This is a genomic window from Microbulbifer sp. ABF4_143 (assembly GCF_056160225.1).
In genome coordinates this window covers 113,848-171,518 of the sequence record NZ_JBSWWT010000010.1, presented here as the reverse complement: position 1 = coordinate 171,518, position 57,671 = coordinate 113,848, and the positions used below count along the sequence as shown (strand labels likewise).

The window sequence follows — 57,671 nt, the reverse complement described above, 5'->3', positions numbered from 1 at the left end:
ACGAGAAAGAAGCTTCAGAATACCTAACCAAGCATTACTTAGAAGACAAATATCAATTTAAAGATCTCGTCAAAGCATATGCATGGTCCTTGATTTGGCTAAATAGTTTGCCAGTGAATACCTATGCCTATGACAAGTCTCTAGAGGTGAATAAAAGAATAGACTCCTTATTGGACGGTGCTGAAAAAGAGGCCGCGCTGAAGTTAGCTGGTGAATATAAACAGTTTAAATCGGAGGCGGAGATAAGCTCTGCCTGTACGAGAGTAACTACAAATCGAACTATGTGAAGGTCACGTGTGCCAGAAGCCTGAAACGTTAGTTTCGATCAGATCGAAGTCGGCCAGCCCAGCAGCTGGCTTCTAATTCAACAATGAGGATAGCTTTCAAGGGGGTCGCCAGAAAAAAGCCTTCAGAAACAATGAGTTAATCCAATTTTGGCGAAAATTTCCAGAATCCCTGCCGACCCTCTGTTTGTCGGACACGGCAGTCCGATGAACGCGATAGAGCGCAACCGCTTCTCGGATACCTGGCGACAGCTGGGCGCAAGGCTGCCGAGGCCGAGCGCCATTCTCGCGGTATCCGCTCACTGGTATACCCGCAGCACCCTTGTGGCCGCGACGGAAAAGCCGCGAACCCTGCACGATTTTCACGGCTTTCCACCGGCACTTTACCAATGCGAATACCCGGCTCCGGGAGCGCCGCAACTGGCCCGGCGGATCGCCGCGTTGCTGGAACCGCTGCCGGTCGGGCTGGATGGGGAGTGGGGGCTGGACCACGGCGTCTGGTCCATATTGATGCACATGTACCCGCAAGCCGGGATACCGACACTGCAACTCAGTATCGACGCCACCCGGCCGGCAGAATACCACTACCGCCTCGGGCAGCGCCTGCGCCCGCTGCGCAATCAGGGCGTGCTGATTCTGGCCAGCGGCAACGTGGTACACAACCTGGCGCTGATGCACCGCGGCGATGATGCGGGGCCTTTTGCCTGGGCCAGTTCCTTCAACGACCGGGTGCGCGATGCACTGATCCGGCGCGATCACGCATTCCTGCTCGATTACCTGCAGTCCGGCGAGGCGGCGCGCCTCTCGGTACCGAGCGAAGAGCATTTCCTGCCGCTGCTGTACGCGCTCGGCGCCAGCGGGCCGAATGACAGGATCGAGTTTCCGGTCGACGGCATAGAGCGTGGCGCCATCAGCATGCTGTCGGTGCTCTACTCCTGACCGCCCGCTTTCTTCCGCTCGGAATTCCCTACCATTCGGCCGACAGGCCGAAATACAGCGCACGCCCCTCGCCGGGAAAATACCGCTCACCGGCGAAGCTGCTGTAGTCGGCGCGCTCCGCGTAGGCCTCGTCGCTCAGATTCAACAGCCGCGCCGACAGTGTCCAGTCGTCGAGCCGCCAGCGCGCGCGCAGGTTCAGCAGGTCGTGCCCCGGGTAGGAGTGCCTGTTTTGCGGATCCGTGTAATAGCGCCCCTGGTGCAGCCACTCCAGCTCCGCGACCAGATTCGCCTGCGGCTGCCACAGCAGGCGGCCGCTGCCGAATGCGCGCGGGGCCGAGTCGACCAGCTTGCCGTACAGGGCAACGCCGTCGAGCAGGCGCCTGTCGCTGTAGCGGTGTTCCGCGTAACTGGCCGAGAGCTGCAGGCGCCACTCGGCCGCCAGCGCCCTGTCGAGCGCCAGCTCCAGGCCCCGGTGTGCGGTTTTGCCGCCGGACTGGTTAAAGAAATCCGCATCGCGGAAGATCACATTGTCCTTGCGCATTCCGTAGGCGACCAGTTCATAGCCGAAGATATCGTCGCCCCCGCGGACACCCAGCTCGACGCTGTCTATCTCCTCCGCGTCCAGCTCCGCCACCGTCTGCGCCCGCTGCAACCGGTAGAGCTCCGTCGCCTGGGGCACGCGGAAACCCCGCGCGACATTCGCGTACAGCTGGGGGCCGCTATCCAGTTGGTAGCTGGCGCCGAGGCGCGGCGACCAGTTGCGGAAACTGTCGCGGCGGTCCGCCGGGCGGCTGAAGCGGCAGCCGCCGAAGCCACAGGCACTGCCATCCTCCGCGCTGCGCCCGGCGAGCATGCGGTTGTCGTAATCGTATGCCAGCGCCTCGTAGCGCAGCCCGCCCTGCAGCGTCAGCCTTTCGCTCGCGCGCCAACTGAGCAGCGCAAAGGGTGCCGCCATCCGCGCATCCACGCGGTAATCGTAATGCCTGCCGGTGGGGATGGTGGCCCGCAGGAAGGCCGAACCCTGCGTCGGCTCCCGCTGGATTTCCCGCAGATAGCCGCGGGTGAATTCCGCATCCATGCCCACGACCAGTCGCAGCCTGTCGCCGAGCGCACCGCTGTAGCTGCCGCGTAGGCCCGCGCCGCGCTGGCCGTTTTCCTCCACCGCCCGGCCGGGCAGGTAGTGCTGCAAAAACGCCATTTCCGTCTTGCGCAGATAGGGGGTCAGGCTGAATTCGCCCCGCGCCGTGTCTATATCGATCCGCGACGACAGGCGCAGCGCGCGCGCATCGCGGTAGGCCTCCGGATTCGGGTTTGTGCGACTCAGCTCGCGATCGCGGTAGGCGTCTTCGCCGGCGATATAGCCCGCGGTTTCCTGGTTCAGATTGGTCGCGGCCAGGTGGGTAGCGACGCCCGCCGCGTCGACACGGGTGCCGTGGCGCAGGCTGAGCTTCTGCTGTCCGTAGCCGGAATTTTCCCGGAAACCCCCATCCTGCGCCAGCGACAGGTCGGCGCGCAGTCCGCTGCCATCTTTCAGCCCGGTGTCTGCGGAAAGCCGCGCGCGGGCGAAGCCGTGCGGGCCGACCTCGATGCCGGCGGAGGTACCCGCGCCCTGCCCCGGCTGCGGCCCTATCACATTGATTACCCCGTGCATCGCGTTGGAGCCGTAGAGCGTACCGGCCGGGCCGCGGATCACCTCGATGCGGCCTGCCAGCTCGCTGTGGGATTCGAACAATTCGTTGATATTGCAGAAGCCGGCCGCGCGCAGCGGTATGCCGTCCTCCGCGGTCAGCAGGCTGCCGCAGGCGCCGGCGCCGGACAGCACCGGCGAGCGCAGGGATGGCAGGTATTCCAGGCCGTTACCGCGGGCGAAGTTGACACCGGGCACCCGGGCCAGGCTCTGCTGTATATGGGCGTGATCGATCAGGTCGAGGGAATCGCGGTCGAGCAGAGACACGCTCGCGGCCTGATCCCGCAGTGGCATTGCGTGACGGCTGGCGGTGACGACCAGGGTTTCCAGCCGCGATGTCTCGGCGGCGGCGAGCCCGCTGCAGAGGAGCAATAGATAGAGTGCGGAACGCATTTCCCTGCCTGTTTGTGATACACAAATCGGCAGGGATTCTACGGGATCCGAACAGAGAATGTAGGAGCCTGCTTGCAGGCTCCTACGGGGGGCGTGAAGTCAACTACAGCGCCTCGGCGGTTTCAACCTCGCGCCGCGGCTGTTCCGTCACCGCCTCAGCCACCTGCGGCCTGCGCCCGAACAGCCGCTGCACCACGACGAAGAACAGCGGGATAAAGAAGATCCCCAGCAGCGTGCCGACGATCATGCCGCCCAGCACCCCGGTGCCGATCGCGCGCTGAGCACCGGAACCGGCGCCGGACGCTATCGCCAGCGGCAGCACGCCGAGGCCGAAGGCCAGTGACGTCATCAGGATCGGGCGCAGCCGGTCGCGCACCGCGCGCATCGTGGCCTGCACCAGCTCCATGCCGCTCTCCAGGTTCTGCTTGGCGAACTCCACGATCAGGATCGCGTTCTTGCTGGTCAGGCCGACAGTCGTGAGCATGGCCACCTGGAAGTAGATATCCCGCTCCATGCCGCGGAAAGTGTTCGCCAGCACCGCGCCGAGAATCCCCAGCGGCGCCATCAGCAATACCGCGGTGGGCACCGTCCAGCTCTCGTAGAGGGCCGCCAGGCACAGGAACACGATCAGCAGCGACAGTGTGTAGAGCAGCGGCGTCTGCGCACCGGCGGCGCGCTCCTGATAGGACAGGCCGCTCCACTCCATGCCGATACCGGCGGGCAGCTGCGCCACCAGTTTTTCCACCTCGGCCATGGCCTCGCCGGAGCTGACGCCGGGCGCGGCCTCGCCGTTGATCTGCATCGCCGGCACGCCGTTGTAGCGCTCCAGGCGCGGCGAGCCGTACTCCCAGCCGAAGCTGGCAAAGGCGGACACAGGCACCATCTCGCCCTTGCTGTTGCGCACGGACCACAGCTGGAAATCCTCCGGCGCCATGCGGTAGGGCGCATCCGCCTGCATATAGACGCGCTTGACGCGGCCGCGGTCGATAAAGTCATCGATATAGGCCCCGCCCCAGGCGGCGCTCAGGGTCGAGTTGATATCGGCGATGGACAGTCCCAGGGCCGCCGCCTTGGCGGTGTCGATATGCACGCGGAACTGGGGCGTGTCCTCCTGACCGTTGGGGCGCACGTTGGCCAGCAGCGGGCTCTGCGCGGCCATACCCAGGAACTGGTTGCGCGCATTGGTGAGCGCCTCGTGGCCCAGGTTGGCGTTGTCCTTCAGGTAGAAGTTGAAGCCGTTGGACGTGCCCAGCTCCGGCAGCGCCGGCGGCGAGAAGGCGTAGGCGATGGCGTCCTTGATCTGCATCAGCGCGCCCATACCGCGCATGGCCACGGCGCCGGCCCCCTGCCCCTCTTCCTCGCGCTCGGCCCAGTCCTTCAGTTTGATAAACGCGATACCGTTATTCTGGCCGGAGCCGGCAAAGCTGAAGCCCTGCACCGAGAAGACGGACTCGACATTGTCCGGCTCATTGTTCAGGAAGTGATCCTCCACCTTGTAGATGGACTCCATGGTGCGCTCCTGGGTGGCGCCCACCGGCGTCTGCACCATAGAGAAGAGCACCCCCTGGTCCTCTTGCGGCAGGAAGGAACTGGGCAGGCGCAGGAACAGAAACACCATCACCAGCGATAAGCCGGCGAAGATGGCCATAAAGCGGCCGCTGCGCGCGAGTATACCGCGCACGCCGCGCTGATATTTGTCGGTGCCGCGCTCGAAGTTGCGGTTGAACCAGCCGAAGAAGCCCGTCTGGCCGTGATGCTCGCCCTTTTTCAGGGGCTTCAGCATGGTCGCGCACAGCGCCGGGGTCAGCACCAGGGCCACCAGCACCGACAGCGCCATGGCGGAGACGATGGTGGCGGAGAACTGGCGGTAGATAACGCCGGTGGCGCCGCTCATAAAGGCCATGGGCACGAACACCGCCGACAGCACCACGCCGATACCCACCAGGGCGCCGGAGATCTGCCCCATGGATTTCTTCGTCGCCTCCCGCGGCGACAGGCCCTCCTCGCTCATGACCCGCTCGACGTTCTCCACCACGACGATGGCGTCGTCCACCAGCAGGCCGATGGCCAGCACCATCGCGAACATGGTCAGCATGTTGATGGAGAAGCCCAGCGCGGCCAGCACGCCGAAGGTACCGAGCAGCACCACCGGCACCGCGATGGTCGGGATCAGCGTGGCGCGGAAGTTCTGCAGGAACAGATACATCACCAGGAACACGAGGATCACCGCCTCGATCAGGGTCTGTATCACCCCCTCGATGGACACCTTGACGAAGGGCGTGGTGTCGTAGGGCACCACCGCCTTCAGCCCGGTGGGGAAGAACGCCTCCAGTTCCTTCAGCTTGGCCCTGACGCCCTCGGCGGTCTCCAGCGCATTGGCGCCGGTGGCCAGGGTCACCGCGACGCCGGTGGCCGGCTGGCGGTTGTAGCGGGTGATGAACTCGTAGTTTTCCGCACCGATTTCCACCCGCGCTATATCGCCGAGGCGCAGTACCGAGCCGTCGTCATTGGCGCGCACGACGATATTGCGGAACTGCTCCGGCGTCTGCAGGCGGCCCTGGGCGGTGATGGATGCGTTCAGCTGCTGCCCCGGCACCGCCGGCGCGCCGCCCAGCGCCCCAATTGCCACCTGCTGATTCTGCGCCCGCACCGCGGCGGTCACGTCCGCCGGGGTCAGGCCGTAGGTCTCCAGCTTGTGCGGGTCCAGCCAGATACGCATCGCGTACTTGGAACCGAATACCTGCAGGCTGCCGACGCCGGGTACGCGGCTGATCGGGTCCACCAGGCTCGAGGAGATATAGTCGGCGATATCGTCCTTGGACATACTGCCGTCCTCGGACACGAAGCCGAGCACCATCAGGAAGCCGCTGCGGGACTTGCTGACGTTCACCCCCTGGCGCTGCACCTCCTCCGGCAGCAGCGGCATCGCCAGCTGCAGCTTGTTCTGCACCTGCACCTGGGCGGTGTCCGGGTCGGTGCCGTTCTCGAAGGTCAGGGTGATGGACGCCCTGCCGTTCGACTGGCTGGTGGCGGACATATACAGGAGTCCGTCCAGGCCCTTCATGTTCTGCTCGATGATCTGGGTCACCGAGTCCTCCACCACCTTGGCGGAGGCGCCGGGGTAGACCGCCTCGATGGAAACCGCCGGCGGCGCTATGTCCGGGTAGCGCTCCACCGCCAGCTGGGTGATAGCCAGGGCGCCGCCGAGCATGGTGATGATCGCCAGTACCCAGGCGAAAATCGGGCGATTGATAAAGAAACTTGCCATTGCCGGGCCCCCTTACGACGCCTGAGCGGTCGGCGCTTGTACTCGTTCGCTCTCGCTTTCGCGGGCACCCTCGCCGGCAACGGTCTCACCGGCGGCCGGGGCCTCGGGCACTTCCGCCTCGGCGGCCTGTACCGGCACGCCCGGGCGTATCTTCTGCAGCCCCTCGACGATGACCCTGTCTCCGGCCTCCAGGCCGCCCTCCACCAGCCACTGGTCGCCGATGGTGCGGCTCACCTGCACCGAGCGCTGGGCCACCAGGCCCTCCTCGGTGACCACCATGGCCGAGGTGTTGCCCTTCGGGTCCCGGGCCACCGCCCGCTGGGGCACCAGGATCGCCCGCTCGCGCACGCCGCTGCCCACCACCGCGCGCACGTACATGCCCGGCAGCAGCATATGGTCCGGATTGGGCACCTTCACCCGCAGCAGCACGCTGCCGGTGGACGGGTCCACGCTCGCCTCGGCGAATGCCAGTTCGCCCTTATATTCATACTCGCTGCCGTCCTCCAGCAGGATGGTCACCGGCAGATCCCGGTTCTCGACGGTGCCGGCATCCAGCGCCTTGCGCAGGCTGAGCAGCTCCGCGGCGGATTGCGTCAGGTCGACATAGATGGGGTCCAGTTGCTGCACCGTGGCCAGGGCCTGGGCCTGGTTGGCGGTGACCAGGGCGCCCTGGGTCACCGAGGACTTGCCGACACGGCCGCCGATGGGCGCGCTGATACGGGCATAGTCCAGTTGGATCTCGGCGCGCTGCAGTGCCGCCTTGGCCGCGGCCACATCCGCCTCGGCCCGCTGCAGGGCGGCCTGGGCGCTGTCGTTCTCCTGCTTGCTGACGGCGCCCGTCTGCGCCAGTTCCGCCGTGCGTTTCGCCTTCAGGCGCATCTCGTTCAGAACCGCGCGGGCGCTCTGCAGGCCGGCCTTGGCGCTGTCGTAGTCCGCGCGATAAGTGGCGTCGTCCAGCTGGTACAGGGGCTGGTGGGCCTGCACCAGGCCGCCCTCGCGGAACAGCTGCTCCTTGACGATGCCGTTCACCTGCGGGCGTACCTCCGCCACCTTGAAAGGCGCGGTGCGGCCGGGCAGTTCCCGGGTCAGGGTCACCGGCTCGGCCTTGAGCGTGACCACCGTCACCTGCGGCGCCATCATCGGCGGCGCCGCGGCCTCCTCGCCGCAGGCGGTGAGCAGTGCAGATGCCAACAGCAGGCTGACGAAGGCTTTCTTGTGCATGACTACCTCTATCTAGAGCGTCCGCCATCCGGGCGGGGCGGTGAAGCTGAATAAACTGTTCGAACAGACAGGTGAGTCCGACTCAGGGAGGCTCGCATTTTATGGGCATCCATAAATGCATATCAAGTATTCATTCATGCATGAATATGAATTAATATGCCGCCTGAGCCCGATAGCGCCCCGCGGCGAACAGGACACACCTCTGCGATGGTCGAAGTAGACCGCCGCAAATCGACCGAACGCAATCCGGCTTCGGTCAAATGCAGGCTTTTTGGGCTCAACTGACCTTTACGACTTTTATATCCGGTGGGAAGCCAATGGCCAGACGCAGAAAAGAGGACGCCCTGGAGACGCGCGAGCGCATACTGGACGCAGCCATCAGCGTATTTCACAAACACGGGGTCGCCCGCCCCTCGCTGACTGAGATCGCCGAGCTGGCCGGCGTCACCCGCGGCGCCGTCTACGGCCATTTCCGTAACAAGGCGGATCTGCTCAATGCACTGGCCGAGCGGGTACAACTGCCCGGCGAGAAGCTGTGCGAATCCGCCGGCGAGGAAATGAAAAAGGACCCGCTGGGGGTGCTGCGCACCCGCTGGCTGTGGCTGTTTCAGGAAGTGGCCTGCAACCGCCAGTGGCAGCTGATTCTGGAAATCATCTTCCACCGCTGCGAGTTGGTCACCGAAAGCGGCGAGATACACCAGCGCATGATGCAGGGCCACGCCGAGGGCGCCGAGCGCATGCGCCTGCTTATCAGCGCGGCGGTGGCCAGGGGCCAGCTGCCCACGGATCTGGATATAGACGTAGCGGTGCCGATGCTGCACGGCGCCCTGATCGGCGTGCTCGAGGACTGGCTGCTGCAACCGCATATCGGCGACCTGGGGGAACTGGGCGAGCGCTATATCGATGCGCTGATCGATATGGTGCGCTTCTCGCCGACGCTGCGCCGGCAGACTGCCGCGGCGGCAGCCCTTTGAGGCTCCGCCGACGCTGCCATTTCACGCCGTGAAACCGAGCAGCAGGTAGATTCCCAGTAACAACACAACCCCCGCCACCATACTGCCTGTCAACCAGCTGCGCGCCATCACGCCCTCGGGCCTGTGGTGGCCGGTGATTCCCTCGATCAGACTCCCGATCCCCTTCAGGGCGGCGCCGCGCAGTCGCTGGTCCAGGCGGAAGGCCCCGGCGATAAAACTGCGCGCGGTATTCGGCAGCAGGCGGCGATAGAACCACTCCACATCCAGGTTCACCGACGGCAGTTCCGGCGGGTAGTAGCGGCGCAGGTTCAGCCACACGAACGCCAGTGCGGAGAAGAACAGCAGTTGCAGCTGCGTCAGCACGTGGGTGACGTCGTAGGGCGTGTAGGAGACCTCAAACGGCAGCAGGCTGTACAGGGCCCGCGGATAGATGCCCACAAACAGGCACAGCGCCGCGGCAATGGACATAGCCACCAGCATATTGACCGGCGGCTCCTTGGCGCGCAGGCCCGAGTCGTGGGCAAAGAAGGCGAAGTAGGGAATCTTGATCCCCGCGTGGTGGAATACCCCGGCGGACGCGAACAGCAGTATCAACCAAACCCAGTCGTAGCCGTTTTTGATCGCCGCACTCATCACCATGGACTTGCTGACAAAACCGCTGAACAGCGGGAAGGCGGAAATGGACGCGGCGCCGATAATGCACAGCACCGTGGTCTTCGGCATCGTCTTGTAGAGCCCGCCCAGCTCGGAGCCGTTGATGCGCCCGGTCACGTGCAGCACCGCGCCCATGGACATAAACAGCAGGCCTTTGAAAATGACATCGTTGAAGGCGTGGGCCACGGCGCCGTTGATCGCCAGCGCGGTGCCGATACCGATACCCACCACCATAAAGCCGAGCTGGTTGATCAGGCTGTAGGCCAGCACCCGGCGCAGGTCGTTTTCGATCACCGCGTAGAAGATCGGGAAGCACGCCATGGCCGCGCCGATATAAACCAAGAGCTCCGTACCCGGGTAGGCCCGCGCCAGCGCGTAAACCGCCACCTTGGTGGTAAAGGCGCTCAGGAAAACGGTGCCTGTGGGGGTGGATTCCGGGTAGGCGTCGGTCAGCCAGTTGTGGAAGAAGGGGAAGGCGCACTTGATACCGAAGGCGAGGAAGATCATCCAGCCCTCGACCCCGCCGGAGCCGCCCTGCCCCAGGCCGATATAACCGAACTCCAGCGAGCCGTTGGCCTGACCGTAAAAGATGATGCCGCCGAGCAGCAGCAGACCCGACAGTATATGCAGAGTGAAATAGCGCAGCCCCGCCAGATAGGCGCGGCCGCTGCGGCGCGCCCAGATCAACATCACGGAAGTCAGCGCCAGCAGCTCCCAGAAGATGAACAGGGTCAGCAGATCGCCGGCTAAGACGGCGCCCAGGGCACTGCCGGCGTAGAGCAGGCTCACCACCTGTTGCAGCGAGTCGCGCACATGCAGCGAGTAGACGATGGCGATCAGCGCGGCGATATGGAACAGGTAGCCGAACAGCAGGCTCAGCCTGTCGGCGCGGAACAGCAGCAGCTGGAAATCCAGCACCGACCAGGCACCGAAACTGCCCTCGCCCAGAAGCCACAGGTTTGCCAGCCCGAGCAGCGGCACCGCCACCATCAACAGGCCGCGCGGCCAGCCGCGCAGGAAGAGCGCGGCCGCGGCGGCAACAAAAAACGGGATAAAGGGCGCTATCTCAAACATCGCTGCGCCCCTCCTCCGCCCTGCTGCTGTCCAGTTCCATTCGGTCGTAGTAGTCTTCCGGGCGCATCAGAAAGGTGCGCATCCACTTGGCAACGAATACCAGAATCACGCAACCGACAAAGCCGTAGAGCGGATAGAAGGCCGGCAGTCCCTCCCAGCGGAACTCCGTGTGCCGGTGCACGACGAAATCCAGCGCCACCAGCAGGGCACAGATACCGTAGAAAACGCGCAACACCAGGCGGATATTTTCCGGCTTGTCGAAGAAGTATTGTTTTTCCCCACTCATAGCGCACTAAATTCCGGCTTTGATCAGCTGATGGAAGGTATCGGGAAACAGCAGCAGGTAGACGCAACCCGCCGCGGTCACGGTCAGCGCCACTACCGATGGCAGGGGCGCCTCCTTGACCGCGGCAGCCCCGCCGCCCTCCGCAAGCGGCGTCTCACCGCCGAGGAAAGCGCGCAACGGAATCGGCAGCAGGTAGGCGATGCTGAGCAGCGAACTCGCCATCAGCAGCGCCATCAGCAGCCACTGCTCAGCCTCCAGGGTGCCCAGCATCAGGTACCACTTGCTCCAGGTGCCGCCGGTGGGCGGAATGCCGATGATGCACAGGCTCGCCACCAGGAAGGCGGTCATGGTGATCGGCATCTGTCGGCCCAGACCGCGCAGCTCGCCCACCTCGGTCTTGTGCGCGGCCACCAGAATGGCGCCGGCACAGAAAAACAGCGTGATCTTGCCAAACGCGTGCATCACGATATGCAGGGCACTGCCGGTCATGCCGGCGCCGGTCGCCAACAGTGCGCCCAGGGTGATATAGCCGAGCTGGCTCACGGTGGAATAGGCGAGACGCTTTTTCAGGTTCTGCTGGCGCAGCGCGACGATGGAAGCCAACAGTATCGAGGCGCCGGCCAGATACAGCAGCCACTGTGTGACGGGAATACTTTTCAGTGTGTCCAGGCCGAAGATCAGCAGGCAGACCTTCAGCAACACGAAGACGCCGGCCTTGACCACCGCCACCGCGTGTAGCAGCGCGCTCACCGGCGTCGGCGCCACCATCGCCGCCGGCAGCCAACGGTGGAACGGCATGATCGCCGCCTTGCCGACGCCGAACACATAGAGCACCAGCAATACCGACAGCAGTACCGTGGAAGTTTCCGGCGCGAAGACACCGCCCGGGCGGAACGACAGGGTGCCGGCCAGCAGCCAGGTGGCGATGATCGCCAGCAGGAAGAAGCCGACTGAAGTGCCCAGCAGCACACTCAGGTAGACCCTGCCCCCCTGCCGCGCCCTGTCGGTGCCGGCGTGGGTCACCAGCGGATAGGTGCACAGGGTCAGCAGTTCGTAGAAGACAAACAGGGTGAACAGGTTTTCGGCGAAGGCGATGCCCATGACCGCGGCGATCGACAGCGCAAACAGGCCGAAGAAGCGCGTCTGGTTTTGCTCACCGTGGCCGCGCATATAGCCGATCGCGTAGAGGGTGGTCACAATCCACAGAAAGCTGGCCACCAGCGCAAACAGCAGCCCCAGCGGCTCGACGCGGAAGGCGAGCGAGAGGCCCGGCAGTATCTCCAGCCAGTGGGCGGCTATCTCTGCGCCGTCGAGCAATGGCCGGTACAGGGACGCGACTGTCGCGAACAGGGCGGTTCCGGCCAACAGGGAGACGGACTCGCGCAGATTGATCCAGCGCGCCGTCAGCTGAATGCCGGCCAGCGCCAGCAGCGGAATCAGCAGCGCCAGTTGCAGCAGGGTGGAATGGCTCATTGCGCACCTCCGAGCAGGAACTGCGAGGCCGCAGCGGTGACCTCCACCGGCAGGCGGGTGTCGATACCGAAATACAGATTGGCGCCGATCAGCAGCCAGGTCGGGATCAACAGACCCAGGGGGGCCTCAATGCGCTCGGCCGGAGCGTCTCCCGACTGGAAATAGCCCGCTTCCACCAGTCGCCACACATAGGCCACGGCCAGCAGTGACCCCAGCACCACCAGTATCGCCAGCCACCAGAGGCCGCTTTCGATGGCCGCCGCGATCAGATACCACTTGCTGACGAAGCCGACGGTCAGCGGCATCCCGATCAGGCTGATACCGCCGACGACGATCGCCGCCATGGTCCAGGGCATGGTGCGGCCCAGGCCGCGGAACTGCTCGATGCGGCAGGCGCCGGTCCGGTACACCAGCGCCGCCAGGGCCAGGAAGAGGCCGCCTTTCATCAGCGCGTGGTTGAACAGATGCAGCAGCGTCGCCTGCACCGCCGCGGCCGTGCCTATACCGATACCGACCACCATATAGCCGATCTGCGCCACGCTCGAATAGGCGAACATGCGCTTGATATCCACCTGGTAGATAGCCACCACCGAGGCGACGAAGACACCCGCCAGCCCGAGGCCGATAAACAGTGCCTCCAGCGGCAGGCTCGACAGCGCGAAATCAACGCCGAATACGGTGATCGCAAAGCGCAGCAGCAGGTAGAGAGCCACCTTGGTGGCGGTCGCGGCCAGGAAAGCGGTCACGATCGAGGGCGCATAGCTGTAGGCGTTCGGCAGCCACAGGTGCAGCGGGAAGAGCGCCAGCTTCAGGCAGACGCCGACGACGATAAACGCAAAGGCCGCGAGCACCGTGGTCGAGCCGGAGAGCGCCGGCAGGCGTATGGCCAGGTCGGCCATATTCAAGGTGCCGGTCATCATGTAGAGGAAGCCGATGCCGATCAGGATAAAGGTGGCCCCTATGGTGCCCATGATCAGATACTGGAAAGCGGCCCAGAGCGCGCGCCTGTCCCGCCCCAGCGCAATCAGCGCATAGGTGGAGAGGGAGGAGATTTCCAGGAACACGAATACATTGAATACATCGCCGGTGGCGACTATGCCCAGCAGACCGGCAAAACACAGCAGGTACAGGGTGTAGAAAAGGGTCTGTCGATTCTCATCCAGCTCCCTCGCAACGCTGGTGTGCGCAGCTGCCAGCACCGCACTGCTGAGGGCGGTGACGATCAACAGCACCCAGGCATTCAGCAGATCGATGCGGTACTCGATGCCCCAGGGCGCATCCCAGCCGCCGAGCTGGTAGCTGATCGGCCCTTCGGCATAGACCTGTTGCAACAGCAGCACACTGACCGCCAGGGCCGCGACGCTGACTGCAAGCGTAAACAGCCAGGCCGGGCTGGAGCGGCGAATGATCAGGCAGGAAGGTGCCGCCATCAGCGGCAGAATTACCTGCAGTATCGGGAGGTGGCTCAACACGACTGCGCACCCTCCCCCTGATCGCCGGCCGCGGAGTCCGCCCACTCGCGCTCCTGGATATCCCGCTCCTCCACCGAGCCATAGGCCCGCTTTATGCGAATCACCAGCGCCAGCGCCAGTGCGGTGGTGGCGATGCCCACGACGATCGCGGTCAGAATCAACACATGGGGCAGCGGGTTCGAATAGAGACTCTCCCCCTCCGCCAGAATCGGCGCCGCGCCGCCCTCGACCTTGCCGACGCTGATATAGAAGATAAAAACGGAGGTCTGGAAAATATTCAGGCCGATGACTTTCTTGATCAGGTTGCCCTGGGCGATAACCATATAGAGGCCGATCATCATCAGCGCTATGACGATCCAGTAATTGTAATGTGATGCCAGCAACACCTTAACCGGCCCTCCCTGCGATCGACTCCTCCGCCTTCGCGGCGGCGCCCCGCCGCGAAGGCTGCAGCTGTGCGGAAAAGAGGTAAAACACCAGCAACATCACCGCGGCCACGGTGATGCCGACGCCCAGCTCTATGGCGATGATGCCGATATGCTGCCCGCTGACCGGATCCCCCGCCAGCCGGCTGTAATCGAGAAAATTCCGCCCGGTTGCCAACCCCAACAGGCCGACACTGCCATAGACCAGCACCCCCAGCGCGGCCAGCAGCTGTACCAGCCCGTTCGACGCCACCCGGCGCACCGCATCCAGCCCGAATACCAGCCCGTAGAGAATAAAGCCAACGGCAAAGATCACCCCGGCCTGAAAGCCGCCGCCCGGCCCGTATTCGCCGTGAAATTGAACATAGAGGGCGTAGATCAGGATGGGGGCAATCAGTATCTTGGCGATTACACGCAGCACCAGATGCTGGGACTGCGCATCCGCGGCGGACACAGCCGGCTGCCGGGCCGGGATCTCCTCGCGGCGGCCCGACAGCAGCGCCAGCACACCGAGACCCGCGCTGAAGATCACCACCACTTCGCCGAGGGTGTCGAAGGCGCGGTAGCTGGCCAGTACCGAAGTGACAATGTTGGGAATACCTATCTCCGCCAGCGACTCGCCGATATAGCGCGGCGCCACATGGGTGTGCGCCGGTGCATGCGCGGCGCCGAAGGCCGGCATATCCAGTGTCGCCGCCACCAGCAGCGCGCCTACGGAGACCACCAGCAGCAGCGCCGCCACGGCGCGGGTGGGGTTGGATCTCTGGCGGCGGCCGCACAGGGCCAGGGTCAGCAGGATCAGCAGAGGAGAAATACCCGCGCCGACCGCGGCCTCGGTAAAGGCCACATCCACCGCCCCCATGGTCACAAAGAAACTCGCGGACAACAGGCCGTAGATGCCGGCCAGCATGGCGGCCGCAAACAGGTCCCTGGTCCAGGCAATGGCCGCGGCAGTCACCAGCAACAGGGCGAGCAGCGCAATATCCAGTATCAGTTCCACGATCGGCTTCTCCCGCTGCCTGTCAGACGCGATCCGCGGCGGCCGCTTCCGCCGCGACTTCTGTTTCGACCGCCGCCGGTTCCCGATCCGATTCGCGGCGATGCGCACCCCGCTCCGCCAGCCGCAGGTCGCCGTGCTGCGCCGCCTTGGCCAGGGCGTGGCACGCCGTGGGGCTGGTGAAGAAGATGAACAGCAGTATCAGGCCCAGCTTGAACAGCGCCAGGCTCCAGCCGGCGATCAGCATCAATCCGCCGATGATCAGGAAGGAGGCCAAGGTATCGGTCATACCCGCCGCGTGCATGCGGGTGTAAAAGTCCGGGAAACGCAGCAGCCCTACCGCGCCGGACAGCATAAAGAAGCAGCCCGATGCCAGCGCCAATCCGCTCAGTATCACCAACAGGGTCTCAATCACCAATGGTGCCCTCCCCCGCCTCGCCACCGTTGCGGGAGCGGAATTCGAAATAGCGCAGCACGCCGATCACGCTGACAAAGTTGATCAGCGCGTATACCAGTGCAATATCGAGAAATTCCGGCTTGCCGAGGGTGAAGCAGATGACCGCGATCAACAACACCGTCTTGGTGCCGAACACGTTCACCGCGAGAATGCGGTCGTAAATTGTCGGTCCCAGCAGGGCCCGCGCCAGCGCCAGTGCCATAACCACCAGCAGCGCGATTGCGGTTGCCATCAGCATTATTGTTTCGGCGCTCCCAGTCGCTTTAGCCGCTTTTCCATGTCGCCGCGGCGCAGGTCGTCGAGCGATTCCGCCGTCAGGGCGTGTACCAGAATGGTGTCGCCATCGATATCCACGGCCACGGTGCCCGGTGTCAGGGTAATGGAGTTGGCGTAGAGCACCCGGGCGAGATCGCCGCGCAGGGAAGTCGCTACCCGCGCGCTGGCGGGACTGAGCGATGTATTGCCGCGCCAGACGCAGGCGGCCACCTCCAGGTTGCTTCGCAGAATTTTCCGAAACAGCCACCAGTAGTAGCCCGGCAGCGCGAGCAGCAGGTGCAGGGGCTGGGATTCACCGTCGACGAGCCCCATCCGGCGCGCCACAAGGACAACCAAAACCACCGACAGCAGCCCGAAGGTCAACAGGAGCGGCGAATAGTGGCCGGAATTGGCGAGCCAGATAAAGGCCAGCACCGCAAACAGAGAAATGGTGTAACGCATGGCAAACTCGCGCAGGTTCAACCGGCAGGCCGGTAACGCTGCGCCATCAGCTCCTCAGTACCGAATCGCACAGGTAGTGGGCTTCGAATACCCGGCGCAGCACATCGGCGGCACCGGTACCGGCGGGCAGTTCCCGCGGCTGGGCAGCCACCTTGGCGATCAGATCATCCAGGCGCTCCCCCTCGGGCAGGCAGTAGCGGCTGTTGAGCCTCTGTTCGGCGGCATCGGACAGCCGGCTGGCGCGGGTGCGTATGGCGCGGGCGACGAACCCGGACGGCCGCTCTTGCGCGGCCACTATCTCGTCGCTGGCCGACAGATAGCCCTGGATAAACGCCCGGCAGGTGGCGGCGGCGGCCGTATCCAGCCCCTTCTGGTAGGCACCGCAGGCCGATACCAGTGCCTCCGCGCCCAGCGGTTCCATTGCGGCCAGTGGCTGGCCGAGTGCCAGCGCGAGCGGCGCGCCTATACGGGTTATTAGTCGACGGACCAATGGTCGCTTTGTTCTCGCCATAGTTTGCCTGTTGTTCGTGCAACGTTATTCTCGGCAGCCGGATTACTTTGGCACTTTTACTGTGGCGAACATTGTCAGGACGGTGAAAAAGTGTGGAAAAGTTTGTCAAGCCCAACGCCCGGCGCTTGCCCCAACATCCTCGGAAACCGCGCAACTTGGCGCTGCACAGCGCCTTTGCTAAAGTCGTTGCTTCACACGCCGCGCCGCTGTGACAGCCGCAGTGGCCGCTGTCCCGGCCGCACGATTTGCAACATTTGCCGACCTACAGAAGTGACTCCTATGGGGGGACCCAAAGCCTGCGTACTGGTCGTCGACGACGACTGCGATATCCGCGCCCTGATCTCACGGCTTCTGACCGAGGAGGGTTATGCGGTGGAAGTGGCCGGTGAAGGCGAGGAGATGTTCGCGCTGCTGGGACAAAAGCCGGTGGATCTGGTCCTGCTCGACGTGATGCTGCCCGGCAGGGATGGCTTCGATCTCTGCCGGCAGCTGCACAGCGACGCGGGGATGCCGCCGGTGATCATGATCACCGCCAAGGACGACGAGATAGACCGGGTCGTCGGCCTGGAACTGGGCGCGGATGACTATATCGTCAAGCCGTTCAGCGGCCGCGAGCTGCTCGCGCGCATCAAGGCCGTATTGCGCCGCGCGCGGCAACCCGCCGCCGGCCGCCGGCGCGGCCACTTCCGCTTCGCCGGCTGGCGCTTCTATCCGGCCCAGATGGAGCTGATCGACGCAGACTCCACCGCTATCCCCCTCTCCACCAGCGAGACGGAACTGCTGCTCGCCTTTGTGCAGAACCCGCAGGTACCGCTGTCCCGCGATCGACTGCTGGATCTGACCAAGGGCCGCGACAGCTTCCCGTTCGACCGCAGTATCGACTCCCACGTCAGCCGCCTGCGGCGCAAACTCGGCGACGACGCGAAAAAGCCGGAGATCATCAAGACAGCCTGGGGCACCGGCTACATCTTTACCTACCCGGTCGAGGCAGAGTGAAAGTCCGCTTCCCGCGCACCATCCGCTCGCGCACGATACTGGTTCTCTTCTGCGCTTTCCTGCTGTCGCACACCGTCAGCCTGGCGATCTACGAGATCAACCGGGACAAGACCATCCTGCTGACCGAAGCCACCGACCTCGCGGACCGCATTGTCGGCGTGGTGGAACTGGCCCGAAGCTTCCCCGAGCGGGACCGCCAGCGCATACTCACGGCGGCGGAGACCCAGTTCCTCACCATGTTCCCCGAGCCCGGCAATCTCGACGACGAACGGTGCCGCGACAACGATTTCTCCCGGCGGCTGAGCGAGTCTCTCCGCGCCGCGTTTACCGAGGTACCCGGGTTCGACGCCCGCGTCTGCCTGCGCCGCCTGAAACCCTCGCCGCTGCTGGCGCGGCGCCAGCCGCAGCACGGTTTCGACGTCCTGGTTTCGATCAGCTTTCCCGACCACGAGCGCGCCGTCTTCCACGCGATACTGCCGGAGGGGGAATCCCTGATCCAGGATGCGGTGGTGGTCTACCTGCTGTTTTCCAGCCTGGTGGCCCTGCTGCTGGCGGGCTACCTGATCCGTAAAACGGTGGCCCCTCTCGGGAGGCTGGCCCGGGCCGCCGACAGTATCGGTACCAATATCGATGCGCCCGCGCTGCCGGAAAACGGTCCCGACGAAGTCGCCGCAGCCGCGCGCGCTTTCAATCGCATGCAGGAACGCCTGGCACGGCTGGTACACGGCCAGACGGAAATGCTCGCGGCCGTCTCCCACGACCTGCGCACCGCGGTCACGCGGCTGCAACTACGCGCCGAATTGTTGCAGGACCGCCAGGAGCGCGAAGGCATGTTGCGCGTGGTGGCGGATATGAAACTGATGACCCAGTCGGTGATCGATTTCGTCCGCGGCGTGGAACCGGGTGAAGTGCCGCGCAGGACCGACCTGCGCGCCATGGTGGAGAGCCTCTGCGACGACCTCCGCGAGGAGGGCTACCCGGTGCACTGCGATGCATCCGATGGCGACTTTACCCTCGACTCGCGCCCGGCTGCCCTGCGCCGGGGACTGCAAAACCTGATCGACAATGCGATCAAGTACGGCCGCGAGGCGCGGGTAACAGTGAGGGGCCGGGCGGACGCTATTCATATCTCCGTGAGCGACAGCGGGCCGGGAATCCCGGCGGGCGAACTGTCGGCGGTAATGCGCCCCTTCTACCGGCTGGAAAAATCCCGCAACAGCCGCACCGGCGGCATCGGCCTCGGCCTTTCCATCGCCGGCAATATCGTGCAGGCGCACGGCGGCGAGCTAGTCCTGGAAAACCTCGAGGACGGCGGTCTCTGTGCAACAATTCTGCTGCCCCGCCGGTGATCAGGCTCTACGCAAAGAAACCGCGCTGAAACCAGAACGCTCGCCGGAATCGCAGTCAAAGACCGGCGGGGTCCAGCCCGGCCATGAACGGCCGGGTCGCAAATCAAGCACTTAAATGCTTGATTTGTAGTGGAGGGTTCGCGGACATACGCCGCGCACCCGGCCCCTGTACTCGCCGCCGTGCACTATCCGGTACAACAGCGGCAGCACGAACAGCGTCAGCAGCGTCGACGAGATGATCCCGCCGATCACCACCGTCGCCAGCGGGCGCTGCACCTCGGCGCCGGTGCCGGTGTTGAGCGCCATGGGCACGAAGCCGAGGCTCGCCACCAACGCGGTCATCAGTACCGGGCGCAGGCGGATCAGGGCGCCGTCGACGATGGACGCCAGCAGCTCGCCCCCCTCCCGGTGCAACTGGCGGATAAACGACAGCATCACCAGGCCGTTGAGCACCGCGACGCCCGAGAGCGCGATAAAACCCACCCCCGCGGAAATGGACAGCGGCATGCCGCGCAGCCAGAGTGCCAGCACGCCGCCGGTCAGCGCCAGGGGCACGCCGGTAAAGATAATCAGCGCATCCTTCAGCGAGCCGAAGGCCATCACCAACAGCCCCAGGATGATCACCAGCGTCAGCGGCACCACCAGGGACAGGCGCCGGCTGGCGGATTCCAGCTGCTCGAAGGTGCCGCCGTAATCCAGCCAGTAGCCGGGCGGCAGCTGAACCTCCGCGGCGATCCGTTCCTTTACCTCGTCGACGAAGGAACCCAGATCGCGGTCGCGCACATTGGCGGTGACCACCACCCGGCGCTTGCCGTTCTCACGGCTGACCTGGTTGGGGGCCGGGGCCATTTCCAGGCTGGCCACCTCCGCCAGCGGCACGAAACCGCCGCCGGGCAGCGGCACCGGCAACTCGCCGAGGCGGTCCAGGTCGCGGCGTATCTCTTCCGGCAGCCGCACTACCAGCTGGAAGCGGCGGTCGCCCTCGTAGATAAGGCCGGCGGACTCGCCGCCGATGGCGGTGGCCACCAGGTCCTGCAGCGCCTGCAGGTCCAGGCCGTAGTGGGCCAGCTGGATGCGCTTCGGCACCACCGACAACACCGGCAGCCCCTCCACCTGCTCGACGCGCGCGTCCGCGGCGCCGTCTATGCGCTGCAGCAGGGTGAGAATCTCTGTCGCCGATACCACCAGTTGGTCCAGGTCGTCGCCGAACACCTTGATGCCCAGGTCCGCGCGCACCCCCGAGATGAGTTCGTTGAAGCGCATTTCGATCGGCTGGGTGAACTCGTAGTTGTTGCCGGGCAGCAGGCGCAGCGCCGCCTCGATCTCCCCGATCAGTGCATCGCGGGGCTTGTCCGGGTCCGGCCATTCAGAGCGCGGCTTCAGGATCACGAAGTTGTCGGCCACGTTCGGCGGCATCGGGTCTGTGGCCACCTCCGGTGTACCAATCTTGGCGAACACCTTGTCCACCTCCGGAAACTCCACAATGCGCCCCTCGAGAATCTCCTGCATGGCCACCGACTGGTCCAGACCGGTGCCGGGAATGCGCAGCGCGTGCAGGGCGATATCCCCCTCGTTTAGCCGGGGAATAAACTCCGAGCCGAGGGTGGTGGCGAGCCAGGCACAGAAGAGCACCAGTGCGGCGGCGCCGGACAATACCAGCCAGCGCATCTTCAGCGCCGCCAGCAGCAGCGGTCTGTACAGGGACTTGGCCGCGACTATCAGGCGGTTTTCCCTTTCGCTGACCTTGCCAGTCAGGAACACCGCCACCGCCGCCGGCACCACCGTCAGCGACAGCGCCAGCGCCGCCAGCAGCGCCATCACCACCGTGGCCGCCATCGGGTGGAACATCCTGCCCTCCACCCCGGTCAGCGAGAAGAGCGGGATATAGACCACCGTGATAATCAGCACCCCGAACAGGCTGGGGCGTATCACCTCGTTGGTGGCGCGGAATACCAGCTCCAGCCGCTCATTGAGCGGCAGCGGGCCGCCATTGCGGCGCTGGGTCTCCGCCAGGCGGCGGATGGCGTTCTCGACGATGATCACGGCACCGTCGACAATCAGGCCGAAGTCCAGCGCGCCCAGGCTCATCAGATTGGCGGACACGCCGGTCTGCACCATGCCGGTGATGGTGGCCAGCATCGACAGCGGAATCACCGCCGCGGTGATCAGCGCCGCGCGGAAGTTGCCCAGCAGCAGGAAGAGCACCGCGATCACCAGCAGCGCGCCCTCCACCAGGTTTTTCTGCACCGTCGCGATCGCCTTGTCTACCAGGGTGGTGCGGTCGTAGACCGCCTCCAGGCGCACCCCCTCGGGCAGGGACGGCTCTATATCCACAAGGGCGGCGGCCAGGTCCCGGGCCACGGCGCGGGAGTTCTCCCCCACCAGCATCATCGCGGTGCCGAGTACCGTTTCGCGGCCGTCGCGGGTGGCGGCGCCGGTGCGCAGCTCCCTGCCGATGGCCACCTCGGCGATATCCGCGATCGTCACCGGCACCCTGTCGCGGTTGGCGACGACCACCTGGCCTATATCGTCGATATCCGCGAGCTGGCCCGGCGAGCGCACCAGCAGCCGGCGCCCGTTGGCCTCAACGAAGCCGGCGCCGCGGTTGTCGTTGTTGCGCCGCAGGGCTGAGAGCACCTCCTCCATGGACAGGCCGAAGGCGAGCATTTTGCGCGGGTCCGGCGTCACGTGATACTGCTTGTCGTAGCCGCCGATGGTGTTGATTTCGATCACCCCGGGCACCAGCGCCAGCTGGGGTTTGATGATCCAGTCCTGTATCTCCCGCAGGGCGGTGGCGTCATAGGGGCGGCCGTCCGGCTGGGTCGCGCCCGGCAGCGCCTCCACCGTGTACATGAAGATCTCGCCTAGGCCGGTGGCGATGGGCCCCATCTCCGGCTCCAACCCCGGTGGCAGTGCGCCCTTGATCGCGCCCAGGCGGGCGTCGATCAGGTTGCGGGCGAAATAGATATCGGTGCCCTCCTCGAAAACCACCGTCACCTGGGACAGGCCGTAACGGGACAGGGAGCGCGTATAGGCCAGGTTGGGCAGGCCCGCCAGCGCCGCTTCCACCGGGTAGGTGATGCGCTGTTCCGCCTCCAGCGGCGAGTAGCCGGGGGCTTCGGTATTGATCTGTACCTGCACATTGGTGATATCCGGCACCGCGTCTATGGGCAGTTGCCGGTAGCTCCAGAGCCCCACACCGACCAGTACCAGCATCAGGGACAGTATCAGGTAGCGCCGCTCTATCGAGAGGCGCAGTATGGCTTCAATCATGACCGGCCTCCGTCAGTGGGCATGTTCAGCCCCGGATTTTTCGCCCGATTTTTCGAGATGGGCCTTGATCAGGTAGCTGTTGGCGGTGACATAGCGCTCGCCGGGCTTCAGGCCGCCCAGCACTTCGGCCGCGCGGCCGTCGGAGCGGCCCAGTGTCAGCGGCCGCACCTCATAGCCATCTCCGGTCGCGACAAAGACCACCGTGTCATCGCCGAGCGGCTGCAGCGCGCGCTGTTCCACCAACAGCGGCACCCGCACCCGCTCGACGAGCACCCGGCCCTCGAGTATCAGGTCCGGCGGCAAGTTGAGCTCGCGGTTGTCGAAGGGCGCCCGCGCCAGCAGGAAAGGCCGCCCCTCGATGCCCGGCACCAGGTTGGCAATCTGTGTCTCCACCTCCTTTCCATCGGCGCGGAGGATCACCTTCTGGCCGCGGGCTATCTGCGCCCGCTGCGCAGGGAAAACCCGCAGTTCCACCCACAGCTGGTCGTAGTTGGCGATGGTGAACAGCTCGCGCTCGCCACTGTACTCGCCGCGGCTCGCCTGCTTGTCGATCACCAAGCCATCGATGGGCGCCGCAATCCGGTAGACCTGCAGGCTGTCGTTGGACTCCACTTCCGCCAGCGTCTGCCCCTGGCGCACCCTGTCTCCCACTTCCACGGCCACCGACTTGATCGGCCCCGGGTAGCGCGCGCGCACATGGCTGAGGCTGCCGTGGGCCAGCGCCGTCACCCCGTAGAGGGTGACCGAACGGCGTATCTCGCCAGGGCCGGCAACGGCGGTCTCTATCCCGACCCTGGCGGCCATCTCGGCGCTGATCTGCACTCTGCCCGCTTCATGCCCGTCGTGGTCGCCGTCGGCATAGGCCGGAACGGCGCCGCACAGCAGCGCCAGCAAAGCCAGCGCGGCGAAAAAGTTTTGTAATCTGATGCTCGTAATCATCGGTAATCCGGTCATTTTATTTGCTCGGTTCCTCGCCCGCCGGCAGCAGCGGTGCAGCGGTCATTTGTTCGATTTCAGCGCCGAAGCGCAGCGCCGCGCTGGCGGCCTCTATCTGCGCGCGGCGGGCGCCGATCAGTTCCTCTCTCGCCGAGGCCCATTCCAGGTAGGAGTAGCGGCCGCGGCGGTAGGCCCGCTCCACTTCCGCCAGAGCCTCGCGCAGGGTCGGCACCACGCTGCCCCGCAGGGCCTGCACCGCGGCCAACGCCTGCTCGCGGCCGCTGACCGCGCGGAACAGGCGGCTCTTCAGGCGCAGCAGTGCCGCCTCGCGCTCCTGGGCCACCCGCTCCCGCTCCGCGGTAGCGGTGGCGATGGCGCCGGCGTTGCGGCGCGCCGGAAAGAGCGGCAGCTCGAAGCCGGCCACCAGGGTGGTCTCATCAATTTCGCGCGAGCGGCGCACCCCTAGGGACCAGCCGATATCCAGGGCCGACTGTGTCTCGGCCAGGCGCAGCTCGGCCGCGCGCAGGCGCTCCTCGGAGGCGAAGCGGGCTATCGCGGGGTTCTGCTGTGCGCGGGCGTAGAGTTCGTCAAAGCCCGCCGCGGGGGGAAAGCGGTAGAGCTCGGCGGAATCCAGTTGAAAGGAGGAAGCTTCGCCGCCCCACAGGGCGGCCAGCGCCAGCCGGTGGTAGGCCAGCAGGCGCTCCTCGGACTGGACCGCGAGGCGCGCCTGCGCCAGCGCCGCGCGGGCGCGCAGCGCCTCGGCCCTGGGCGAAGCGGCCGCTGCTACGCGGCGCGCCACCGCGTTCAGGGTATCGCCGGCGAGGGCGACCGAGTCCCGCGCCAGCGCCAGTCGCTCCTGGGCCGCCAGCACTTCCACATAGCGGCGAATCACCTCGCCGAGCAGGTCCAGGGCCAGGGCCTGTTCCTCCGCCAACAGCAGGTCGCGCCGGGCGGAAACAGCATCCACCCGCGCTCCGCGCTTGCCGCCCAGCTCGATCACCGAGGACAGTGACACAGTCAGCTCTGCCTCGTCGGCGCCGCCCTCGCCGGCAAAGTTTTCCAGTTCAGCACCGAATGCCAGCGGCGGCCGCAGCGCCGCTGTCTGTGCCCGACCGGCCAGCGCCGCATCCCGCAGGCGGAATATCCCCAGCTCCGGATTGCGGGAAAGGGTGCGGTCAATGGCTTCGACGAGGGTGAGCTGTACCGCCGACCCGGGCGGTTGGGCCAGGACCTTCGGCATGCAAGATATCAACGGCGCCAGCGCGAGCAGCGCGGCACGCCGAAAGTGCGCGCGAAATACGCGCGCAAGAAAAGACAACATAAAACACTCCCGAGTTACATCGTGAAAGGCGCGCGCTGCGGGCTAATTGAAGGCGCGCTATTTAGGGCGTAACTCAGGCGATGGGCGGGCGGAAAAGCGCGGAGAAATAACCGGAGGAAAAGGCGGGGTTGTCCGCGTCCCGCAACACGCGGGAGCCGGAATCGAAAAAGCGCGGGGGTTGACCGAGTATGCCGACCACGCCGACGCCGTGACAGTGACAGCAGTGATGGCAGAAGTCCGGTCCGTCCGGGTGCGATGCAAGCCCGGCAGTGTCGGGGTTGGGGGAAATTTCCACGCCTTCGGTGCCATCCAGGTGGTGCGGCGGCACATGGGTGGCGACATCCTGCAGTTCTTCGTGACTATCGTAGAAAGCCACCGCGGTCTGGAAAACCAGCAGTGCAATCAGCAAACAGCAGAGTCGAAGGGGGTTCATTGCAGGAGTGAATCGCGCGGGGAATTTACTAATGACTCTAGCAAAGCCGCCGCCCGTGCTCAACTGTGCGGGAGCGCTCCATTGAATCGACAGCCGGACTGTGTCGCCACAGCACAAGCAGCGCGCCGGGGAAGCGGATCGCCGGTTGAACCTCACCCACTTTAGCGGTTACCGATGTCTAACCGATAACGTCGGGCAACGCCCCCTCAGAAAACGGCTTTCTTTGTAAGATCTAAGGCCAGTGCGGGATATGGCCGATGACTCCTGCACGCCGCCTGTGTGATACTGCATCAATACAGCCATTTCCGCTCCATACGCATGTTCAGAATCACAGCCGCGCTAAAAGCTCCCGGGCATGTGGGCCCCCTGCTACTGTTGGCCGCCATCTCACTCTACTGGTTCTGGGATCCGGGACTGGAGCAACTGCTGATTTACGACCGGGCGCTACTTGACCGGGGCCAGCTGTGGCGCCTGTTCAGCGGTCACCTGGCCCACGCGGGTACGCAGCATCTAATGCTGAATAGCGCCGGCCTTACGCTGCTGTGGCTACTGCACGGTTCCCACTACACCACCGGAAATTTTTTCGCTGCAGTGACGCTGATCGCTCTCGGTTGCAGTCTCGGACTCTATTTTTTTTCACCCGCGACCCAGTTGTATCTTGGCCTGTCTGGTGTGTTGCACGGCATGGCCATCTGGGGCGGCTACAGAGACCTATTGGCCGGTGGTCGGGCCGGTTACCTCTTGGTCGCCGTAATATGGATAAAGGTGGTCCGCGAACAGATGAAGGGGGCGAACGAATCTATGGCCGAATTAATCGGTGTCCCGGTAGCCATCGATGCGCACTTTTGGGGAGCCGCTGCGGGGTCGCTGTTGTGCCTGGGTATGCTGGCTTGGCGACACCTAGTGCGGGAATTTGCGAAGCCGCAGCTCAATACCGACTAATCTTAAAAAAGGTGCCCTACGCAACATCGCATAGTCAAGGTGAACTGAGATTCATATCGCCGAATACCGCATTGATTGCATCGGCGTAAGACGCGACTCCGGGCGAGTTGTCGAATTCATCGTAGAGCCACATAAATCCGCCCTCTATGCCGCACGACTCTGCCCAATTCCGCATACGGCTTTGCACCTCCGCCGGCGAAAGCTCCCGCGACCAGAGCCCGGCTACCAGTGGCAGGCCCAGATCCCAGTTGCAGGGGTTGTTGGCGGCGCCGCCGTCGTAGACCTGCAGGTAGCTCAGGTCCACCGCGCCGCGGCGCGCCGAGTTCACCCGATCGACGAAGGATTGCCAGAAGGCTCTATTCTTGTAGGGAACTATCGCCGTCTTAAAGCCGATATCGGCCAACATCACGTGGAATGGCACTGCGGAGTCGACGTCGTAAGTGCCCTCGTCGTCGTTGTTCAGCGCATCCACCGCGGGAAATGCCGCTCTCAGCGCGCGAAAATTCCGGTACAGGATACTGCCGCTGCCGGTACCGCAGTGGCTCTCTTCGCAGGCCAGCAGGTCCCGCACATTGTCGTATGTCGCCGAACCCCAGCCGCTGAGTCCGAACTCGACCCGGGTGATGGAAGTGTCGCCGGTTTTCAGTGAGGCAATATCCTCTCTGAAATGGGGGTAAAACTGGTCACCGATATAGACTCCATCCTTTACTAGTGGAAACTCGGCATTGAACCCCAGGGAGCCGTCCGCCTCGATATGAATGGTCCAAACGATAACGTGGGTGAACCCGGACGATTTCAGCTCGTCGATGGCGTAATCCCGTTTCTGATAGACGGGTCCGCCCGCATAGACGCCGGAAACGGCATGGGACACCAGGGGTGCAACCAACAACAGACATAAACCGATTAAAGCAAATCCCTTCTTCATCTTACCCTCGTGGATCTTTTACTTTTAACCCAACCACCGGGATAGCGTTTGCATATTCCCGATCAAGTTTTACGTTGCGCTCATCCGGAAGCTGCGCAGGTTTCTGAGCATCTCCCTGATCAGGCCTATATCGGCAACGCCCCCGGCGTGCAGGCCGGAGTGGCTGTGCAGCGACAGGCGGGTATGGGCGGGAAACAGTTTTTCCATCAGCGGAAGAATGTTGGCACTGCGGATACTGCCGCCCACGACCACCTCGATACGTCCCCGCGCGGCGGCCAGGGTGCGGTTGATGCTTTCCGCCGCGTCCACTGCGTCGGCCCTCTCGGCCAGCGGTGCGCCGGCGGTCAGCAGCCGCTCCACGCCGCGCTCGACCAGCTGTTCGATGGCCAACTCTCTATCGGCCAGCTCATCGAAGGCCCGGTGAAAGGTCACACTGAGCCGGTGCCGGCGGGCAACCGGCAGCAGCCGATCCAGCGCCTCCAGATCCAGCCGCCGGTCCCGCAGCGCGCCCAGGACCACACCGCCGGCACCGGCATCGGCCGCCATCGCAATCTGTTCGGCCATCCGCTCGATTTCACTCGGCCTGTAGCAGAAATCGCCGGCGCGCGGGCGTATCATCGCCAGCACCCCGGCGCGGCGGCCGAAGATATCCCGCGCCGCGCGGATCTGTTGCGCAGTCGGTGTCAGGCCGTCGAGCGCGATGGCACGGCAAAGCTCTATGCGCTCGGCGCCACCGGCCAGCGCATTGGCCACCGAGCGGCGCAGGCACGATATGTCGTCGCAGTCGAGACAAATTTCCAGCGCTATGGTCACAGCTTGCTCCCGGCGTCGATCATGCGGGCACCGCCCCGGTCGCGGACTGCGAAGTTGAACCCCGGGTGAATGCAGTGGGCGCCGTAGTTGCCGGCCTTGTCCAGGGCCAGGAAGCCCACCTGGAACTGGCGGTAGTCGGGCAGCTTGCGCGCTATGCGCTCCACCGCCTCGCGGCAGGCGTCTTCCGGCGAATAGCCGTGGCGCATCAGTTCGACCACCTGGTGGCAGCCGACGGTCTTGATCATCAGCTCCCCCATGCCGGTGGCCGTGGCCGCGCCCACCTCGTTGTCGACATAGAGACCGGCGCCGATAATCGGCGAATCCCCCACCCGCCCGTGCATCTTGAAGGCGGCGCCGCTGGTGGTGCAGGCGCCGGACAGGTCGCCGGCGCTGTCCAGGGCCAGTATGCCGATGGTGTCGTGGTTCTCGATATTGATCACCGGCTGGTAGCGCGCCTCCTGCAGCCAGTCCCGCCAGGCGGCCTCGGCCCTGGGCGTCAGCAGATTTTCCGGCTGGAAGCCCTGCTCCAGGGCGAAGCGCCGCGCGCCCTCGCCCACCAGCATCACGTGGGGCGTCTCCTCCATGACCTTGCGCGCGACGGATACCGGATGGCGGATATCCTGCAGGAAGGCCACGGAACCGCAGTTCTGCTTCTCATCCATGATGCAGGCGTCCAAGGTCACCTTGCCCTCCCGGTCCGGGAAGCCGCCGTAGCCGACGCTGGTCACCTCCGGGTCCGCCTCGGGCACCCGCGCCCCGGCCTCCACCGCATCCAGTGCGCGGCCGCCGCGGGACAGCAGCGCCCAGGCGGCCTCGTTGGCGGGGCCGCCGTGGTTCCAGGTGGAGATGACGATGGGCCTGTTGGCCCTGGCCCCGCGCCGGCCCATGGCCCGCACCGGTCCCGCGGCCTGCGCGACCAGGCTGCCCAGCAGGGAGTATTTCAGGAATTGTCTCTTGCTGTTCACGATGGAGTTCCTGTGGCAATTGCGAACTTTGGCGCCGGAGCTGTGCCCTCCCGCGCCAGGTGGATGGCGCCAACTTCCGCCGGCGCCTCGGCCGGCAGCAGCCGCGCGGCGATATCCGGCGCCAGCCAGGGCACAATCCGCTCGCCGATACCGCCCACCAGGGACAGCCGCGGTGGTTCCCGCTCCAGCAGGCGCGCCGCCACCCGGTCGATAAAGGCGGCGGCCTGCCGCAGTATCCGCGCGGCCACCGCATCGCCATGCTGCGCCGCCTCGAAGACCACAGGGGCCAGGGCCGCATAGCGGTCGGCGGTGGCGCCGGCCAGGGCGTTGGCAAGCATCAGGCCCTCGCCGCCCAGGTCCCGCGCCAGCAGCTTCGCGAGCAGCGTCTCCTCGCCCAGCCTGTCGTAGGCCAGCAGCGCGGCATTTACGGCGGCGAAGCCGATATGCGCGCCGCTGCAGGCCTCCCCCATCATGAAGCCGTGGGCGCCGATGGTGTGTGCCGCACCGCCGACCACCGCCAGCGCACTGAAGCCGGTGCCGACAATGATCACCGCGCCGTCCCCGCCGCCGTGGGCGCCGAGGCAGGCGATATGCAGATCGTCCGTCAACACCAGCTGCGCAAAGGGATGCGGCGCACTGCGCATGGCGTCCCGGTAGCGCGGCAGGTGCAGGCCGGCGACACCGGCACCCACGCGCAGCCGGCTCATCAATTCGGGAGCCAGACCCGCGTCGGCCAGCGCCGCGGCGGCGGCCTTTTCGATAGAGCGCATGGCCAGGTCCAGCCCGTAGCAGGGGTTGGCGGGACCGCCGAAGCCGCGCCCCAGCAGGCTGCCGTCGGCGGACTCCAGCCGCGCGCGGCAGCGGCTCCCGCCCGCATCTATACCGAGAAAATACCAGTCGTCCGCCATCACTCTCCCCTCCGGTTTGTCAGTGGTCCCGACCCGGCGGCGCTGAAACCGCGGATGGCAAGCAGCATCGCGAGGCCGAACAGCAGTTCGACCAGCGTGATGCTGCCACCCGAGCCCCTCTTGGAACTGGACGCAGTCTCCTCCCGGGGCTCGAGCTCCGGCTCGGGAATAGCGCTGCCATCGAAATAGGATTTGGCCAGGGCGTAGGCCGCCAGCCCGACCTTCTCGCCGACGCGGCGCCCGGGCACATCGTCCACCGGTGGGTGAATGCCGCCCCAGATGCGCGACAGACTGGTCTGGTCGGAGGCGTCCCTGTAGGTGGCCCACTGCAGGACCACGTCCACGCTGGGCCCCTCCTCGAACACCAGGAACTGGTTTTTCCTGGCCACGAACTCCCCCATGCCGCCGGGGAAGTATTCGCTGCCGGTCAGCAGCGTCAGTGTCTCGGCGGCGGCGCGGGAAAAGGTGGAGTGCCCGGAGATGTAGCCGGCGAAGGGTGGCGTGACGAAGGTGGGGCGCTGGTAGGGCCACCAGTTCTCCGCCAGTATCCAGCCGACGCCGGCCATATCGGTGGCCGGGTCCGCGATATAGCCGGGCCCGCGCCAGGCGTAGAGCTTGATTTTCCCCAGGTGCTCGCCGTCCGCACCCGCCAGGGGATCTCCCGCCTGCACTACTTCCACCAGGCCGTCGTAGAGCGGCAGGCCGTTGTGGTGGTAATTCGGCAGCCCCGGATCGGAGCCCTGCCCCAGGGATGCCATATAGCGAATGGCGGACACAGGGCGCACATAGTCGTACCAGCCCTTGATGCCCCAGGCGGCGATGGCCGCGTCGTGCACCGCCCCGCCCAGGGCGAAGTAGGCTTTGACATCCCACTCGAGGTCGTCGAGGGACGCCCCCACCCCCTCGAACTGTTTCCGAAACTCCGGGTGGTCGCTGACGGCTTCGTTGAGAATGCCGAACCAGTGGCCGGGCGGAGTCTCCGAATCCGGGCCGTCGGCCCAGAACTCCGCCAGCACCCGGGTGTAGTCCCCGCGGGGCACCATCTGCGCCTCGTAGGGAAGGCCGGTTGCCGGGTTCAGGTCCCGCCCCCTGTCCGTGGAACCGCCGTCGAGGGTGCGGTAGAAATCCCGCAGGCCGGGCAGGTCCAGCGGCAGGGCCGTGGTATTGCCCACCGACGCCGGGGAAATATCGATCATCACCCCATCGCCGGGGTCCAGGTGGGACGACCAGAGGGCGACCAGGGTGTGGCCCCAGCGATACTCGTCGGGCAGGGCCCCATCCCCCTGCAGCAGGGTCGGTGCACCCGGATCGTGATAGACGTGATAGGTCTGGCCGTCCCGTTCGTAGACGCTGCGGTCCCCTTCAGTGAGGGCGAAGGGCATCACCCTGCCCCACTCGGCGCCCAGGAACGGCGGCGTGTTGGTCTCGTTGCCCGCCTGGTCGACAAAGATATCCAGCTCCAGGGGCTGCCAGCGATTCGGGTCCGCCATGCCCGGCGTGCCCGGCTGCGCGGGGTTCAGGGGTTGGTTGACCGGCTGGTAGTGGCTGTTGGCGTAGCCGTTGGTCTCGTTGGCGCCGTCCTGTAGCCCGTATTCGATCACGCAATCGGCCAGGTAGTTGCCCAGGGCCGCCGCACTGCCCGACGACAGGTCGCGGCTGTCGAAGCCCCGGTCCACGCCCAGGGCATCGGCCATGTTGTTGAAGCGCAGCCGCGACACGGCCGCGCCCGGGGAATCGGCGAAGCGGTGGCGCAGCAGCCGGTACATGCCGTAGCTGATGGCCTCGGCGCGGGCGGCTTGGATATCCCCGGCGCCGTCCCGCAGCGCCTGCTTGTGCGCCTCGCTCAGGGCGCAGTCGTAACCGTGCACCCGGTTGCCGAGGAAATAGGTATCCGCCCCATCCGCGTAGACAGCCCAGGCGTCGTACATTAGCGCCGAAGAGTGAAACAGGTTGCGCGCGTGCACCGTCGGCCGCGCGTAGTCCACGCGGATCGCCGCCAGCAGCGCCTCGTTCCAGTTGCGCGCCGCCGAGTGCGCCGGGTTGTACAACTGGGTCTCGTCCTCGGACAGGGCCGGTGCCGCCTGCACCAGGCAGGCCGCGGCGATCAGACCGGCGAAAAAATCTCTCATAGCGGTTTTCCTCTTCTTATCGTTTTTATCGCGAGCATTTGTCGTCTATCCGGCCATGGATGGCCGGGTCGCAAATCAAGCACTTCAGTGCTTGATTTCAGCTTGTTGATAAACCCCTCCTCTCGCTATAAGCAGGTGGAGTGGCGGCAAAGCACTAGGACGAGTATTTCGAAACGCTGTGAATACATCCCTGTACGCTCCGGCGGTGACGTCCTGTCGCCGACGGCTCGAAATACTCGTCCTAGCACTTTGCCTTCGATTCTGGCTGTAGGACTTTGTCAGCAGCCTACTGTTGGCGATACTCCACCAGCGCGCCCGCGGGCACGGCCGTGTGCACCTCTTCGCGGCCGTCCGGCCAGGTGATGCGTACACTGTCCGCCTGGCTGGCGCTGCCCAGGCCGAAGATCTGCCGCGTCGGGTTCTGGGAGGTGAAGTTGGTGCCGATGGTGATTTCGCGCATCTGGGTCACCTCGCCGATGGTCACAGTGATGCGCGCACCGGCGGCCTCTGTGTTCGGCGCGCTGCCGCGCAGGCGGATACTCAGGGTGTTCTGGCCGGCCGAGTCGTTGCGGTAGAAGGACGCCGAGTTGTCCAGGTTGCGGTGGGTGACGAACAGGTCCACATCGCCGTCGTTGTCGAAATCCGCGCAGACCACGCCGCGCCCCTGCTCGTAGTCGACGACACCGCTGCTGCCCGCCCTGTCGGAGAAGCTGCCGTCGCCGTTGGCGATATACAGCCGGCTGGGGTCCTTGTCGAACACTGTACCGGTGGTCAGGTTGTTCCAGCCGTTGGTGTGGTAGAGGTCCAGGTGGCCGTCGCCGTTGAAGTCCGCCGCGCAGGCGCCCCAGCCCCAGCCGCCGTCCATCACGCCGGCGGCCTGGGTCACGTCGGCGAAGCGGCCGCTGCCGTCGTTGCGGTAGAGGCGGTTGCCGTGATCGGGGTTCTGGGCCTCTTCGTCGTAGATAGCGGTAACAAACCAGTCGAGATCGCCGTCGTTGTCGTAGTCGGCCACCGCCGATCCCATGGCACTGTAGACGCGGAGATCGCTGTCGCCGGTGGCGTTGCGGAAGGTGCCGTCGGCGTTGTTGATATAGATCAGGCTGGTGCCGAAATCGTTGGCCATCAGCAGGTCCGGATGGCGGTCACCGTTGCTATCGGCAAAGGTGGGCGAAAACGAATAGTCGTAGACGCCATCGAGCACGGCGTTGTCGATGGGCGGGAATATGGCCGTGTCCGAGATATTGGCCTCCACGCTCACGTCGGTGAAGCGGATACCCGAGGCGTCGCTGTCGTTGCGCCACAGGTGTTCGGTGGAGCCGTGGTTTTCGCTGTCGACGTAGCCGACGCCCCAGTGGCTCAGCGCCATATCCAGGTCGCCGTCCAGGTCGTAATCACCGAAGGCCGCGGAGGCGGTGTTCTCTGCCTGCATCCGGTCTATGCCGGAACCCTCGGTGACATCGCTGAAGGTGCCGTCACCGTTGTTGGCGAAAATAAACGAGGGCGAGCCGTAAAAGCCGCCGATAAACAGATCCAGGTCGCCGTCGCCGTCCATGTCGGCGAAGGTGGGCCCGCTGAGGCGGTAATTGCCGTTGCCGTTTTTCGTGTAGGCCACCCCGGCTTGCTGCGCCACATCCAGGAAGTGGTTGTTGCCCTCGTTGCGGTACAGCTTGTTCGGACCTATATCGCCGCGCACCAGAAACAGGTCCACATCGCCGTCGTTGTCGTAGTCGCCGGCCGCGACACCACCGCTGTAGGCTTCCGGATCGCCGCCCGCCGGGTTCAGGTAGCCGTGGATATAGTGGATGCCGGAGGCATCGGTGGCATCCGCGAAGGTTACCGGAGGCGGGCCCGCGATCGGATCCGGGTCGCCGCTGCCCGTATCGCCACCGCCGTTTCCGCTATCGCCGCCGCCACCGGAACCGCCACAGCCGGCCAGGGCGCCGTAGACGGCGGCCAACAGCAGCCGGGCCGGAATCCGGCTGCGGACACGTTTGACTATTTGGCTCACGTTATTCCCTCCCCTCCAGTGCAAAAAACCGCATTGCGCCGGCGCGCGGCACCGGCGCAATGCATCCGCCGTTACTAGAACTTGTAATTGAGCCCCATGTAGAAACGGCGGCCTGTGTAGAAGCGGTTGTACAACCGGTCCTCTGAACCCCAGTAGCGCTCACCCACTTCCTTGGTCAGGTTGATGGCCGAGACATTCAGCACCAACGCATCGGTGAAGTAGTAGGAGCCGTTGACGTCCACCTGGCCGTAGCCGTCGGTGTACACCGTCTGGCCGTTGGACTGCTCGCCGGCGTAGTCGTCCCGGTAGTTGTACGATGCCCGCACACTGAAGCGGTCGGTTTCGTAGTAGGCCGACAGGTTGTACTGGTGCTCGGAGGTGCCCGGCAGCGGAATCTCCTTCTTCGAGCCGTCGACTTCCAGGGTCGCCAGGGAGGTGTCCGTGTAGGTGTAATTGGCGATCACCCCGCCGCCGAAGTCGAAGGCGTGCTGGTAGAAGAGTTCCAGACCCGTGGATGTGGCGTCGGTGCCGTTGACCGGCAGGGAGAAGATCACATCCACCGGCTCGGCGCGGTTGGGCACCTCGCGCTTTTCGGTGGTCTGGGCCATGGTGACAAAGGAATCGATTTCCTTGTGGAACACCGCCGCGCCCAGTACCGAGGCGCTGCGGAAATACCACTCGGCGCCCAGGTCGAACTGGGTGGAGTCGTAGGGTTCGAGATCCGGGTTGCCGCGGGAGCCGGTGGTCATATTCGAGCCCTCCGGCGGCGCGTTGAAGCCCTCTGAGGCACCCAGGTCACCGTAGCCGACCCGGGCGACCACCCGCGACGCAGCCGCGCGAATGATGAGATCCTCGTCGGCTTCCCACTTCAGGTTGAAGCTGGGCAGCACATCGGTGTAACTCCCCGCATTTACGTCCAGTTCCTCGTCGCGGATGCCGAGGGGAGCGTCGAAGGTTTCCGCCCGCTGCTCCGTCTGCACCACGCGCAGACCCAGGTTGCCGCTCAGGGCGCCGCTGTTGAAGTTGCCCTGCAGGTAGGCCGCGGTGATTTCCTCTTTGATGTTGAAGAAATTGTTGGGGTCGTCCCGGCGGCTGCGAATAAAATTGTCATCCAGCCAGGCCGTGTAGGCATCCCAGTCCACCGACAGGAAAGCTTTTTCCGTTCCCGCTTCGCCGGTCAGGCCGTCGACCCGGTGAATAAAGCTGGCGATCTCCGCCGCGGACGGCAGGTTGGCATCCGTGTGCCAGTACTCGTAGCCCAGGCCACAGCAGCCGCCCCACAGGGTGGCGTTATCCGGATCGCCGTCGTCCCAGACCAGGTTTTCGAAGCGCCGACCTATCTTGTGGTCGCGATACTTGGCGCCTATGTCGAAGGACTCGAAAATGCCCCAGTCGGTTTCCAGGTTGAAGTCCACCTGGGCATAGAACTCTTCGTCCGACGAGGTACCGGCATCCGCGGAGCGCCAACCAAAGCCGTTGAAGTCCGCCGGCTCGGCATCGTAGTGCAGTATGGTGCCGGCGTGCAGATCCCAGCCGTAAGACTGAGTGGCGCCGCCGATGCCGTAAAAGCGCTGCAGATTGTTGAAGGTGGTGCCGCCGCTGGACTCCGTGTGGCCGACGTTCGCGGACGCTGTGTAACCGTCCCCCTCGTAGACCACCTCCAGATCATAGGTGTCGGACTTGGATTCCGACAGGGAGCGGCGGGAGCCTATGGCCGGCGCCTGCAGATCGACACCGTGGTCCGACAGGTCTGCGTCCGCCAGGTCCATGGCGACAATGGTGTCGCCGTCGTAGCGGACACTGCCCGGTACTATCGCCGGGTCGCGGTAATCCCATTCCGCCACCAGAATCAGGTTCTGGTCGTTGTTCTGCTCCAGCTTTGCGCCTATGTAGTTGAAGGTAGTAGAGATCCGATCGGTCGGCTCCCACTGCACCGTCACCTGGTAGCCCTGGCGGTCCCGCGCCTCTTTGGACTGGGACTGGACCACGGCGAAGGGCGCGTAGCCGGTGATTTTATTGCCGGCGGTATCCTCCAGCGATGCCTGGGCAAAGTCTTCATCCGCGCGCGCATCGTCAAACAGGGTCCAGTTCTCCAGGGAGATTCCCTCGGAGATACTGGTGCGCTCCTGGGAGGTGTAGGAGACCAGCACGCCGAAGTTTTCCGCGGCGTTTTTCCAGGAATAGAGCCCGCTGTACTGCGGCTCCATCTCGCCGGTCACGTCCGCGTAGGTTTCCTCGAAGTTGAGAAAACCGGTGCCCGATTCCATATTCAGCGGGCGGCGGGTGTGGACTATGATGGTGCCGCCCAGGCCCCCCTCGTCGATTTTGGCTTCCGGCGTCTTATAGACTTCGGTGCGTTCGAGCAGATTGGCCGGCAGCAGGGCGAAGTTGAAGGAGCGCTGCGGGTCCCTGGAGGTGGAGGCGGTGGCGATATAGTTGCCGTTGAGCTGGGTCAGCGTCAGTGCCGAGCTGGTGCCGCGGATGCTTACATACTGACCCTCGCCGCCGCTGCGGGTGATCGATATTCCGGGCACGCGCTGCAGGGCGTCGGCGACATTCTTGTCGGGGAACTTGCCCACGTCCTCGGCGGTGATAGCATCCACGAAAGAGGCCGCATCGCGCTTGATGTCCAGGTTCCGCTCCAGTGTGGACCGGATGCCGACGACCTCAATTTCTTCCATGGCTTCGCTATCCGCAGCCTGCTCCTTCTCCACATAGGTCTGCGCCTGTACCGCCCCTATCGCACCGAACAATACCAACGCGCTGGCGGAGGTCCGCAGGGCGCCCGAGTAGTAGCTGGCTCCGGGAAATTCTCTCTTTTTCATTATCCTTGTCTCCAAATTTTCTTTATTGTCTCGGCTTTCCGTACACCCTTAAAAGTCGACCCACACCGGAATAAGCCTCGTGATCTGTCTTTGTCGATTACCGCTGCACTACTAATCCGACAAAAAAATAGACCCTCCTGATCTACTTGATTGTCGCCCTTGAAATACCGCGCAACTGCGCAGATTTGCTTATATTTCAGGGGCTCGCGCCGGCCTACGGCCGGCGGCGACACCTCCATGTGCCGCTAATGTTTGTTGCCGGGTGAACAGCTAGATCTGTCACATGGTCCACCTCCTGGACGACGCCGGTTGAAAAAATGATTCGCTGGTTCACCCATCCAGACCGAGGCGCGCCAGCACTTCCGGCGGCGGGCCGGGGAACTCCGCCATCGGCTTGTTGCCCACATAGCCGATATCCGCCATCCCCTCTTCGGTGGTGTAGAAGGCGGTGGCGGTCAGGTTGCGCACCTTGGCAAAGAAGCGGGCCCCGGCCTTGAATTCCGCCGTGGCGGTCTTCTCCCACTTGATGTCGTCGCAGATGGCGGTTTTCTGCGCATCGTCCAGCTCGGTAAAAGGCCGCTGGAAGCGGCGCATGGACTCGCTGTCGAGCCAGACGACGCCACCGCGTACGGTGATCAGGTCCGCCTTGTTGTTGTCGTAGGGCGCGCTCACATGTTCGTTGATATAGTGATGGGCCCCGACCGCGGAGGCGCTCGGCGAAACGTCATCCGCGGGAATGATCACGTCGCACAGGGCCGCCAGAGTCGCGAGCTCTCCTTCCTCCAGGACGAATTCCCACGGAATCGTCGGGTTTAGCAGGTCCGGGTCCGTAGGCGAGCGCAGCGGGGCCTTCTTCACCGGCTCAGGCTGCCGCGGAGTCTCCGCCGGGGCGGGTTTTGCCGTTTTCTCCACCGCCTTTTCCGCCACTTTTTCCGCGCAGCCGATCACCGGCACCGAGGCGGCTGTGGTGGCGATGAGGCGCAGGGCGTTGCGGCGGCTCAGGTTCAGTTTCTCGTCGCTCACGTCAGATACTCCTCTTCTTCAGCTGGTCCACGATGTAGTCGCAGGTGCGCCAGGCGAGCGCCATGATGGTCAGGGTCGGGTTTTTGTCCGCGTTGGAGACAAAGGGCGCCCCGTCGGTAATAAACAGGTTGGGCACCTCCCAGGCCTGGCAGTAGGGATTGAGCACCGAGTCCCTGGGGCTGGAGCCCATGCGCGCGGTGCCCACCTCGTGAATAATCGCTCCGCCGTTGATGATCGCCTTGGCACCGTCGCTGTGCACCGGCGAAGTCGTCTTGCCCCCCATGGCCTCGATAATCTCGGCAAAGGTCTTGTGCATATGCGCAGCCTGGTTCAATTCCTGCTCGCTCCATTTCCAGTGGAACTTCAATACCGGTATGCCCCACTGGTCCACCTGGTCCTTGTCGATCTCGCAGTAGGAGTCTTCGTTCGGAATCATTTCCCCGCGGCCGTCAAACCACACAAAGGAGCCGTAGTAACGGCGGCAGGCCTCCTTGAAGTCCTTGCCGTAGGCGCCACCGGTAAAGTCGCCCATACCGCCGAAGGCGCCGGCGCCGGGCATGCTGCGGCCGCCGCCGAACTCTATGTGGTAGCCGCGGGCGAAATTCAGCTCTCCGCGCAACTGCTCCTTGTACTTCCACCAGGGCATATACATATGCATGGCCGAAGCGCCGTCTTCATTGTGCGGCGGCAGGTTTTCCAGCGCAGGTATCTGCCCGCTGACGCCGGCTCCAACCGTGTCCATCAGATACTTGCCCACGACACCGCTGCCGTTGGCCAGGCCGTCGGGGAAGAGCGGGCTCTTGGAGTTGAGCAGGATGCGCGAGGTCTCCGCGGCGCTGGCCGCGACCACAACGACGCGCGCGCTGGCGTATTCCTCGCGGCGGGTGTTCTTGTCGATGTAGAGGACGCCGCTCGCGCGGCCCTTTTTGTCCACAGTGACCTCGCGCACCATCGCATCGGTGATGATGTCCAGGTTGCCGGTGGCCAGGGCCGGCGGCAGCAACACGGTGGTCGACTGGAAGTTGGCCTTGATGGAGCAGCCGCGCCCGCAGTGGGTGGCCCAGAAGCAGGCCGCGCGGGACTGCATCGACTGGCGGGTGACCTCCTGTGCGAGCTTATTGTCCGGAAACAGTTTCTGCGGAATATTTTCGTGATCCAGGCGCTCGCTGAGGATCGCCAGGTGCGAGGGAATCACCGGAATGCCGAGTTTTTCGCAGGCTTTTTTCGCCAGCAGCTCGTAGGCGCGCGGCTTGGGCGGCGGCAGCAGTACACCCTCCGGCGAGTCGGGGGTGTTTTCCAGACCCTCGTTGGTGCCGTAGACACCGATCAGCATTTCCGTCTTGTCGTAGTAAGGCGCCAGATCTTCGTAGCCGATCGGCCAGTCGAAACCCAGCCCGTCGCGGGAATAGGGCTTGAAATCGTATTCGCCCATGCGCAGGGAAATGCGCCCCCAGTGGTTGGTGCGCCCGCCGAGCATGCGCGCGCGCCACCAGTCGAATTTCCGCCCCGGTTCAGTCGAGCCCTGGGTGTAGGGTTCGCCGGGCACCTGCCAGCCGCCGTCCACGGTGGCATCGTAGAAACCAAAGGGCTTGTCCGGCGTGCTGCCGCCGCGCAGCGGCGCATCCTTGGGCAGGTTGAACATCGGCGTCTCCTTGACCGGATCATAGGAGCGCCCCGCTTCCAGCATCAGCACCTTGAGGCCGGCCGTGGCCAGCACATAGGCGGCCATACCGCCGCCGGCACCGGAGCCGACCACCAGCGCGTCGTACTCTTTTTTGTTGTTGAACTGTTCACTCGACATCGCATTTCTCCCGTTGCGCTGCTTCATTATTTTTTTGCGACCCGGCCCGCGCATAGGCCGGGAGCACTGTAACCGGTTACATCTTTAGGAAAATTTTTATAGCGTCTGCAGTTCGCCGATAAAGGTTTGGAAAAGTCCACTCATGCCAGCAGTCGCTCCGCTTTCAGCAGCAGTTTTTTTGTCGCCAGGACACCCTGGTCCTCGTCGCCCTCGCCCTCAAACTCAATGCCTATGTGCCCCCGGTATCCGGCGTCGCGAATGATCCGCAGCATCCGCACAAAATCCGTATTGACCTCGTTGCCATCCGCATCGAACTCGAAACTCTTGGCGCTGATGCCGCGGGCGTAGGGCATCAATTGTCGCACGCCGAGGTAGCGGTCGTAGTCACCGAAGTTGCCGAAGTCCGGCAGGCTGCCGCAGTTCGGCAGATCCACGGCGGACAGTACCTGCGCCAGCCACAGGCCGTCGGAGGAGTAGCCGCCGTGGTTCTCCACGATCACATTGATGTCGTGGTCACGGGCGAATTCCGCCAGCCGGCGCAGGCCGTCCACTGAAGCTGCCTGCACCTCTTCACGGCTGCCGCGCCCGGACGCGTTTACGCGGATGGAATGGCAGCCCAGATACTCCGCCGCCGTCACCCACTTGTAGTGGTTTTCCACTGCCCGCTGCCTGCGCGCACTGTCCGGATCACCCAGGTCTCCCTCGGCATCCACCATAATCAGCAGACTGTGCACGCCGTTGTCTGAGGCCCTGGATTTCATCTCGCCAAGGAAGTCGCGGTCCTCGGCCCTGTCCATAAAGAACTGGTTGACATACTCCACCGCGCCTATGTCAAACGCCTCGCGCGTCTTGACCGGGAAATTCAGCACCTCGAGTTCGCCGCTTCTGAGCTGGCGGTGCAGGGACCACTGAGCCAGGGATATGTCGAACAGTTTTCCGTCCGCCCTGCCCTGCCCGGACAGGCAGCCCGGCAGCAGGGAGGGCATCAGGGCCGCGGACGCCAGGCACCCGCTGTTGATCAGAAATCGCCGTCTGTTCATGTACCCTCCCCTTTTTCAAGCGCACCGCCGTCGGTCGTTGGCGCACCCTCCCCACCGCGCAGAGCCTTGCGGAAACCGCCGATGGCACCGCCTATATCTTCGCCGAGGCTGCGAATCCTGCCGCTCCCGAACAGCATCAACGCGATCAGGAGCACTATCAGCAGTTGCCAGATACTAATCCCGGAAATTCCCATGGCGTCACAACTCCCGGATCTTGATGTTGCGATACCAGACCCTGTCGCCATGATCCTGCAGGGCTATATGGCCGCGCTCCGCACGGGCAAATTGCGGATAGTCGGAAAACTTGCTGTCCGCGAGGCGCGCCCGCCAGTCCTCGGACCAGAGCTGGTAGCTGACGACCTTGCGGCCGTTCAGCCAGTGCTCCACACGCCCGTCCTCGACCCGAATCCGCGCGCTGTTGTACTCCCCCGCGGGCCGCACCACATCCTCACTCGGGGCATAGAGGTCGAACAGGGCTCCCGCGCTGTGGCTGGGCTTTTCCAGTTCCGGGTAGCGCGCGTTATCGAGCACCTGGAACTCCAGGCCACTCATCCACACGGGAGCATCCCCATCGGCCACGCGGTAGAAGATGCCGCTGTTGCCCCGCTCGGATATCTTCCATTCCAGCTGCAGCTCAAAATCTGCAAATTTCTCCGCACTGACCAGGTCGCCGGCCCCGCCGGCGGTGAGCACCAGGTTACCGTCGATCACCTGCCAGGCGTCGCCGATGCGGTCGCCGTTAACGCCGGTCCAGCCGTTGAGCGTCTCACCGTCAAACAGTGGGCGCCACTGCCCAGCATTGTCTGCCTGTGCACTCCGCTCACAGGCGGAGAGGCCACAGAGCAGCGCCAGGCCAACTGCCGCCAACTTGCCGAGCTTCGTCTTTGTTGCGCTTTTCTGCATTATTTTTCTCCCGTTTTTGCTAGCGGTTTGGTCGGTGATTGTGTTCAGTCGCGGCAGGGCCCGCTGCTCTCGCGAACCACCAGATCGAAGGAGAGTTTGGTGCGCTGCTTCTCCGGCGGGCGGCCGGCAATAATCTGCAGCAGCGTCTCCATCGCGCGGCGACCCAGTTCCTCCGCCGGCTGGTTGATGGTGGTCAGCGGCGGGTCTGTAAAGGAGGCGAACTCGATGTTGTCGAAGCCCACCACGGAAATATTCCCGGGGACGCTCAGGCCCTGATTCTTGATATGGTGAATGGCACCTATGGCCATTTCGTCGTTCATGCAAAAGATGGCGCTCGGGGGTCTTCTCGCCGAGAGTAGGGCCTCTGCGCCGCGGGCGCCGGAGGGCATGGTGAATTCGCCGTTGACCAGCAGCGCTTCGTCGAATGCCAGGCCCGCTTCCCGCACTACGTCGCGGAAGCCCGCCAGGCGGTCGCGCACCAGGGGGCTTTCGACGGGCCCGGTGATAACGCCCATGCGACGGTGGCCCAGGGCCACCAGGTGTCGGGCGACGGCGCTGGCCGCACCCCGGTTGTCGAGCTCCACCACCGGATAGCGGTCGTCGTCGGCGATGCGCTCACAGGCGTTGACCATGGGTACCGACGCGGCCAGGGCCGCGTCCTTTTCCGCGAAGGGGTAGCGGCAGTCGAGCTGGATCAGGCCGTCGGCCTGGTTGGTCAGCGCCATGCCGGCGTAGAAATGTTCCCGCTCCGGCTTGCCCTGGGTATCCCCCAGCAGCACCGAATAACCCTGGTCCTGCGCCGCCTGTTCTATGCCCCGGATCACTTTGGAGAAGAAAGGGTTGGCGACATTGGGCACCAGCACCACGACCGCAAAGGATTTTCCCGAGCTGAAATTTCTCGCCAGCAGGTTGGGCCTGTAGCCGGCGTCTTCCACGGCCTTCAGCACCCTCTCCCGGGTCTGCGGCGACACCAGCCGCGGATCTTTCAGGGTGCGGGACACTGTGGCAACGGATACGCCGGCGCGGCGGGCGACTTCACGGATATTGGACATTTGCACTGATTACTCTGTTGGCGGCGGCCTCTCCTGGCAGCCTTGCTTATCTCTGGGCCAGGCCGGCTTCCGCCGCCGCTCCCGTCCGGCGGCGCCGATCCAGCAACCAGATGGCGCCGAATACCGGCAACAGCGCCAGCGGCACCAGGGCCAGGGACTGGAAGGATTCCACCGAAGCGGCGGTCAGCACCGCATCCAACTCGGCGCCGGAGAGCCGCTCGAAGGCCTCCAGCCCGCCGGCGGCCCTCAGCTTTGCCTCGTCGAAGATGCTGCCCAGCTTCGGCAGCACGAACTGAATCGACATGCCACCGCCGAATCCCAACAGCCCGAGGAACAGGGCCCCGCCGCGCACGAAGCGCTCGGACACCGTGGCCAGCATCGTCGGCCACATGTAACAGACGCCTATACCCCAGAGGGTCGCGGCCAGCAACGCCGCCACCGGCGAGCGCGCCAGGCTCAGGGCATAGAGGCCGCCCGCGGCGAGCAGGCTGGAAATCCACAACAGGCCAATGGGCGAAAGCTTCTTCGCCAGGGCACCGGCGAAGTGGCGCATCACGAACATCAGCATGCTGACGTAGACGAGGATCAAAATGCCCTTCATGCCCACCACCCGCGACAGGGTCAGGTCGACCCACTGCCCCGGCGCCAGCTCGGCGGCGGCGGTCAGCCACATACAGACCCAAAGGACGATGAACAGCGGCTGTTTCAGCAACTCGCGGAACATGTCGCCGTAGCCGATACCCGAGGCCACCCGCTCTGTCACCGGGAATTCCGCCGTCGCCACCAGCCAGGCCATCAGCAGGGCCGGCAGCGCCAGCACGACCAGGTTCAGCTGCCAGGGGAGACCGGCGGCGGAGATCGCCACGCCCAGCAGACCACCCACCACTATGCCGGCCGGCCACCAGGCGTGCAGCACGTTCAGCCGGTGGGTTTTGTTGTCCGGGTCCACGGCGGCAACCATCGGGTTGCTGGCCGCCTCCACCGCGCCCCAACCGAGCCCTGTCAGCAACAGGCCCACCAACACCAGGGTTTCGACACCGGGACCCGCGGGAACCAGCGAGGCGGCGATAATCATCAGGCTGCCCACCAGGTAGCCGCAGGTGGAGAGCAGCAGCATGCGCTTGATACCGACCAGATCTACCAGTGCGCTGCCAAACAGCAGCGTGAAGGCGAAACCGGTAAAGGTGAAGCCCAACGCCTCGCCGAGCATCGCGGTGGAGTTGGCCAGGTCAATCTGGTCGTAGATATCCGCCTGGAGATCGCCGGCGATCGAGGCGCGGACCGCGAACCCCAGGCCGATCATAAATATCGACAGGTTGCCTACCAGGAAAACGCTCCTGTAGCGGGACGCATCTGCGGGTGCTTTCATCTGCTCTCTCTCCGTTATCGTTATTATTTATTTTTGCTGGCGGTGGTGAGCCGTCAGTCCAGCCCCAGAATTCTGCGGTTTCTGGCCCTGTCCGGCGCGGCCCCGGCAAAATCGTCAAAGGCCTTTTCCGCCGCGATGATCAGGTGATCATTGATAAAGGCGACCCCCTCCCGCGCGCCCTGCTGCTGATCCTTGATGCAGCACTCCCACTCCAGCACCGCCCAGCCGCCGAAGCCGTACTGGGTCAGCTTGCTGAAGATAGCGCGGAAATCCACCTGGCCGTCACCCAGTGAACGGAAGCGGCCCGGACGCTCTATCCAGGGCGCGTAGCCGCCGTAGACACCGGCGCGGCCACTGGGGCGAAATTCCGCATCCTTCACGTGGAAAGCCCTGATTCTCTCGTGGTAGATATCGATAAACTGCAGATAATCCAGCTGCTGCAACAGGAAGTGGCTGGGGTCGTAGAGAATATTGGCGCGGGGGTGTCCGCCAACCGCATCGAGAAACCTTTCGAAGGTCAGGCCATCGTGCAGGTCCTCGCCCGGGTGCAGCTCGTAACAGACGTCGACACCGGCGCTGTCGAAGGCGTCGAGAATCGGCAGCCACAGCCTGGCCAGCTCGCGGAAACCGTCCTCGACCAGCATTGCCGGGCGCTGCGGCCAGGGGTAGAAGGTATGCCACAGCAGGGCGCCGGAAAAGGTCGCGTGGGATTTCAAATTCAGGTTGGCGCTCGCCTGCGCCGCCTTCAGCAGCTGCTCCCGCGCCCACCGGCCCCTGGCCCCCGAGTCCCCGCGCACCGCCGCGGGCGCAAAGATTTCGAGCATGTCGCCATACGCCGGGTGCGCCGCCACCAGCTGGCCCTGGAGGTGGCTGGACAGCTCGGTGATCGCCACGCCGGCCGATTCACAGATACCCAGGATATCGTCGCAATAGGCCCGGCTGCTGCTGGCCAACTCCAGGTCGAAGATGCGCGTATCCCAGGTGGGGATCTGGACCCCCCGGTAACCCAGCCCCGCCGCCCAGTCGACCATCGACTGCAGGGAGGTCTGCTCGCCGGCCGGCGGCAGAAACTGGGCGAGGAAAATTCCCGGGCCCTGGATTCTCGATGACTTCATTATTATTGGCCTTAAAACTGCTGAGTCTTTGAATCTGTTTATGCTGTCGCCGGCTCTTCCCAGAGCGGCCGCAGCGACACCCAGGAGGAATTGTTGCGGCTGCTCAGGATGGCGCCGCGCACGAATGCCATACCCCGCACCCCGGCCTCTATGCCACCGGACGCGCCGCCGGTATCGGCCACCGCATCGGTACGGGCCCGCCTCACCCTGTCGGCAAAGTCCCGATAGATATTCGCGAAGGCCTCTATGTAGCCTTCCGGGTGCCCCTGGGGCGTGCGGCAGAGGGCCCGTGCCTCCGGGGCCAGGTAGACGCAGTCGGCGCCGGCCATATAGGTCTCCAGCGGCCTGCCCCTGCGCCGCACCTGCAGGCGGTTGGGGTCCTCCTGCTGCCAGGACAGCGCCCCTTTTTCGCCGTAGACGCTGATAGTCAGGTTGTTGCCCTCGCCGGCGCAGACCTGGCTGGCGGTCAGGGTGCCGCGGGCGGAATTCTCCAGCCTGAACAGGGCCGCTCCGTCGTCGTCCAGCAGCCGGCCGTCCACCACCGACCGCAGATCCGCACAGACCTCTGTCATCTTCGCGCCGGTGACATACTCCACCAGATTGTGCGCGTGGGTGCCTATGTCCGCGAAGCAGCCGCCCTCGCCGGAGCGCGCGGGATCGGTGCGCCATGATGCCTGCCTGCTGGCGCCGGCATCATCCGCGGACGCCAGCCAGCCCTGGGGATAGGTGACTGCCACCCGGCGCACCGCGCCCAACTCGCCGCCGCAGACCATTTCCCGCGCCTGCCGCACCATCGGATAGGCGGCGTAAGTGTGGGTGAGACCGTAGACCAGACCCGTCTGCTGAACCACGGCCCTGAGGGAGAGAACCTCCTCCAGGTTGCACGCCGCCGGCTTGTCGGAAAGCACGTGAAAACCGCCTCTCAGGGCCTCGGTGGCCACCGGCAGGTGCAGGTCGTTGGGGGTGACCACCGAGACGAACTCCATGCGCTCCGCCGCCGGCCGCGCGGCCTCGCCGAGCACAAGGTCGCGGTAGCTGGCGTAGGCCCTGTCCGCGGGCAGCCCCAGGCGCGCCGCCGTCGCCCGGCCTCGCGCCGGGTCGCTGCTGAAACAGCCGGCGACCAGCTCTATCTCGCCGTCGAGGGCCGCGGCCATACGGTGTATGGCGCCGATAAAAGCCCCCTCACCGCCGCCGACCATGCCCATCCGCACTCTCTCGCTCATATCCCGCCCACCTCGGCTCCACAGGGATTGTTATCGCTTCCACATTCGACCCAACAGTCGATGTCGAGCAGTGTAACCGGTTACATTTAATAACAACAACCCCGGTTGGCGGCCAAACAAGACATATTGGCGCACGAATCCTCCTCAAGTTGCGAAAATTGAAACATATTCGAATAAGTCCGCCAGCCGGCGACATCTTCTACCGACTGGACGTATTTCATGCCTTTTGGAGCTTTCAGCCTTTATACTTGTCCTAAGCTATAGTTCGCCGGCGCCCACGGGACGTCGGCTGCCTATGAAGTAGGACGTATAAAGAGACTCCCTATGCTTAGCAATCGGATCGCCGCGCTGTTTTCCGGCTTCTTGTTCCTGACCCTCCTTTCCGCAACCTCCCTGGCCGAAACCAAAGTGCTTCAGCCCGAGACCGACCAGGGTGGCACGGCGCGAGAGATCGTCAGCAAGCTGGAAATGCTGCACTACAACAAACTGAAAGTCGGCGACGAGATGTCGGAGCAGCTCTGGGAGGAATACATCGAGGCCCTGGACCCGACCAAAAGCTACTTCCTCGCCTCGGATATCAGCGAATTCCGCGAGTGGCGCACCAAACTCGACGACCAGCTGCGCACCGGTCAGGTCCAGGCGGGCTTCGAGATCTACAACCGCTACCGCCTTCGGGTCACAGACCGCCTGAACAATATCCTCTCGCAGTTGGACAAGGGCCTGCCCGCGTTTGACTTCACCCGCGACGAATCCCTGCTGCTGGATCGCGAGGACAGCGAATGGCCGGCCTCCATCAGCGCCGCCGACGAGCTGTGGCGCAAGCGCCTGAAGAGCAGCGTGCTGAACCTGCGCCTGACCGGCAAGAAGGACGACGAAATCCGCGACCTGCTGGTGCGCCGCTACAAGGGCCAGCTCAAGCGCGTCGAGCAGCAGAACAGCGACGACGTGTTCGAGCTCTATATGAACTCCCTGACCCGCCTGTACGACCCGCACAGCAACTACCTGTCGCCGCGCTCGCTGGAAAACTTCAACATGAGCATGTCCCTGTCCCTCGAGGGCATAGGCGCGGTGCTGCAGGCGGACGAGGAATACACCAAGGTGGCGCGGCTGGTGGCCGGCGGCCCGGCAGACCGCACCGGTAAGCTCAAGCCCAACGACAAGATAGTCGCGGTAGGTCAGGGCAAAGAGGGTGAGATGGTCGACGTAATCGGCTGGCGCCTGGACGACGTGGTCGACCTGATCCGCGGCGAGGCCGGCACCTTCGTGCGCCTGGAGACCATCCCCACCGGCGGCGACGGCAGCCACAGGACCATCCTGATCAAGCGCAGCAAAGTCAAGCTGGAGGACCAGGCGGCGAAGAAGGCCACCTTCGAATTCTCAGACGGCGAGAAGACCTACAAGATCGGCGTGATCAACCTGCCGACCTTCTATATCGACTTCGAGGCCTACCGCCGCCGCGACCCGAACTACAAGAGCACCACCCGCGACGTGGCCAAGCTGCTCGCGGAACTGAAGGAGGAGAAGGTCGACGGCATTATCCTGGATCTGCGCAACAACGGCGGCGGCTCCCTGCAGGAGGCCACCATGCTCACCGACCTGTTTATCGACCAGGGCCCGGTGGTGCAGATCCGCCACGCCAACGAGCAGATCTCGCGGCACAACCGCTCGCGCTCACGCGCCATGTACCGCGGCCCGCTGATGGTGCTGATCAACCGCCTGTCCGCGTCCGCGTCGGAGATCTTCGCCGGGGCCATCCAGGACTACAACCGCGGCCTGGTGGTGGGCAACCAGTCCTTCGGCAAGGGCACCGTGCAGACCATGGCGCCGCTGAAGGAAGGCCAGCTGAAGATCACCCAGTCTAAGTTCTACCGCGTGTCCGGCGACAGCACCCAGCACGCCGGCGTGACTCCGGATATCCCGATGCCGCAGCTGATCGATGCGGAGAGCGTCGGCGAGAGCGCCTACGACACCGCCCTGCCCTGGGACCGCATCCACGCGGTACCGCACGCAAAATACTTCAACCTGAAAGACCTGCTGCCGCAGCTGATCAGCAAGCACAACCAGCGCACCGCGGCGGATCCGGACTTTATCTTTCTGCGCGAGCAGTTCCAGTTCGAGAGCGAGCGCGCCGACCAGAAGTTCGTATCCCTGAACGAGCAGGCGCGGGAGGAGGAGCGCAAGCGCCTCAACGAGCGCCTGCTGACGATGGAAAACCGCCGCCGCACCGCCAAGGGCCTGGAGCCCTACGAGAGCTTCGAGGCCTACGAGGAAAGCGAATCCGCGGATGTCGCGACCATCGGCGGACCGGTGGAGATCAAGCTCGAGAAGGATCCGATCCTGAACGAGGCCGGCTATATCATGGCGGACTTTATCGGCCTGTCCGACAAGATCGCCAAGGCGCCGCCGCAGGTTGCCAACTTTTAAAAAATATTTTGGGGTGCGCACTGCGCACCCCAAACGTATAAAACCTCAGGTTGGGTATACCCAACCTCAGACTGCTGACAAAGTCCTGCAGCCAGATTGGAAGGCGAAGTGCTAGGACGAGTATTTCGAACCGTCGGCGGCAGGACGTCGCCGCCGGAGCGTACAGGGATGTATTTACAGCGTTTCGAAATACTCGTCCTAGTGCTTCGCCGCCACAGCACCTGATTAGGAGAAGGGCGGGGTTTATCAATGCACTGAGGTTGGGGAAACCCCAACCTTTTTATTTTCAGGGGGAAAAATGAAAGTCGTTTCCTTTAACGTCAACAGTATCCGCGCGCGTCTGCACCAGTTGGAGGCCCTGGTGGAATCCCAGTCTCCGGACATTATCGGCCTGCAGGAAACCAAGTGCACCGACGAGGATTTCCCGGTGGACGCGGTGCGCGACCTGGGCTACGAGGTCATCTACTTCGGCCAGAAGACCCACTACGGCGTCGCCCTGCTCTCCCGCTATCCGTTTGTCGACCGCGAATACGGCTTCCCCAAGGATGACAAGAACGCCCAGCGACGCATGGTCATGGGCAAATTCGATATCGGCGGCAAGGAACCGCTGACGGTCATCAACGGCTACTTCCCCCAGGGGGAAAACCGCGAGCACCCGGTCAAGTTCCCGGCCAAGCGCAAATACTACGCCGACCTGGACGATTACCTGCAGACCACCTGCAAGCCGGACGCGCCGGTGCTGGTAATCGGCGATATGAACATCTCCCCCACCGACCTGGATATCGGCATCGGCGAGCAGAATCGAAAGCGCTGGCTGCGCGACGGCAAATGCAGCTTCCTGCCCGAGGAGCGCGAATGGCTGCAGAAGATCCAGGACTGGGGCCTGGTGGACACCTTCCGCGCGCTGAACCCGGACACCGACGATGTCTTCAGCTGGTTCGATTACCGCAGCCGCGGCTTCGAGCGCGATCCCAAGCGCGGCCTGCGCATCGACCTGATACTGGCCAGCAGGCCGCTCGCGGAGGCCTGTGTGGACACCGGGGTCGACTACGAGATCCGCGGCATGGAGCGCCCGTCGGACCACGCCCCAGTCTGGGCCGAATTCAGGCTTTAATTCCGCCCGCAATGGCCGGACGCCCTCCGGCCATTTTTCGCCCTTCACATATATGATTTCCCATATATAATGCCGAAGGTCCATGGAGAGCCATTGGTGCGGCGCCCCGTACCGGCTCCCGGGAGACCCAGTTCAGCGGTATTTCGCGATGAATCCAGTTCAGTTTTACAAGTGTCTGGCCGATCCGACCCGCCTGCGCAGCCTGCTGCTGATCGCCTGCGAGGGCGAGCTGTGTGTGTGCGAACTGACCGCAGCGCTCGACGAGAGCCAGCCAAAGATATCCCGCCATCTGGCCCAGCTGCGCAACTGCGATCTGCTGCAGGACAGGCGCCGCGGGCAGTGGGTTTTTTACCGCATCAACCCCGCCCTGCCCCGCTGGGCCAAGGCGGTCCTGCATGAAACCCTGCAGGCCAACCGGAGCTTGATCGAAGACAACCAGCGCAAATTGAACCTGATGGGCGCAAGGCCAGAGCGCTGCGACCTGACCTGAAAAAATTTTACCGGTGCATATGCGATTTTCCGTATATACCCATTAACAGAGACAGAACCGGGAAGGTAAATCTGTGAAACTGCTATTTATCTGCACCCACAATCGCTGCCGCAGCATATTGAGCGAGGCAATCACCAATCACCTGGCACAGGGCCGGGTCACCGCCTACAGCGCAGGCAGTCAGCCGGCCGGGGAGGTACACCCCCTGTCTCTCAAATATCTCAAGGCCCGCGGCATCAGCACAGAAGGTTTGCAGAGCCAGTCCTGGGATGACTTCGAGGCAATGGCGCCCGATGTGGTGATCACCGTCTGCGACAGCGCAGCCAACGAGAGCTGTCCGGTCTGGTTCGGCAATACCGTCAAAGTCCATTGGGGGCTGCCGGATCCTTCCAGGTTAAATGGACCGGCAGAGGCTATCGAATCCGCATTCTTCGAGGTCATGGACACCATCGAACAGCGCATTCGCAAACTGTTGGCACTGGATCTGGAGCAGCTGTCGCCAGCACAGCTGCAGCTGGCACTCGAATCCATCGCTTCGGAGGATTGATTGATGGGACTCTTTGAACGTTATCTGACCCTGTGGGTGGGGCTGAGCATTATCATTGGTGTCGCTCTGGGCAATCTGTTCCCCGGGTTGTTCGAGTGGTTTTCGGCCCAGGAGATCGCGCATGTCAATATCCCGGTGGCGCTGTTTATCTGGGTGATGATCTACCCGATGATGGTTCAGGTGGATTTTTTCTCCATCAAGGATGTCGGGAAAAAGCCCAGGGGACTGCTCCTGACCCTGTTTATCAACTGGCTGGTCAAACCTTTCACTATGGCGGCGCTGGGCTGGCTGTTTTTCCGTGTGCTGTTTGCCGACCTCGTCGATCCGCAGTCGGCTACGGAATACATTGCCGGCATGATCTTACTCGGAGTCGCACCCTGCACCGCCATGGTATTCGTCTGGAGCCATCTGACCGAGGGCGATGCCAACTACACCCTGGTGCAGGTATCGGTGAATGATCTCATCATGATCTTCGCCTTCGCGCCCATTGCCGGGTTCCTGCTCGGCGTGACCGATGTGACCGTCCCCTGGGATACGCTGCTGCTGTCGGTTTTACTCTATGTTGTTATCCCGTTGGTGGCCGGGGTATTCACGCGCAGAGTACTGGACTCGACCAATAATCACGCGCGGCTGAATCACTTTATCCACCGGTTGAAGCCCATCTCCATCGCCGGTCTACTGGCAACCGTGGTGCTGTTGTTTGGCTTCCAGGCGGAGACCATCATGGCCGAGCCACTGGCAATTGCACTGATTGCCATTCCGCTGCTGATACAGACTTACGGCATTTTCGCTCTCGCCTATGGCTCAGCCAAGGCCTTGAAGCTGCCGCACAATATAGCCACGCCCGCGGCCATGATCGGCACCTCGAACTTCTTTGAGCTGGCGGTGGCCGTAGCCATCTCATTGTTCGGGCTGCAATCCGGCGCCGCACTCGCTACCGTTGTCGGAGTCCTCGTCGAGGTGCCCGTTATGCTCACGCTGGTAGCTTTCGCCAACCGCACGCGCCACTGGTTTGGGGAGGCCGCCGCATGAAGACCGATACACTGCCCAATATCGAGCGCGACTGCCTTCAACCGATCGATCGGGAAAAGCTGCAGTCGGGGATCAGCGAGACCAAGCCCAAAATTCTGTTGCTCTACGGCTCACTGCGCGCCCGCTCATTCAGCCGGCTGGCGGCGGAGGAGGCCCGCCGGCTGCTGGAGCTATTCGGCGCGGAGACACGCATGTTCAATCCGTCCGGCCTGCCGCTGCCGGACGATGCCGACCAGGAGCACCCGAAGGTCCAGGAGCTGCGCGCACTCGCCCAATGGTGCGACGGCATGGTCTGGTCCTCGCCCGAGCGACACGGCGCCATGACCGGTGTCATGAAGGCGCAGATCGATTGGATTCCGCTGTCACTGGGCGGCGTGCGACCGACCCAGGGAAAGACACTGGCCCTAATGCAGGTCTGCGGCGGCTCCCAGTCTTTCAACGCGGTCAACCAGATGCGCGTGCTGGGCCGCTGGATGCGGATGGTCACCATACCCAACCAGTCCTCGGTGCCAAAGGCCTGGCTGGAATTTGGAGACGACGACAGGATGAAACCCTCACCCTTCTACGACAGGATCGTCGACGTGATGGAAGAGTTGATGAAGTTCACCCTGCTGTTGAAAGACAAAAAAGAATACTTCGTCGACCGCTATTCCGAGCGCAAGGAAAGCGAAGCCGAATTCCGCAAGCGCATCGACCAGCGGGCACTGCAGAATCCCACCGAATAGCCACTGCCTCGACAGCGCCGCCCCAGCCGGCGCTGTCGCACAGCAAGAGGGATTATCATTCGCCCAGCGCCCGGTTCAGTATCCCCGCCAGGCGCACACCGCCCTGGCGCAGGCGCTCTTCGACAATTCCCCGGTTGCGCAAATAATAGGCCTCGCCGAGATTGGCCTCTGCCGTGTAGGCGTGGCTGTGCACCAGGCGCTGCGACTCGGCCGCCCAGTCCGGCGCCCCAGTGGCCTGCCAGCGCCGGCGCTGCTGCTCGGTGATTTCGCCCAACTGGGCATGGGCATACTGTTTCCAGTCCCGTACAAAGCCGGCCGGCAGGTAGATATCCCAGAGGGCATGCAGGTTCGTCGGATAGCCGAAAAACTGCACTTCTATATCATTGCCACCCCTGTCTGCAGCCAGCCCTGTGTGCAGCGGCTGGTGCAGGTCGCCGACAAAGTGCGCGATAAACAGCAGCGCCTCGACGCGCTCCCGCTGCGGCGCATCGTCTTCGCTCAGCTTTCCTTCGAACTCTGCCAGCGCCTTGAGGATACAGCCGGCGGGTGGACAGTCCCTGGTCTCGACATAGCCGCTCCACTCGCGCGGCAGGCTGATATAGTGCAGCGGCGCCGCCCAGTCGTAGTTGCTGTCGCTGCGGATCCGGTCGGCCCAGGTTGCCGCCTCGGCCAGGCTCGGCTCTCCGGCGCTTTGCAGCAGCTGACTCACTTCCGCCCGCACCTCGGGGCGCAGATGACTCCAGGCAATCTCACCCACCACCCTGTGCCCGTCGTCGCCCCAGGAAAACACCTCGGCACTGAAAAAGAGGAGTGAAAGCACCGAAAAAAGTCGCAGAAGTCTGTTTGTGTTGTTCACCGAAAAATTCCCCCGCTGTAAATGACCGCCCCAGCCTAATGACAATTTGTGACAAAAAGTGAACCGTCATATTTATTCAAGAAATTAGAGACAAAAGCGCAACAATTCCTTCACTCGACCGTCAACTGCTCCTGGTAAAAATCCCGCTGGCCAGGGCTCGGCAACGGGACACTGCGCCAATAACAAAGACTTTTCACCGCCAACGGATGGCGTCACCCGCCAGCCGCATTGGTTATTTTCGAGACCAGGAGAATTTCATGAAACGCTGCTTGTTCCCGCGCGCACTCTTGTCCGCTGCGGTGATCTCTGCGATGGGCGCGGCGCCCATGGCTTTCGCGCAGGAGACGTCCGCCACCATTCGCGGCATTGTCACCGGGATCAATGGCGAACCGGTCGACAAGGCCAGGATCACCGTTGTTCACACCCCTTCAAACAGCCGCAGCGAGATTACCAGCGGCGATTCCGGTCATTTCAACCTCAGCGGCCTGCGAGTGGGCGGCCCCTACCGGATTACGGTAGAGTCCGATCAGGGCGAGCGGGTATTGAACGGCATCTATCTGACCCTCGGCGATCCACTGTCCCTGCCCGTCAATCTGGATGCGCCGGCCCTGGAAGAAGTGCACGTGGTCGCGCGCCTCGAGGAGAGCGCCAGCACCGTCGTCGGCCCCGCCTCCCACTTTACCCGCGCCGATCTCGAGCACGCCCCCTCGGTCAATCGCGACCTGAAAGACCTGGTGCGCCTCGACCCGCGTGTCTATATCGACGAGTCCTACGCGGACGGCATCCAGTGTGCCGGCGCCAATCCGCGTTTCAACAGCCTCACCGTCGACGGCGTGCGCATGAACGACAATTTCGGCCTGAACAGCAACGGCTACCCCACCGAGCGCATGCCCTTCTCCTACGACGCGATCGACCAGGTGGCGCTGGAGCTGGCGCCCTTCGACGTCCAGTACGGCGGCTTCAGCGCCTGTAACATCAATGCGGTGACCAAGTCCGGCAGCAACGAGTGGCACGGTTCCGTCGTCTACGACTATACCGACGACGGCATGCAGGGGGATTCACTGGAAGGCGACGAGTTCCATGTGGAATCCTTCGACGAGCAGCGCTACGCCACCACCCTGTCCGGTCCGATCATTCCCGACAAGCTGTTCTTCTTTACCGCCTACGAGAAGCTGGACGGCGTGGACACCTTCGAACGCGGCCCGGCCGGTTCCGGCGCGCCCACCGAGGTCCAGGGCGTCAGCCGGGCCCAGGTGGACGAGATACTGCGTATCGCGCGCGATGTCTACGGCTATGAGCCCGGCGGCCTGCCCACCAGCCTGCCGGTGGAAGACGAGAAGCTGCTGGTAAAACTGGACTGGAATATCAGCGACGGCCAGCGCGCCGCCTTTACCTACAACTACAACGACGGCTTCCATATCGCGGAGTCCGACGGCGACAGCGACGAGCTGGAGTTCTCCAACCACTATTACGAGCGCGGCGCCGAGCTGAACGCCTATGTGGCCCAGCTGTTCTCCGACTGGAGCGATATCTTCTCCACCGAGCTGAAAATCGGCTACTCGGAACTGGATAACCGCCAGCTCTCCCTCGGCGGTACGGACTTCGGCGAAGTACAGATCCGCACTTCCAATGACCACGACGGCGACGGCAGCGCCTCCAGGGCCACGGTCTACCTGGGTGCGGACGACTCCCGCCACGCCAACAAGCTCAGCTACGAAACCCTGACCCTGAAGCTGGCGGGCAACCTGCAGCTGGACGCGCACAACCTCTACTTCGGCTACGAGCGCGATACCTTCGATGTCTTCAATATGTTCGTGCAGGAGGCCGAGGGCGAATACCGTTTCAACAGCATCGAAGACTTCGCGGCCGGTATCGCCGACCGCATCACCTACGAAAACGCCGCCGGCAGCAACGATCCCACCGACGCCGGTGCGGAGTTTTCCTACACCACCAACTCCATCTACGCCCAGGATGAATACCAGTTCGCCAATGTCGACCTGACCCTGGTCGCCGGCCTGCGCTACGACTGGTACACGAGCGATGACCACCCGGTGGAAAACCCGGCGGTTGAAGCCGCCTACGGCATTCGCAACACGGAAAACATGGACGGCAAGGACCTGCTGCAGCCGCGCCTGGGGCTGAACTGGAACGTGAACGACCGGCTGGAGATCCACGGCGGTATCGGCCTCTACTCCGGCGGCAACCCCAATGTGTGGATCTCCAACAACTACTCCAACAACGGCGTCATCCAGTTGGAGGTGCAGGATGAAAGCGGTATCCCCCTGGCGGATATGGACTGGAACGGCAGCGGCCGCCCCATCTACGATATTCCGCAGCACCTGTACGACCAGGTGGCCAGCGGCAGCACCTCCGGCAGCGTCAACCTGATGGATCCGGACTTCGAGATTCCGTCCAGCTGGAAATACGCGCTGGGCGGCAGCTACCTGTTCGAGAGCGGCTACCTGGCCAGCATCGACCTGCTGCACAGCGAGTTCCGGGACGCCGCCATCATCCGCGACATTTCCCTGGAGCGGGTCGGCACCGCCGCCGCAGACGGCCGGCCCCTCTACGCCGCCACCAACGGCCGCAGACAAGACTATATGCTGACCAATGTGAACGGCGACTCCGGCTATGCCACCTCCCTGTCGCTGGGTCTTTCCAGATCCTTCGACTTCGGCCTCGACCTGGCTCTGGGCTACGCCTATACCGAGGCGGAGGATGTCAACCCGATGACCAGCTCCGTGGCCTTTTCCAATTACAGCGGCGTGGCCACGGCCAACGCCCAGGACCCGGGCACCGCGACCTCCAACTATGTGGTGCCGCACCGTTTCACGCTGAAGCTGGACTACGGCCGCGAGTTCTTTGACGGCTACGAAACCCGCGTGACCCTGTTCGGCACCCTGAACGAGGGCCGCCCCTACACCTACACCTTTGAAGACAGCGCTTACGGCAGCAGCTTCGGCAGCTACGCCGACCGCTTCCGCCAGCTGCTGTATGTGCCGAGCGGCGAGAGCGATCCGGGCGTCGTCTTCGGGGACGACTTCGATACCGAGGCCTTCTTCGCCTGGGCCGACAAGGAGGGGCTGGATCGCGGCAGGATCGTCGAGCGCAACGAGCTGACCAGCGACTGGTGGAGCCGCCTGGACCTGCGCATCAACCAGGAGCTGCCCGGCTTCCGCGCCGGCGACCGCGCCAACGCCTACTTCGTGGTGGAAAACCTGGGCAACCTGCTGAACGACGACTGGGGCGTGATGGTCGAGACCGGCTTCCCGCTGTCCCAGGCCGCCGTCAAGGTCAGCATGGACGAGCAGAACCGCTATGTGTTCGAGGAATTCCTCGATCCGGCCGGACAGACCCGGGTGGCCGAACCTTCGTTCTGGAAGGCGCGCCTGGGGATTCGCTACCAATTCTAGGCTGGCCGCAGGGGGGCGAACCTTGCGTTCGCCCCCTTTTAGGCGTCCCCGAGCCAGCGCTCCAGGGTCTCCCGCAACAGATCCTTGCTCAGCGGCTTGGTCAGGAAGTCATCCATACCCGCCGCGAGGCAGCGGCCCTCGAACTGCTCCTCCGTGGTACTGGTCAGGGCGATAATCGGCAGGCGGTCTTCCGGTGTGTTCTCCGCCTCCCAGTGGCGCAGGCGCTCGATAATCTCCGCGCTGTGTTCGGTGTTCTGCTGGCAGTCCACCAGCAACAGGTCGTAGTTCCCTTCCGGTAGCCGCTCCAGCGCATCCACCACGGACGCCGCCACATCCACCCGGTAGCCGAGCGCCTGCAGCATCTCCTCCGTCACCCCCTGGTGCTGGCGAGACTCCTCGACCAGCAGCAGCGAGTAGCGCCGCGGCCTGTCGCCGCCGCTGGATACGATGCGCCGGCTGGCCTTCTTCACACCGCCAAACAGCCGCGAGATCAACGCATCGTGCAGCTCCTTGCGCGTAACGGGCCGCTCGAGATACTGGGCGGAGGGGAGCGCCTGCAGCAGCCGGGTGAAATCGGGCTTGTGGCCGTAGCCCCCGAGGCAGATCAGCTGGCACTCGCCGGTATCCAGCGCCGTCTCGCGGAAAAATTTCGCCACCGCAGTGAGCAGGCCGTTGTCGCCCATGGCCGGCGCCAGCAGAATCAGCTGCCTGCGCTCCAGCGCCAGCTGCAGTGCAGTCTCCACCGTCTCACGGGTATCGGCGCTCCACTGCAACGTACCCGTTTCCATACCGAAAGAGCGCAACACCTGGGCCAGCCCCGCCACGAACAGCCCCTTCTGGTGCAGCAGCAGCACCTCGAAGTCCTGCAGGCGCCGGTCCGGAGTCAGGT

Annotated in this window: 48 protein-coding genes (2 of these 48 only partly in view); 13 read left to right on the top strand and 35 right to left on the bottom strand. The window is 64.1% G+C overall.

What is annotated here, in order from left to right; all coding sequences use genetic code 11:
- Window positions 1–287, top strand: the final stretch of a protein-coding gene (locus ACXAF3_RS10195; protein WP_475112189.1) for a tetratricopeptide repeat protein. Its footprint begins 472 nt before the window's first position; 287 of the gene's 759 nt are visible here — the last part of the coding sequence; the start codon falls outside the window, past its left edge; it ends in the stop codon at window positions 285–287.
- 147 nt (window positions 288–434) lie between these two features.
- Window positions 435–1,223: a 4,5-DOPA-extradiol-dioxygenase gene (gene ygiD / locus ACXAF3_RS10190; RefSeq protein ID WP_475112188.1), complete on the top strand. Its 789-nt coding sequence runs from the start codon at window positions 435–437 to the stop codon at window positions 1,221–1,223.
- Between the two features lie 28 nt (window positions 1,224–1,251).
- On the opposite strand, the gene ACXAF3_RS10185 is transcribed toward ygiD, so the two are convergent.
- From ACXAF3_RS10185 to ACXAF3_RS10175, 3 genes are all read right to left on the bottom strand, one after another.
- Window positions 1,252–3,303 carry a TonB-dependent receptor gene (locus ACXAF3_RS10185; RefSeq protein ID WP_475112187.1) on the bottom strand — a complete coding sequence of 684 codons (2,052 nt, stop codon included), beginning with the start codon at window positions 3,301–3,303 and terminating at the stop codon, window positions 1,252–1,254.
- Between the two features lie 103 nt (window positions 3,304–3,406).
- Window positions 3,407–6,571 carry an efflux RND transporter permease subunit gene (locus ACXAF3_RS10180; RefSeq protein WP_475112186.1) on the bottom strand — a complete coding sequence of 1,055 codons (3,165 nt, stop codon included), beginning with the start codon at window positions 6,569–6,571 and terminating at the stop codon, window positions 3,407–3,409.
- 12 nt (window positions 6,572–6,583) lie between these two features.
- Entirely contained in the window at window positions 6,584–7,792 is a 1,209-nt protein-coding gene (locus ACXAF3_RS10175) for an efflux RND transporter periplasmic adaptor subunit (protein WP_475112185.1), read from the bottom strand.
- 317 nt (window positions 7,793–8,109) lie between these two features.
- Here ACXAF3_RS10175 and ACXAF3_RS10170 point away from each other — a divergent pair, with 317 nt between their 5' ends.
- Window positions 8,110–8,766: a TetR family transcriptional regulator gene (locus ACXAF3_RS10170; RefSeq protein ID WP_475112184.1), complete on the top strand. Its 657-nt coding sequence runs from the start codon at window positions 8,110–8,112 to the stop codon at window positions 8,764–8,766.
- 21 nt (window positions 8,767–8,787) lie between these two features.
- On the opposite strand, the gene ACXAF3_RS10165 is transcribed toward ACXAF3_RS10170, so the two are convergent.
- Genes ACXAF3_RS10165 through ACXAF3_RS10120 form a run of 10 tightly spaced genes read right to left on the bottom strand, consistent with a single transcriptional unit; the run spans window position 8,788 to window position 16,811 of the window.
- Window positions 8,788–10,494, bottom strand: coding sequence for a Na(+)/H(+) antiporter subunit D (locus tag ACXAF3_RS10165; protein WP_475112183.1), 1,707 nt, complete (start codon window positions 10,492–10,494; stop codon window positions 8,788–8,790).
- Window positions 10,487–10,780: a hypothetical protein gene (locus ACXAF3_RS10160; protein WP_475112182.1), complete on the bottom strand. Its 294-nt coding sequence runs from the start codon at window positions 10,778–10,780 to the stop codon at window positions 10,487–10,489. The genes ACXAF3_RS10165 and ACXAF3_RS10160 overlap by 8 nt, the downstream gene beginning before the upstream one ends.
- A gap of 6 nt (window positions 10,781–10,786) precedes the next feature.
- Complete coding sequence (locus ACXAF3_RS10155) at window positions 10,787–12,253, bottom strand: proton-conducting transporter transmembrane domain-containing protein (RefSeq protein WP_475112181.1); 1,467 nt, start codon at window positions 12,251–12,253, stop codon at window positions 10,787–10,789.
- Window positions 12,250–13,725: a monovalent cation/H+ antiporter subunit D family protein gene (locus ACXAF3_RS10150; protein WP_475112180.1), complete on the bottom strand. Its 1,476-nt coding sequence runs from the start codon at window positions 13,723–13,725 to the stop codon at window positions 12,250–12,252. Before ACXAF3_RS10150 ends, ACXAF3_RS10155 begins: the two co-directional genes overlap by 4 nt.
- A complete protein-coding gene (locus ACXAF3_RS10145; RefSeq protein ID WP_475112179.1) occupies window positions 13,719–14,111 on the bottom strand; it encodes a cation:proton antiporter subunit C in 393 nt (130 codons plus the stop codon). Before ACXAF3_RS10145 ends, ACXAF3_RS10150 begins: the two co-directional genes overlap by 7 nt.
- 1 nt (window position 14,112) lies before the next feature.
- Window positions 14,113–15,150: a DUF4040 domain-containing protein gene (locus ACXAF3_RS10140; protein WP_475112178.1), complete on the bottom strand. Its 1,038-nt coding sequence runs from the start codon at window positions 15,148–15,150 to the stop codon at window positions 14,113–14,115.
- Window positions 15,151–15,172: 22 nt separating this feature from the next.
- Window positions 15,173–15,562 (bottom strand): monovalent cation/H(+) antiporter subunit G, encoded by a 390-nt coding sequence (gene mnhG, locus ACXAF3_RS10135; RefSeq protein ID WP_475112193.1) that lies wholly within the window; start codon window positions 15,560–15,562, stop codon window positions 15,173–15,175.
- Window positions 15,555–15,836 carry an MrpF/PhaF family protein gene (locus ACXAF3_RS10130; RefSeq protein WP_475112177.1) on the bottom strand — a complete coding sequence of 94 codons (282 nt, stop codon included), beginning with the start codon at window positions 15,834–15,836 and terminating at the stop codon, window positions 15,555–15,557. Before ACXAF3_RS10130 ends, mnhG begins: the two co-directional genes overlap by 8 nt.
- 5 nt (window positions 15,837–15,841) lie before the next feature.
- Window positions 15,842–16,321, bottom strand: a complete 480-nt coding sequence (locus ACXAF3_RS10125) for a Na+/H+ antiporter subunit E (RefSeq protein WP_475112176.1) — start codon at window positions 16,319–16,321, stop codon at window positions 15,842–15,844.
- Between the two features lie 46 nt (window positions 16,322–16,367).
- Window positions 16,368–16,811 (bottom strand): hypothetical protein, encoded by a 444-nt coding sequence (locus ACXAF3_RS10120; RefSeq protein ID WP_475112175.1) that lies wholly within the window; start codon window positions 16,809–16,811, stop codon window positions 16,368–16,370.
- Between the two features lie 300 nt (window positions 16,812–17,111).
- Here ACXAF3_RS10120 and ACXAF3_RS10115 point away from each other — a divergent pair, with 300 nt between their 5' ends.
- Window positions 17,112–17,828 carry a response regulator gene (locus ACXAF3_RS10115; protein WP_475112174.1) on the top strand — a complete coding sequence of 239 codons (717 nt, stop codon included), beginning with the start codon at window positions 17,112–17,114 and terminating at the stop codon, window positions 17,826–17,828.
- Window positions 17,825–19,177: a sensor histidine kinase gene (locus tag ACXAF3_RS10110; protein WP_475112173.1), complete on the top strand. Its 1,353-nt coding sequence runs from the start codon at window positions 17,825–17,827 to the stop codon at window positions 19,175–19,177. Before ACXAF3_RS10115 ends, ACXAF3_RS10110 begins: the two co-directional genes overlap by 4 nt.
- Window positions 19,178–19,288: 111 nt before the next feature.
- On the opposite strand, the gene ACXAF3_RS10105 is transcribed toward ACXAF3_RS10110, so the two are convergent.
- From ACXAF3_RS10105 to ACXAF3_RS10090, 4 genes are all read right to left on the bottom strand, one after another.
- Window positions 19,289–22,450 carry an efflux RND transporter permease subunit gene (locus ACXAF3_RS10105; RefSeq protein WP_475112172.1) on the bottom strand — a complete coding sequence of 1,054 codons (3,162 nt, stop codon included), beginning with the start codon at window positions 22,448–22,450 and terminating at the stop codon, window positions 19,289–19,291.
- Window positions 22,451–22,462: 12 nt separating this feature from the next.
- Window positions 22,463–23,389 carry an efflux RND transporter periplasmic adaptor subunit gene (locus tag ACXAF3_RS10100; protein ID WP_475112171.1) on the bottom strand — a complete coding sequence of 309 codons (927 nt, stop codon included), beginning with the start codon at window positions 23,387–23,389 and terminating at the stop codon, window positions 22,463–22,465.
- Window positions 23,390–23,405: 16 nt separating this feature from the next.
- Window positions 23,406–24,707: a TolC family protein gene (locus ACXAF3_RS10095; RefSeq protein WP_475112170.1), complete on the bottom strand. Its 1,302-nt coding sequence runs from the start codon at window positions 24,705–24,707 to the stop codon at window positions 23,406–23,408.
- Between the two features lie 73 nt (window positions 24,708–24,780).
- Window positions 24,781–25,116 carry a hypothetical protein gene (locus ACXAF3_RS10090; protein ID WP_475112169.1) on the bottom strand — a complete coding sequence of 112 codons (336 nt, stop codon included), beginning with the start codon at window positions 25,114–25,116 and terminating at the stop codon, window positions 24,781–24,783.
- A gap of 303 nt (window positions 25,117–25,419) precedes the next feature.
- Between ACXAF3_RS10090 and rrtA the strand changes: the two genes are divergently transcribed.
- Window positions 25,420–26,082 carry a rhombosortase gene (gene rrtA, locus ACXAF3_RS10085; protein WP_475112168.1) on the top strand — a complete coding sequence of 221 codons (663 nt, stop codon included), beginning with the start codon at window positions 25,420–25,422 and terminating at the stop codon, window positions 26,080–26,082.
- A gap of 34 nt (window positions 26,083–26,116) precedes the next feature.
- On the opposite strand, the gene ACXAF3_RS10080 is transcribed toward rrtA, so the two are convergent.
- The 16 genes from ACXAF3_RS10080 to ACXAF3_RS10005 all read right to left on the bottom strand — a co-directional run bounded on the left by ACXAF3_RS10080 (window position 26,117) and on the right by ACXAF3_RS10005 (window position 46,181).
- Window positions 26,117–26,971: a hypothetical protein gene (locus tag ACXAF3_RS10080; RefSeq protein ID WP_475112167.1), complete on the bottom strand. Its 855-nt coding sequence runs from the start codon at window positions 26,969–26,971 to the stop codon at window positions 26,117–26,119.
- 105 nt (window positions 26,972–27,076) lie between these two features.
- Window positions 27,077–27,820, bottom strand: coding sequence for a copper homeostasis protein CutC (locus ACXAF3_RS10075; RefSeq protein ID WP_475112166.1), 744 nt, complete (start codon window positions 27,818–27,820; stop codon window positions 27,077–27,079).
- A complete protein-coding gene (locus ACXAF3_RS10070) occupies window positions 27,817–28,785 on the bottom strand; it encodes an isoaspartyl peptidase/L-asparaginase family protein (protein WP_475112165.1) in 969 nt (322 codons plus the stop codon). The genes ACXAF3_RS10075 and ACXAF3_RS10070 overlap by 4 nt, the downstream gene beginning before the upstream one ends.
- Complete coding sequence (locus ACXAF3_RS10065) at window positions 28,782–29,693, bottom strand: glucosamine kinase nucleotide-binding domain-containing protein (protein ID WP_475112164.1); 912 nt, start codon at window positions 29,691–29,693, stop codon at window positions 28,782–28,784. The genes ACXAF3_RS10070 and ACXAF3_RS10065 overlap by 4 nt, the downstream gene beginning before the upstream one ends.
- The gene (locus tag ACXAF3_RS10060; protein WP_475112163.1) at window positions 29,693–31,822 is read right to left on the bottom strand and encodes a vanadium-dependent haloperoxidase; all 2,130 of its coding nucleotides are present in this window, start codon (window positions 31,820–31,822) and stop codon (window positions 29,693–29,695) included. Before ACXAF3_RS10060 ends, ACXAF3_RS10065 begins: the two co-directional genes overlap by 1 nt.
- 286 nt (window positions 31,823–32,108) lie before the next feature.
- A complete protein-coding gene (locus ACXAF3_RS10055) occupies window positions 32,109–33,830 on the bottom strand; it encodes a CRTAC1 family protein (RefSeq protein ID WP_475112162.1) in 1,722 nt (573 codons plus the stop codon).
- Window positions 33,831–33,904: 74 nt separating this feature from the next.
- A complete protein-coding gene (locus tag ACXAF3_RS10050) occupies window positions 33,905–36,655 on the bottom strand; it encodes a TonB-dependent receptor (protein WP_475112161.1) in 2,751 nt (916 codons plus the stop codon).
- A 330-nt stretch (window positions 36,656–36,985) separates the two neighbouring features.
- Window positions 36,986–37,678: a gluconate 2-dehydrogenase subunit 3 family protein gene (locus tag ACXAF3_RS10045; protein WP_475112160.1), complete on the bottom strand. Its 693-nt coding sequence runs from the start codon at window positions 37,676–37,678 to the stop codon at window positions 36,986–36,988.
- Between the two features lies 1 nt (window position 37,679).
- Window positions 37,680–39,479, bottom strand: a complete 1,800-nt coding sequence (locus ACXAF3_RS10040) for a GMC oxidoreductase (protein ID WP_475112159.1) — start codon at window positions 39,477–39,479, stop codon at window positions 37,680–37,682.
- A gap of 140 nt (window positions 39,480–39,619) precedes the next feature.
- Window positions 39,620–40,519 carry a sugar phosphate isomerase/epimerase family protein gene (locus tag ACXAF3_RS10035; protein ID WP_475112158.1) on the bottom strand — a complete coding sequence of 300 codons (900 nt, stop codon included), beginning with the start codon at window positions 40,517–40,519 and terminating at the stop codon, window positions 39,620–39,622.
- Window positions 40,516–40,713, bottom strand: a complete 198-nt coding sequence (gene tatA / locus ACXAF3_RS10030; RefSeq protein WP_475112157.1) for a twin-arginine translocase TatA/TatE family subunit — start codon at window positions 40,711–40,713, stop codon at window positions 40,516–40,518. Before tatA ends, ACXAF3_RS10035 begins: the two co-directional genes overlap by 4 nt.
- 4 nt (window positions 40,714–40,717) lie before the next feature.
- Window positions 40,718–41,422 carry a 3-keto-disaccharide hydrolase gene (locus ACXAF3_RS10025; RefSeq protein ID WP_475112156.1) on the bottom strand — a complete coding sequence of 235 codons (705 nt, stop codon included), beginning with the start codon at window positions 41,420–41,422 and terminating at the stop codon, window positions 40,718–40,720.
- A gap of 44 nt (window positions 41,423–41,466) precedes the next feature.
- Window positions 41,467–42,474: a LacI family DNA-binding transcriptional regulator gene (locus ACXAF3_RS10020; protein ID WP_475112155.1), complete on the bottom strand. Its 1,008-nt coding sequence runs from the start codon at window positions 42,472–42,474 to the stop codon at window positions 41,467–41,469.
- Between the two features lie 46 nt (window positions 42,475–42,520).
- Window positions 42,521–43,843: an MFS transporter gene (locus ACXAF3_RS10015; protein ID WP_475112154.1), complete on the bottom strand. Its 1,323-nt coding sequence runs from the start codon at window positions 43,841–43,843 to the stop codon at window positions 42,521–42,523.
- Window positions 43,844–43,896: 53 nt separating this feature from the next.
- Entirely contained in the window at window positions 43,897–44,958 is a 1,062-nt protein-coding gene (locus ACXAF3_RS10010; protein ID WP_475112153.1) for a sugar phosphate isomerase/epimerase family protein, read from the bottom strand.
- 38 nt (window positions 44,959–44,996) lie between these two features.
- Entirely contained in the window at window positions 44,997–46,181 is a 1,185-nt protein-coding gene (locus ACXAF3_RS10005; RefSeq protein ID WP_475112152.1) for a Gfo/Idh/MocA family protein, read from the bottom strand.
- Between the two features lie 324 nt (window positions 46,182–46,505).
- On the opposite strand from ACXAF3_RS10005, the gene ACXAF3_RS10000 reads away from it, so the two are divergent.
- The 6 genes from ACXAF3_RS10000 to arsH all read left to right on the top strand — a co-directional run bounded on the left by ACXAF3_RS10000 (window position 46,506) and on the right by arsH (window position 52,513).
- Window positions 46,506–48,605 (top strand): carboxy terminal-processing peptidase, encoded by a 2,100-nt coding sequence (locus ACXAF3_RS10000; protein ID WP_475112151.1) that lies wholly within the window; start codon window positions 46,506–46,508, stop codon window positions 48,603–48,605.
- A 298-nt stretch (window positions 48,606–48,903) separates the two neighbouring features.
- On the top strand, window positions 48,904–49,719 hold the full coding sequence (gene xthA, locus ACXAF3_RS09995) for an exodeoxyribonuclease III (RefSeq protein WP_475112150.1): 816 nt from the start codon (window positions 48,904–48,906) through the stop codon (window positions 49,717–49,719).
- 148 nt (window positions 49,720–49,867) lie between these two features.
- On the top strand, window positions 49,868–50,209 hold the full coding sequence (locus ACXAF3_RS09990) for a metalloregulator ArsR/SmtB family transcription factor (RefSeq protein ID WP_475112149.1): 342 nt from the start codon (window positions 49,868–49,870) through the stop codon (window positions 50,207–50,209).
- A gap of 73 nt (window positions 50,210–50,282) precedes the next feature.
- Window positions 50,283–50,756: an arsenate reductase ArsC gene (locus ACXAF3_RS09985; RefSeq protein WP_475112148.1), complete on the top strand. Its 474-nt coding sequence runs from the start codon at window positions 50,283–50,285 to the stop codon at window positions 50,754–50,756.
- Window positions 50,757–50,759: 3 nt separating this feature from the next.
- Window positions 50,760–51,788: an ACR3 family arsenite efflux transporter gene (arsB, locus tag ACXAF3_RS09980; protein WP_475112147.1), complete on the top strand. Its 1,029-nt coding sequence runs from the start codon at window positions 50,760–50,762 to the stop codon at window positions 51,786–51,788.
- Window positions 51,785–52,513: an arsenical resistance protein ArsH gene (arsH, locus tag ACXAF3_RS09975; protein WP_475112146.1), complete on the top strand. Its 729-nt coding sequence runs from the start codon at window positions 51,785–51,787 to the stop codon at window positions 52,511–52,513. Before arsB ends, arsH begins: the two co-directional genes overlap by 4 nt.
- 55 nt (window positions 52,514–52,568) lie before the next feature.
- Here the strand turns inward: arsH and ACXAF3_RS09970 are convergent, their stop codons facing one another.
- Window positions 52,569–53,369, bottom strand: a complete 801-nt coding sequence (locus ACXAF3_RS09970) for a S1/P1 nuclease (RefSeq protein WP_475112145.1) — start codon at window positions 53,367–53,369, stop codon at window positions 52,569–52,571.
- 257 nt (window positions 53,370–53,626) lie between these two features.
- On the opposite strand from ACXAF3_RS09970, the gene ACXAF3_RS09965 reads away from it, so the two are divergent.
- Window positions 53,627–56,782: a TonB-dependent receptor gene (locus ACXAF3_RS09965; RefSeq protein ID WP_475112144.1), complete on the top strand. Its 3,156-nt coding sequence runs from the start codon at window positions 53,627–53,629 to the stop codon at window positions 56,780–56,782.
- 38 nt (window positions 56,783–56,820) lie between these two features.
- Here ACXAF3_RS09965 and ACXAF3_RS09960 read toward each other — a convergent pair whose 3' ends face one another.
- On the bottom strand, window positions 56,821–57,671 hold the 3' portion of the coding sequence (locus ACXAF3_RS09960) for a response regulator (protein WP_475112143.1). The gene runs 1,360 nt beyond the window's last position; the window shows 851 of its 2,211 coding nt (coding positions 1,361–2,211); its start codon lies beyond the right edge, outside the window; the stop codon is at window positions 56,821–56,823.

Bases quoted from the DNA above. Each gene is read 5' to 3' on its own strand.
- ACXAF3_RS10185 (WP_475112187.1), bottom strand. From the start codon at position 3,303: ATGCGTTCCGCACTCTATCTATTGCTCCTCTGCAGCGGGCTCGCCGCC.
- ACXAF3_RS10180 (WP_475112186.1), bottom strand. From the start codon at position 6,571: ATGGCAAGTTTCTTTATCAATCGCCCGATTTTCGCCTGGGTACTGGCG.
- ACXAF3_RS10175 (WP_475112185.1), bottom strand. From the start codon at position 7,792: ATGCACAAGAAAGCCTTCGTCAGCCTGCTGTTGGCATCTGCACTGCTC.
- ACXAF3_RS10170 (WP_475112184.1), top strand. From the start codon at position 8,110: ATGGCCAGACGCAGAAAAGAGGACGCCCTGGAGACGCGCGAGCGCATA.
- ACXAF3_RS10165 (WP_475112183.1), bottom strand. From the start codon at position 10,494: ATGTTTGAGATAGCGCCCTTTATCCCGTTTTTTGTTGCCGCCGCGGCC.
- ACXAF3_RS10160 (WP_475112182.1), bottom strand. From the start codon at position 10,780: ATGAGTGGGGAAAAACAATACTTCTTCGACAAGCCGGAAAATATCCGC.
- ACXAF3_RS10155 (WP_475112181.1), bottom strand. From the start codon at position 12,253: ATGAGCCATTCCACCCTGCTGCAACTGGCGCTGCTGATTCCGCTGCTG.
- ACXAF3_RS10130 (WP_475112177.1), bottom strand. From the start codon at position 15,836: ATGGCAACCGCAATCGCGCTGCTGGTGGTTATGGCACTGGCGCTGGCG.
- ACXAF3_RS10125 (WP_475112176.1), bottom strand. From the start codon at position 16,321: ATGCGTTACACCATTTCTCTGTTTGCGGTGCTGGCCTTTATCTGGCTC.
- ACXAF3_RS10115 (WP_475112174.1), top strand. From the start codon at position 17,112: ATGGGGGGACCCAAAGCCTGCGTACTGGTCGTCGACGACGACTGCGAT.
- ACXAF3_RS10105 (WP_475112172.1), bottom strand. From the start codon at position 22,450: ATGATTGAAGCCATACTGCGCCTCTCGATAGAGCGGCGCTACCTGATA.
- ACXAF3_RS10100 (WP_475112171.1), bottom strand. From the start codon at position 23,389: ATGATTACGAGCATCAGATTACAAAACTTTTTCGCCGCGCTGGCTTTG.
- ACXAF3_RS10095 (WP_475112170.1), bottom strand. From the start codon at position 24,707: ATGTTGTCTTTTCTTGCGCGCGTATTTCGCGCGCACTTTCGGCGTGCC.
- ACXAF3_RS10065 (WP_475112164.1), bottom strand. From the start codon at position 29,693: ATGGCGGACGACTGGTATTTTCTCGGTATAGATGCGGGCGGGAGCCGC.
- ACXAF3_RS10060 (WP_475112163.1), bottom strand. From the start codon at position 31,822: ATGAGAGATTTTTTCGCCGGTCTGATCGCCGCGGCCTGCCTGGTGCAG.
- ACXAF3_RS10050 (WP_475112161.1), bottom strand. From the start codon at position 36,655: ATGAAAAAGAGAGAATTTCCCGGAGCCAGCTACTACTCGGGCGCCCTG.
- ACXAF3_RS10040 (WP_475112159.1), bottom strand. From the start codon at position 39,479: ATGTCGAGTGAACAGTTCAACAACAAAAAAGAGTACGACGCGCTGGTG.
- ACXAF3_RS10035 (WP_475112158.1), bottom strand. From the start codon at position 40,519: ATGAACAGACGGCGATTTCTGATCAACAGCGGGTGCCTGGCGTCCGCG.
- tatA (WP_475112157.1), bottom strand. From the start codon at position 40,713: ATGGGAATTTCCGGGATTAGTATCTGGCAACTGCTGATAGTGCTCCTG.
- ACXAF3_RS10025 (WP_475112156.1), bottom strand. From the start codon at position 41,422: ATGCAGAAAAGCGCAACAAAGACGAAGCTCGGCAAGTTGGCGGCAGTT.
- ACXAF3_RS10020 (WP_475112155.1), bottom strand. From the start codon at position 42,474: ATGTCCAATATCCGTGAAGTCGCCCGCCGCGCCGGCGTATCCGTTGCC.
- ACXAF3_RS10015 (WP_475112154.1), bottom strand. From the start codon at position 43,843: ATGAAAGCACCCGCAGATGCGTCCCGCTACAGGAGCGTTTTCCTGGTA.
- ACXAF3_RS10010 (WP_475112153.1), bottom strand. From the start codon at position 44,958: ATGAAGTCATCGAGAATCCAGGGCCCGGGAATTTTCCTCGCCCAGTTT.
- ACXAF3_RS10005 (WP_475112152.1), bottom strand. From the start codon at position 46,181: ATGAGCGAGAGAGTGCGGATGGGCATGGTCGGCGGCGGTGAGGGGGCT.
- ACXAF3_RS10000 (WP_475112151.1), top strand. From the start codon at position 46,506: ATGCTTAGCAATCGGATCGCCGCGCTGTTTTCCGGCTTCTTGTTCCTG.
- xthA (WP_475112150.1), top strand. From the start codon at position 48,904: ATGAAAGTCGTTTCCTTTAACGTCAACAGTATCCGCGCGCGTCTGCAC.
- ACXAF3_RS09990 (WP_475112149.1), top strand. From the start codon at position 49,868: ATGAATCCAGTTCAGTTTTACAAGTGTCTGGCCGATCCGACCCGCCTG.
- arsB (WP_475112147.1), top strand. From the start codon at position 50,760: ATGGGACTCTTTGAACGTTATCTGACCCTGTGGGTGGGGCTGAGCATT.
- arsH (WP_475112146.1), top strand. From the start codon at position 51,785: ATGAAGACCGATACACTGCCCAATATCGAGCGCGACTGCCTTCAACCG.
- ACXAF3_RS09965 (WP_475112144.1), top strand. From the start codon at position 53,627: ATGAAACGCTGCTTGTTCCCGCGCGCACTCTTGTCCGCTGCGGTGATC.